The 57671-nt window shown below is 44.5% G+C and carries 43 protein-coding genes (1 of these 43 cut by a window edge); 15 read left to right on the top strand and 28 right to left on the bottom strand.

Annotation, left to right across the window (positions count from 1 at the left end):
* The first annotated feature begins 29 nt into the window (after positions 1-29).
* Positions 30-884 (top strand): MurR/RpiR family transcriptional regulator, encoded by an 855-nt coding sequence (locus AB4323_RS09905; protein ID WP_004734686.1) that lies wholly within the window; start codon positions 30-32, stop codon positions 882-884.
* Between the two features lie 124 nt (positions 885-1008).
* Here AB4323_RS09905 and AB4323_RS09900 read toward each other — a convergent pair whose 3' ends face one another.
* Positions 1009-2301, bottom strand: a complete 1293-nt coding sequence (locus AB4323_RS09900; RefSeq protein ID WP_017060396.1) for an iron-containing alcohol dehydrogenase — start codon at positions 2299-2301, stop codon at positions 1009-1011.
* Positions 2302-2707: 406 nt separating this feature from the next.
* Here AB4323_RS09900 and AB4323_RS09895 point away from each other — a divergent pair, with 406 nt between their 5' ends.
* Together AB4323_RS09895 and AB4323_RS09890 are read left to right on the top strand one after the other, a co-directional pair.
* Entirely contained in the window at positions 2708-2971 is a 264-nt protein-coding gene (locus tag AB4323_RS09895; protein ID WP_009847069.1) for a GrxA family glutaredoxin, read from the top strand.
* Positions 2972-3220: 249 nt separating this feature from the next.
* Entirely contained in the window at positions 3221-4903 is a 1683-nt protein-coding gene (locus tag AB4323_RS09890; protein ID WP_065584163.1) for an aspartate:alanine antiporter, read from the top strand.
* A gap of 306 nt (positions 4904-5209) precedes the next feature.
* On the opposite strand, the gene fabV is transcribed toward AB4323_RS09890, so the two are convergent.
* From fabV to AB4323_RS09875, 3 genes are all read right to left on the bottom strand, one after another.
* Positions 5210-6412: an enoyl-ACP reductase FabV gene (gene fabV, locus AB4323_RS09885; RefSeq protein WP_017065406.1), complete on the bottom strand. Its 1203-nt coding sequence runs from the start codon at positions 6410-6412 to the stop codon at positions 5210-5212.
* 210 nt (positions 6413-6622) lie between these two features.
* The gene (locus AB4323_RS09880) at positions 6623-8905 is read right to left on the bottom strand and encodes an acyl-CoA dehydrogenase (RefSeq protein WP_017071963.1); all 2283 of its coding nucleotides are present in this window, start codon (positions 8903-8905) and stop codon (positions 6623-6625) included.
* 55 nt (positions 8906-8960) lie between these two features.
* Positions 8961-9590, bottom strand: coding sequence for a TetR/AcrR family transcriptional regulator (locus AB4323_RS09875; protein WP_017065403.1), 630 nt, complete (start codon positions 9588-9590; stop codon positions 8961-8963).
* 754 nt (positions 9591-10344) lie between these two features.
* On the opposite strand from AB4323_RS09875, the gene AB4323_RS09870 reads away from it, so the two are divergent.
* Both AB4323_RS09870 and AB4323_RS09865 read left to right on the top strand, forming a co-directional pair.
* Positions 10345-11652 (top strand): TolC family outer membrane protein, encoded by a 1308-nt coding sequence (locus tag AB4323_RS09870; protein WP_065583903.1) that lies wholly within the window; start codon positions 10345-10347, stop codon positions 11650-11652.
* The gene (locus AB4323_RS09865) at positions 11652-12263 is read left to right on the top strand and encodes an OmpA family protein (RefSeq protein ID WP_372152288.1); all 612 of its coding nucleotides are present in this window, start codon (positions 11652-11654) and stop codon (positions 12261-12263) included. Before AB4323_RS09870 ends, AB4323_RS09865 begins: the two co-directional genes overlap by 1 nt.
* A gap of 207 nt (positions 12264-12470) precedes the next feature.
* Here the strand turns inward: AB4323_RS09865 and nhaA are convergent, their stop codons facing one another.
* The 5 genes from nhaA to AB4323_RS09840 form a co-directional block, all read right to left on the bottom strand.
* A complete protein-coding gene (gene nhaA, locus AB4323_RS09860) occupies positions 12471-13637 on the bottom strand; it encodes a Na+/H+ antiporter NhaA (protein WP_010441484.1) in 1167 nt (388 codons plus the stop codon).
* Between the two features lie 274 nt (positions 13638-13911).
* Positions 13912-15060: a lipocalin-like domain-containing protein gene (locus AB4323_RS09855; RefSeq protein WP_017068753.1), complete on the bottom strand. Its 1149-nt coding sequence runs from the start codon at positions 15058-15060 to the stop codon at positions 13912-13914.
* On the bottom strand, positions 15050-17503 hold the full coding sequence (locus AB4323_RS09850; protein WP_102333195.1) for an ABC transporter permease: 2454 nt from the start codon (positions 17501-17503) through the stop codon (positions 15050-15052). Before AB4323_RS09850 ends, AB4323_RS09855 begins: the two co-directional genes overlap by 11 nt.
* Positions 17484-18155 carry an ABC transporter ATP-binding protein gene (locus AB4323_RS09845; RefSeq protein WP_017060385.1) on the bottom strand — a complete coding sequence of 224 codons (672 nt, stop codon included), beginning with the start codon at positions 18153-18155 and terminating at the stop codon, positions 17484-17486. The genes AB4323_RS09850 and AB4323_RS09845 overlap by 20 nt, the downstream gene beginning before the upstream one ends.
* Positions 18156-18277: 122 nt before the next feature.
* Positions 18278-19651, bottom strand: a complete 1374-nt coding sequence (locus AB4323_RS09840) for an MATE family efflux transporter (protein ID WP_372152285.1) — start codon at positions 19649-19651, stop codon at positions 18278-18280.
* Positions 19652-19749: 98 nt separating this feature from the next.
* Here AB4323_RS09840 and AB4323_RS09835 point away from each other — a divergent pair, with 98 nt between their 5' ends.
* Positions 19750-21180: a DUF2867 domain-containing protein gene (locus AB4323_RS09835; protein ID WP_372152282.1), complete on the top strand. Its 1431-nt coding sequence runs from the start codon at positions 19750-19752 to the stop codon at positions 21178-21180.
* Between the two features lie 125 nt (positions 21181-21305).
* On the opposite strand, the gene AB4323_RS09830 is transcribed toward AB4323_RS09835, so the two are convergent.
* From AB4323_RS09830 to rsuA, 3 genes are all read right to left on the bottom strand, one after another.
* Positions 21306-21965, bottom strand: coding sequence for a DUF2913 family protein (locus AB4323_RS09830; protein ID WP_372152279.1), 660 nt, complete (start codon positions 21963-21965; stop codon positions 21306-21308).
* Complete coding sequence (locus AB4323_RS09825; RefSeq protein WP_102333192.1) at positions 21965-23182, bottom strand: Bcr/CflA family multidrug efflux MFS transporter; 1218 nt, start codon at positions 23180-23182, stop codon at positions 21965-21967. Before AB4323_RS09825 ends, AB4323_RS09830 begins: the two co-directional genes overlap by 1 nt.
* Before the next feature lie 200 nt (positions 23183-23382).
* Complete coding sequence (rsuA, locus tag AB4323_RS09820; protein ID WP_372152276.1) at positions 23383-24078, bottom strand: 16S rRNA pseudouridine(516) synthase RsuA; 696 nt, start codon at positions 24076-24078, stop codon at positions 23383-23385.
* Between the two features lie 97 nt (positions 24079-24175).
* Here rsuA and AB4323_RS09815 point away from each other — a divergent pair, with 97 nt between their 5' ends.
* The 4 genes from AB4323_RS09815 to AB4323_RS09800 all read left to right on the top strand — a co-directional run bounded on the left by AB4323_RS09815 (position 24176) and on the right by AB4323_RS09800 (position 28669).
* Positions 24176-25918 (top strand): DEAD/DEAH box helicase, encoded by a 1743-nt coding sequence (locus AB4323_RS09815; protein ID WP_136974836.1) that lies wholly within the window; start codon positions 24176-24178, stop codon positions 25916-25918.
* Between the two features lie 180 nt (positions 25919-26098).
* On the top strand, positions 26099-26497 hold the full coding sequence (locus tag AB4323_RS09810) for a PepSY domain-containing protein (protein WP_017066076.1): 399 nt from the start codon (positions 26099-26101) through the stop codon (positions 26495-26497).
* 61 nt (positions 26498-26558) lie between these two features.
* Entirely contained in the window at positions 26559-27218 is a 660-nt protein-coding gene (locus AB4323_RS09805) for a response regulator transcription factor (protein ID WP_017060377.1), read from the top strand.
* A gap of 104 nt (positions 27219-27322) precedes the next feature.
* On the top strand, positions 27323-28669 hold the full coding sequence (locus AB4323_RS09800; protein ID WP_017060376.1) for an ATP-binding protein: 1347 nt from the start codon (positions 27323-27325) through the stop codon (positions 28667-28669).
* A gap of 77 nt (positions 28670-28746) precedes the next feature.
* Here AB4323_RS09800 and AB4323_RS09795 read toward each other — a convergent pair whose 3' ends face one another.
* Together AB4323_RS09795 and AB4323_RS09790 are read right to left on the bottom strand one after the other, a co-directional pair.
* The gene (locus AB4323_RS09795) at positions 28747-30054 is read right to left on the bottom strand and encodes an LssY C-terminal domain-containing protein (RefSeq protein ID WP_017070602.1); all 1308 of its coding nucleotides are present in this window, start codon (positions 30052-30054) and stop codon (positions 28747-28749) included.
* A 14-nt stretch (positions 30055-30068) separates the two neighbouring features.
* On the bottom strand, positions 30069-30797 hold the full coding sequence (locus tag AB4323_RS09790; protein ID WP_372152273.1) for a glycosyltransferase family 2 protein: 729 nt from the start codon (positions 30795-30797) through the stop codon (positions 30069-30071).
* A gap of 367 nt (positions 30798-31164) precedes the next feature.
* Here AB4323_RS09790 and rplY point away from each other — a divergent pair, with 367 nt between their 5' ends.
* Positions 31165-31443: a 50S ribosomal protein L25 gene (gene rplY / locus AB4323_RS09785; protein ID WP_017060373.1), complete on the top strand. Its 279-nt coding sequence runs from the start codon at positions 31165-31167 to the stop codon at positions 31441-31443.
* A gap of 168 nt (positions 31444-31611) precedes the next feature.
* Here the strand turns inward: rplY and AB4323_RS09780 are convergent, their stop codons facing one another.
* The 8 genes from AB4323_RS09780 to AB4323_RS09745 form a co-directional block, all read right to left on the bottom strand.
* Positions 31612-32004 carry an NUDIX hydrolase gene (locus tag AB4323_RS09780; RefSeq protein WP_372152270.1) on the bottom strand — a complete coding sequence of 131 codons (393 nt, stop codon included), beginning with the start codon at positions 32002-32004 and terminating at the stop codon, positions 31612-31614.
* 61 nt (positions 32005-32065) lie between these two features.
* Positions 32066-32827, bottom strand: coding sequence for a nucleotidyltransferase domain-containing protein (locus AB4323_RS09775; RefSeq protein ID WP_372152267.1), 762 nt, complete (start codon positions 32825-32827; stop codon positions 32066-32068).
* 14 nt (positions 32828-32841) lie between these two features.
* Positions 32842-33378, bottom strand: a complete 537-nt coding sequence (locus tag AB4323_RS09770) for a GNAT family N-acetyltransferase (protein ID WP_372152266.1) — start codon at positions 33376-33378, stop codon at positions 32842-32844.
* Between the two features lie 50 nt (positions 33379-33428).
* Positions 33429-33824, bottom strand: a complete 396-nt coding sequence (locus AB4323_RS09765; protein WP_102320616.1) for a DUF3465 domain-containing protein — start codon at positions 33822-33824, stop codon at positions 33429-33431.
* A 58-nt stretch (positions 33825-33882) separates the two neighbouring features.
* Positions 33883-34134 (bottom strand): TIGR03643 family protein, encoded by a 252-nt coding sequence (locus tag AB4323_RS09760; RefSeq protein ID WP_017091136.1) that lies wholly within the window; start codon positions 34132-34134, stop codon positions 33883-33885.
* A 123-nt stretch (positions 34135-34257) separates the two neighbouring features.
* Positions 34258-34779, bottom strand: coding sequence for a GNAT family N-acetyltransferase (locus AB4323_RS09755; RefSeq protein ID WP_372152263.1), 522 nt, complete (start codon positions 34777-34779; stop codon positions 34258-34260).
* Between the two features lie 146 nt (positions 34780-34925).
* A complete protein-coding gene (locus AB4323_RS09750) occupies positions 34926-35738 on the bottom strand; it encodes a hypothetical protein (RefSeq protein ID WP_017065382.1) in 813 nt (270 codons plus the stop codon).
* A gap of 218 nt (positions 35739-35956) precedes the next feature.
* On the bottom strand, positions 35957-36382 hold the full coding sequence (locus AB4323_RS09745) for a hypothetical protein (protein ID WP_017065381.1): 426 nt from the start codon (positions 36380-36382) through the stop codon (positions 35957-35959).
* Between the two features lie 528 nt (positions 36383-36910).
* Here AB4323_RS09745 and AB4323_RS09740 point away from each other — a divergent pair.
* The gene (locus tag AB4323_RS09740; RefSeq protein ID WP_017065380.1) at positions 36911-37102 is read left to right on the top strand and encodes a hypothetical protein; all 192 of its coding nucleotides are present in this window, start codon (positions 36911-36913) and stop codon (positions 37100-37102) included.
* A gap of 206 nt (positions 37103-37308) precedes the next feature.
* Positions 37309-37728 carry a BLUF domain-containing protein gene (locus AB4323_RS09735; protein WP_229647310.1) on the top strand — a complete coding sequence of 140 codons (420 nt, stop codon included), beginning with the start codon at positions 37309-37311 and terminating at the stop codon, positions 37726-37728.
* 103 nt (positions 37729-37831) lie between these two features.
* Here AB4323_RS09735 and AB4323_RS09730 read toward each other — a convergent pair whose 3' ends face one another.
* The 3 genes from AB4323_RS09730 to AB4323_RS09720 all read right to left on the bottom strand — a co-directional run bounded on the left by AB4323_RS09730 (position 37832) and on the right by AB4323_RS09720 (position 52782).
* Positions 37832-38782, bottom strand: a complete 951-nt coding sequence (locus AB4323_RS09730; protein WP_229647202.1) for an OmpA family protein — start codon at positions 38780-38782, stop codon at positions 37832-37834.
* 62 nt (positions 38783-38844) lie between these two features.
* Entirely contained in the window at positions 38845-42360 is a 3516-nt protein-coding gene (locus AB4323_RS09725) for a hypothetical protein (RefSeq protein ID WP_372152260.1), read from the bottom strand.
* Between the two features lie 27 nt (positions 42361-42387).
* Positions 42388-52782: a hypothetical protein gene (locus AB4323_RS09720; RefSeq protein ID WP_372152341.1), complete on the bottom strand. Its 10395-nt coding sequence runs from the start codon at positions 52780-52782 to the stop codon at positions 42388-42390.
* Between the two features lie 306 nt (positions 52783-53088).
* Between AB4323_RS09720 and AB4323_RS09715 the strand changes: the two genes are divergently transcribed.
* Positions 53089-54948: a helix-turn-helix domain-containing protein gene (locus AB4323_RS09715; RefSeq protein WP_372152257.1), complete on the top strand. Its 1860-nt coding sequence runs from the start codon at positions 53089-53091 to the stop codon at positions 54946-54948.
* A 28-nt stretch (positions 54949-54976) separates the two neighbouring features.
* On the opposite strand, the gene AB4323_RS09710 is transcribed toward AB4323_RS09715, so the two are convergent.
* A complete protein-coding gene (locus AB4323_RS09710) occupies positions 54977-55843 on the bottom strand; it encodes a LysR family transcriptional regulator (protein WP_136979691.1) in 867 nt (288 codons plus the stop codon).
* Between the two features lie 141 nt (positions 55844-55984).
* Here AB4323_RS09710 and AB4323_RS09705 point away from each other — a divergent pair, with 141 nt between their 5' ends.
* Positions 55985-56359, top strand: coding sequence for a nuclear transport factor 2 family protein (locus tag AB4323_RS09705; RefSeq protein ID WP_017060338.1), 375 nt, complete (start codon positions 55985-55987; stop codon positions 56357-56359).
* A gap of 204 nt (positions 56360-56563) precedes the next feature.
* Here the strand turns inward: AB4323_RS09705 and proX are convergent, their stop codons facing one another.
* Together proX and proW are read right to left on the bottom strand one after the other, a co-directional pair.
* The gene (proX, locus tag AB4323_RS09700) at positions 56564-57571 is read right to left on the bottom strand and encodes a glycine betaine/L-proline ABC transporter substrate-binding protein ProX (RefSeq protein ID WP_372056732.1); all 1008 of its coding nucleotides are present in this window, start codon (positions 57569-57571) and stop codon (positions 56564-56566) included.
* Positions 57564-57671, bottom strand: the 3' portion of a protein-coding gene (proW, locus tag AB4323_RS09695) for a glycine betaine/L-proline ABC transporter permease ProW (protein ID WP_372152255.1). It continues 987 nt past the right edge of the window; 108 of the gene's 1095 nt are visible here — the last part of the coding sequence; its start codon lies beyond the right edge, outside the window; the stop codon is at positions 57564-57566. Before proW ends, proX begins: the two co-directional genes overlap by 8 nt.

Below are 57671 nucleotides of genomic sequence, written 5' to 3'. Positions count from 1 at the left end.
AAGTTGTTCTCTATACCCTTGTGAACACTATGAATACATTAGAAAAAATACAAAAAAACCTGGAAAATTTCAGCAAGTCTGAGCGCAAGGTAGCCGAAGTAATTATGGCTTCCCCTCAAACTGCAATTCATTCTAGCATTGCTACCTTAGCTAAAATGGCTGACGTGAGTGAGCCTACAGTTAACCGCTTCTGTCGTCGATTAGACACAAAGGGCTTCCCTGACTTCAAACTTCACCTAGCTCAAAGCTTGGCAAACGGTACACCTTACGTGAACCGTAATGTTGAAGAAGATGATGGTCCAGATGCTTATACGCATAAGATTTTCGAATCAACTATGGCTTGTCTAGACGTTGCTAAAAACAGTCTAGACGCGATGCAAGTAAACCGTGCTGTTGACTTGCTGACTCAAGCAAAACGCATTTCGTTCTTCGGACTGGGTGCCTCTTCTGCTGTCGCCAAAGATGCTCAAAACAAGTTTATTCGTTTTAATATCCCAATCACATGTTTCGAAGACATCGTGATGCAACGAATGAGCTGCATTAACTGCAGTGATAACGACGTTATTGTTCTTATCTCTCATACTGGCCGCACTAAAAGCCAAGTTGAGATTGCAAACTTAGCGCGTGAAAACGGTGCGACAGTTATTGCTATCACAGCAAAAGATTCTCCACTGGATAAAGCGAGCTCGTTGTCTATTTCTCTGGATGTTCCAGAAGACACTGACGTTTACATGCCAATGGCAAGTCGCGTTGTTCAGATGACGGTTATCGATGTGCTAGCGACAGGCTTTACGCTACGTCGTGGTTCTGGTTTCAGAGAGAACCTAAAGCGCGTCAAAGAGTCACTTCGTGATTCACGTTACGAGAAGTACTCTCAGTTCTAATCTGCTTAGTCATGAACTGAAAACAGATGACCAGAGAACAAGTTGAATTAAAAAAACGGAGCCTAGAGCTCCGTTTTTATTTGTCTGTATAAAATGACTTATACAACGAACAAGTTTAAGACCGTTAGATAGTCCAACTATTGCCCTTCTCAACCACGCTGTTTTCGGACGCATAAGAATTGATAATGGTAAAGCTCGACTCGACAGCTGGCTCTTGCCCAATTTGATTCATTGAAGCTCCCTCATGATGCCCTTCTCTACAACTGCACTTCTCGCATACTTGCTTCAAAATATGCACGAGCCTCTCTTGGTTAAGCGGCAAAGGGTTTCCTTTAATCGCCACTGATTTGAGCGCGTCGGCAGACACCTCATCAAACTGGGCTTCACAGACACCAAATTCCAACAAGTTGGGTAACTTAAGCGTATCAAGCACTTCCGATAACCAAGAAATTGCCTCCTCTTCTATTGCTTCTACGTTACCTGTTACTATCTGAGCGATTCGCTGATAACGCGCTAGGATGTCGCTTCTTTGCTGCTCTTTTGCAACGGCTATGTTCTCCAACATCACAAACGGCGCTAAACGCGCGGTAATCACACTATGAGGCGCAGAAATCTTACCTCCTAGTGCGGAGGCTAAACCATGGGCTGCGCCAAGCTTGGCATTAGTTATCGCCATACCACCGAGCATAGAAGCGAAAGCAAGATCAGAACGCGCTTGAGGCTCATCATAAACACACGCTTTAACCACAGAACCACTCAACTTACGCAGCCCTTCTTCACAAATCATATCGGTTAACGGATTCGGTTCACCACACACGTAGGCTTCCATTAGATGAGTAAAGGCATCCATCGCACCTCGCCCAGATAGATATAGATTGGTTCCATGAGTTAGGGTTGGGTCGACAATCGCAACGTCGGCCAGCATGTCTGGGCTTCTCAGGCTGATTTTTACTTGGTCTTGGCCTGATTTCAGCACCGCGTTTTTAGTGACCTCGGCGCCGGTACTCGCTGTGGTTGGAATTGCGATAAACGGAAGTGGTTTGGTTTTAAGAGGAACATTACGCCCGACCACTTCAACATAGTCATATAAATTGCCTTGATTAGGTAAAACCGCAGCCAACGCTTTGCCCATATCGATGGCGCTACCGCCCCCCATGGCGACAACCATATCTGGCTTAAATCGACGAGCAGAAATAGCCGCCTCTTCAACCATTTTGATATTAGGTTCACCGGAAACGGCAATGTGCTGATAACGCATACTCTGCGCATCAAGATAGTCAGTAACAATTGAAGTGCGCTCTAATGTATTGCCTGTAACCAATAGCACGCTGTAGCCATATTGATTAAAGAGAGACAATGAAGCGGAAAGTGCTCCATCACCAAAGATGATCTTTGTAGATGTCATAAATTGAAACATGGTGCCTCCTGCGCCTATGACCGAACAAAACTGCGAACTCTTGGTTATTGGAATTTAGCCTTTATATAGTGCATCAGTATTAAGATGCCTCGTTCTGTATGCGCTTTTTTTGACGAGGTGCAACTTGTCGCATTAAAGATGGATTAATGTTGTATTCTTAGGGGTAATTCACACTCTTAAATTAAGGGTAATCAATCTGAATACCCATCAGAAATCAGCATGGATCCTTTTTGTGACCATTATTTGCTCTGATAGACAAAACCTATTGTATTAAGAGGTAATTCCATCTTTATTTCCCCATGGCATTGAGGCATAGTTGGTTTTATGAAATTTTGAGTGGCATTCACTAAAGAATAGTTAACATAATCGAGTTAACGAGCCTCATCCCGTATTTAGGAGAAATTAAATGTTTGTAGTTATTTTTGGTCGCCCTGCTTGCCCATTCTGTGTTCGTGCAAAAGAGCATGCTGAAACTCTTAAAGCTAAACGCGATGACTTCAACTACCGTTACGTTGACATCCACGCTGAAGGTATCAGCAAAGCTGATCTAGAGAAGACTGTTGGTAAACCTGTCGATACAGTTCCACAAATCTTCATCGACCAAGACCACATCGGCGGCTGCACAGAATTTGAAGCATACGCAAAAGAAAACCTAGGTCTTTTCGACTAAGCTAGGATTTCTCAAACGAGAATCAGGGCTAAAGCCTTAAACAGCTGACCCATTTAGGCGTTAGACTGTACGATTTATAGAAAGCCCGCTCACTGTAGCGGGCTTTTTTATGACCAGTTTTCATACGGAATAAGAATAAGGTCAAAATCAAGTAAATTAACAAAATATTGCTTATAATTTATTTATATTTAGATACAATTCACCTCTCAAACTTACCCTGTGTTCCACGCCAATTATTGAGCGACCACCGTGAATATCGACGTTGTTTTTCTGTTAGAACAAAACCCCATTCTCCTCATCTTTGTTGTTTTATCGATTGGATTAGCCATTGGTAAAATTCGTTTCGGTAGCCTCCAACTTGGTAATTCAATCGGTGTTTTGATTACTTCCCTTATCATGGGACATCTTGGCTTTTCTTTTAACGCAGATGCGCTCACCATTGGTTTCATGCTGTTCATCTACTGTGTTGGCATTGAAGCTGGACCAAACTTCTTCGGTATCTTCTTCAGAGACGGTAAGCACTACCTCATTCTGAGCCTTGTGGTACTTTCTACCGCAATTGCCCTAACCTATTTCAGTAGTCATTACCTTGGCCTAGGCTTTGGTTTATCTGCAGGCATGATGGCAGGTGCCTTAACAGCAACGCCGATATTGGTAGGTGCTCAAGATGCTCTGAATTCTGGGCTTGCAGAATTACCAAGAAACATGGACTTGAGCCTGATTATCGAAAACCTTTCAGTCGGTTACGCGATGGCTTACTTGGTTGGCTTAATCAGTATGATTATGTTTGCTCGCTTGATTCCAAAACTTCAAAAAGTGAACCTACACGACTCGGCAGAGCAAATCGCCCAAGAACGTGGGTTAGGCGCTTCAGGTCAGCGTAAGGTTTACTTGCCCATTATTCGTGCTTATCGAGTGGGACCAGAGCTCATCTCTTGGACTGACGGTAAGAATCTGCGTGAACTGGGCATCTATCGCCAAACAGGCTGTTACATCGAGCGTATTCGACGTAATGGTATTCTTGCTCATCCAGATGGTGATGCAATTCTGCAAGAAGGCGATGAGATCGCATTGGTTGGTTTCCCAGATAGCCACGCTCGTCTAGACCCAAGCTTCCGTAACGGTAAAGAAGTTTTCGACCGTAACCTTCTCGATCTGCGTATCGTGGAAGAAGAGATCGTCGTTAAGAGTGACAGTATCGCAGGTAAGCGCCTATCAGACTTAAACCTGTCTGAATACGGCTGTTTCCTTAGCCGCGTAGTACGTGCTCAGATTGAAATGCCGATGGACTTAAACATCGTGCTTTCTAAAGGTGACGTCCTACAGGTGAGTGGTGAAAAGAGTCGAGTGCACGGCCTAGCTGAGAAAATTGGTTTCATCTCAATCCACAGCCAAATGGCGGATTTGATGGCCTTCTGTAGCTTCTTCATTTTGGGTATTTTGTTTGGTTTAATCACCATGACATTCGGTCAGGTATCGTTTGGGCTAGGTAACGCGGTTGGCCTGCTTCTATCGGGCATCATGCTTGGTTTCCTACGAGCGAACCACCCTACTTTCGGTTATGTGCCTCAAGGTGCTCTGAACATGGTCAAAGACCTCGGTTTGATGTTCTTTATGGTCGGTATCGGCTTGAGCGCCGGTGGTAAGATATTTGAGCACTTAACCCAAGTTGGCCCACAGGTAATAGGTATTGCCCTAGTAGTGAGTGTGCTGCCAGTATTCTTCGCTTACTTGGTTGGCGCTTACGTATTGAAGATGAACCGAGCTTTGTTGTTCGGTGCAATCATTGGCGCGCGAACTTGCGCTCCAGCGATGGACATCGTAAATGACCACGCTCGCTCAACGATTCCGGCTCTGGGTTATGCGGGTACTTATGCGATAGCCAATATATTGATGACCTTAGCAGGTACTTTCATCATCATAATTAGCTAGCATCTGCTGCATTAAAAGCAGCCAAGCTTAGATATTTCGAATGCACTAATTCACTTTGGGTTAGTGCATTTTTTATAACCTGTTTTAAGCGGTTCAAGCCTTCTTCCCCACTCCTGCTCTTAACTCTCTTCATCCCTTATTTCTACTCTTGTCCCCCTTCGAATCGCGGTAGCCGTATCCGCTCTTAAATCTCTTCGCATCCCGCCACTCGAATCCCATATCTGCTCTTAATCTCTTGAACCAAATAGCAGACAAAAAAATAGGCGCTCAATGAGCGCCTATTTCGTTTAGATTCGATAACTTGAATTAGATGTCAGCTACATCAAATTCAACAGCTGGGTTAACGTCAGCTTCGTAATCAACACCTTCAACACCGAAACCAAATAGCTTCAAGAACTCTTCTTTGTACTCTACGTAGTCAGTCAGTTCTTTTAGGTTCTCAGTTGTGATTTGAGGCCATAGGTTACGACAGTGATCTTGAATGTCTTCGCGAAGCTCAAGGTCATCTAGACGTAGACGGTTCACTTCATCCACTTCTGGCGCGCTGCCGTCTTCTTTGTATAGACGTTGGCTGAACATACGGAAGATCTGTTCCATACAACCTTCGTGAATACCTTCTTCACGCATCTTCTTGAACACCATAGCGATGTAAAGAGGCATTACAGGGATTGCAGAACTTGCTTGAGTCACTACAGACTTAAGAACAGCAACGTTTGCAGTACCGCCAGTTTGGCCTAGCTTCTCGTTCAGCGCTGTCGCTGCACGGTCTAGATCCATCTTAGCTTTACCTAGTGCGCCATCCCAGTAGATTGGCCACGTTAGTTCAGTACCGATGTAGCTGTAAGCAACCGTCTTACAACCGTCCGCTAGAACACCAGCTTCAGAAAGAGCATTGATCCAAAGTTCCCAATCTTCACCGCCCATTACAGTAACAGTGTCTTTGATCTCTTCTTCAGTTGCAGGCTCTACGCTTGCTTCGATGATTGTGTCTTTGTTGGTATCAACCGCAGTTGACGTGTACGTTTCGCCGATAGGCTTTAGAGATGAACGAATTACTTCGCCAGTCTCTGGCATTTTACGCACTGGAGACGCCAGTGAGTATACAACCATATCGATTTGGCCTAGATCTTCTTTGATCAGGTCAATTGTTTTCTGTTTCGCCTCGTTAGAGAAAGCATCGCCGTTCAGGCTTTTTGAATATAGGCCTTCTTCTTTAGCAAACTTGTCGAACGCTGCTGAGTTGTAGAAACCAGCTGTGCCAGGCTTTTTCTCAGTACCGGCTTTCTCAAAGAAAACACCGATAGTTGAAGCGCCGCCACCAAATGCAGCCGCAATACGTGAAGACAAGCCGTAGCCACTTGAAGAGCCAACAACTAGTACACGTTTAGGTGCGTTTGCGATTGGGCCTTGAGCTTTTGTGTAAGCAATTTGTTCTTTTACATTAGCTTCACAACCGACTGGATGTGTTGTAGTACAGATGAATCCGCGAATTCGAGGTTTGATGATCATATTCAACTTCCTTAAAAAATCAGGTTAAGGATAAAAGTTTCGTACGCAAATGGCATCTAATTTCTGTAAAAATGTGGCGAAAATGCAAGTGGTTGGAGCACTCAGTGAATATTTGCTGACTAAGTCACCATTTGTTAACGCCTCTATTGCAACTTCTACGACAAAAACAAAAAAAGGCACCTAATAAGGTGCCTTTTGTCATTTCTTTATCTAAGCAACGCTATTTAGCTTAGGTTTTAACTCTTTTCGCGTCAAAGTTTCACTGTAATCATGACTGAAGTGGTCAACTTGAATCGCTGCGTAGCGAAGTTTGTCTGCTGCAATGATTTGGTCAACTTCGTCTTGAGTAAGAACATCTGCCGCAAGTGCTTGAGCAAGTTTATCTTGCAATAGACCTTTACGAGCCACTTTGCCCTCTTTCACTGCTTTGAAGATCTTACGTTCGAGAGGCTTGATGCTGTACATCGCATTGAACGCATTCTCCATTAGGCCAACACTATCCTCTTCTTCTTTGCCTATGTAGCAAAGGTGAGTTAGACGTTCACGGTGTGCACCCGGAGTCATCAAGCTTTCTGCCAGTTGTACCGTTAGATTATCACTTGGTTTTTCAAAGTGGTTACCGACAGGGAAAACTAGACCTTTAAGTACTTTACCTACCATCTTGTTCGGGAAGTTTCTGTACGCTTCTTGTAGCGATTTAGCCGCGTTATGGAAACAGTGTTGAACCGCGTAGTGTACGTAGTCTAGGTCAGCTTGTTGACGACCTTCATCTTCATACTTCTTAAGCGCTGCAGACGCCATGTATAGGTAACTTAGACCATCACCTAGACGTGCAGAGATAAGCTCTTTACGTTTCAGTTCGCCACCTAGTGTAAGCATTGCGAAATCCGCACTCACTGCAAGCGCACGGCTCAAGCGAGTTAAGTCTTGGTAGTAAGGCTTCGTTGGACCGCTCATATCCGCTTTAATGAACTTAGAGCCTGTCAATGCCGCACCGAACGCACCAAACGTGTTCTTAGTTGCGTGAGAGATATGCTTGAACAACAAGTTATCGAAATCCTTCGCACCTTGCTTCTCATCTGGGTTTGCTGCCGCTTCCATTTCGCTTAGCACGTATGGGTGACAACGTGTCGCACCTTGACCGAAGATCATCAGGTTGCGAGTTAAGATGTTCGCACCTTCTACTGTGATAGCAACTGGAATACCTAGGTAAGGCGCAGCTAAGTAGTTCATTGGACCATCTTGAATTGCACGACCAGAGTGGATATCCATTGAATCATTCAGGATAGTACGCGCCATTTCTGTCATGTGATATTTCGCGATAGCCGTAACGATACCCGGCTTCTCTTTCATATCGAGTGAAGTAGTTGTTAGTGTACGAGTCGCTTCTAGTAGATACGTTAAGCCACCAATACGACCTAAACTCTCTGCAACTCCTTCAAACTTACCAATCGACATACCGAACTGCTTACGAACATAAGCGTATGCGCCGGTCGTTTTCGCCGTTAGGTGGCCCATCGCCGTGCCAAGTGCGGGTAATGAGATACCACGACCTGCAGACAGACATTCCACCAGCATACGCCAGCCTTTACCTGCGTAATCGGCACCACCGATTAACCATTCCATAGGAATAAATACATCGTGACCGCGTGTTGGACCATTCATAAACGCAAGACCAAGTGGGTCATGACGCTCACCAATCACAACACCTTCGTGGTCAGCCGGGATTAGCGCACAAGTGATGCCAATGTCTTCTTTGTCACCCAGTAGCTTTTCTGGATCGTGAAGTTTGAAAGCCAGACCAAGTACCGTCGCCACTGGTGCTAGTGTAATGTAGCGTTTGTTCCAGTTAAGCTTGATACCTAGCGTCTCTTTACCTTCGTGCATGCCCATGCACACAGTACCGACATCAGGGATACCACCCGCATCAGAACCCGCTTCTGGGCCTGTTAGTGCGAAACATGGGATATCTGTACCGTCAGCAAGACGAGGTAGCCAGTAGTCTTTTTGGTCTTGAGTGCCGTAGTGAGACAGCAGCTCACCAGGACCAAGAGAGTTTGGAACCATTACTGAAACCGCAGTACTGATACTGCGAGTCGCAATCTTAGTTACGATAGTTGAGTTAGCGTGTGCTGAGAATTCACGACCGCCATACTCTTTCGCAATAATTAGCGAAAAGAAACGCTCTTTGCGTAAGAAGTTCCACACCTCTTCAGGAAGGTCTCGATCTTCTTTTACAATTTGGTGGTCATCAAGCATAGCGAGCAAGGTTTCAAGCTCATTATCCATGAACGATTGCTCTTCTGCTGTCAGCTGAGGTTTTGGGTATTGGTGCAGCTTAGTGAAATCTGGTTTACCAGAAAACAGCTCTCCGTCCCACCACACGCTACCCGCTTCCATCGCTTCTTTCTCGGTGCTAGATAGTGGTGGTAGTACTTTTTTAAAGAGTTTAAAAGCTGGGTCACTTACCCATTTTTGTCTTAGAGAGCTCATAGTTCAGATCCTTTTGTTCACTATATTGGTTGTGAATGTTTCGCTTTTTATTGTTTTATTCTTCTGCTGACATGCCTGCGGCTAAATATGGAATAAGAATATCGACCACTGCCTTAGCATCTATCTTTCTGTCATAGTCATTCTCTGCAATTTCTACCAGAGCCTGACTTGATGCCATGGTGAATACACAAGTCCCTAGGGTGAAGTGTAATCGCCAAAATAACTGTTCTTGAGTGAGGTTCGGATTCGCCTTCATTACAGATGTCGTAAACAAAGAAAGTACTTCGCTGTAGCGAGTAGTAATGAACCAACGCAAGTGTCCTTGCACATCCGTATAGCCTCTGCCGATAAGTAACATGAATCGGCTTGTACCATTTGGCCTAACATCATTAAGTGCTCTTAGTGGCTGTCTCAACGACTCAAACACGTCACTCATAGAATACGTTTCGTTCAAGTTTAAGTTCACTAATGCATCTTGCAGTGCTGGCATAAATGCTTCTAAGTAACGATTGAGTACCGCACGAACCAGAGTCTTCTTATCGCCAAAGTGATAGTTCACTGAAGCTAAGTTGACATTCGCTTTACTCGTAATCGTACGTAAAGAGGTGTCATTAAAACCGTGCTCAGCAAATAAGCCTTCAGCCACATCTAAGATTTTGTCTTTGGTTGTACTTCTTGGTGCCATTTCAATCACTCGTATTAAACAACTGTTTGAAATATACGCTTAGTACATTTATTTAACAAGCAAGCAACATCACATTTTCACAAATTGGTCGTACCAGTTAATAAAACTCAGCACTAAACGATTGAATCGCTGTGTGTTTATAAAAAAAGAAAAAATAATGAATTTTCTTGGAACTGAAATGGAAATGGAGAGTCCTAAATTAGGTAGAAAACAGCGTATTTAGAAGTTTAACAGGCCGTCAAACTTGTTCTTCTCACTGCTTTCTTAATTACTGCATTTTCCTTATTAACTCCTATACTTGTATCCGCCCAAACCACGTTGGTTTGGGCTTTTTTTTGTTTGTTGTTTAGGGTGAAACCTTACTTACCCTTCTTCACAGCTACAACTACAAACTAAACAGCGCGATCGATTCTTTTTATATTGTCATTTTTTACTAAAAATCGAACTACCACGCTTGGCACATTGCTATCACTGAGATACGTATTTCAAACAACCTCCTAACCAACGTTTACCAATCTCTGCCCAAGCCGAATTCTAGCCTTGCATTTATTTTCAACACATCTACTCGAAGCTTGCCACCTGTCACAACTGGTAAATTAATCAATAGCGATAGAGACTTACATTCGAAATAAAGCCAACAAACTTAGCAATTTCTAGCAGATGTCCTAAGCTTCGTTTAATACCCTTCTCAATTAAGTAGTTAAACGCTAGTTGGGAGGAGGCGGGAGCTTTTAAAAGTAGAAGGAGACCTACTTTGAGACTGTTTAAATTACCCATCATCTGTTGCTTAGCTATTGCAACCCCACTCTCTGCTCAGACTTTAGAACAGGCTGTTGCCATTACCTTGGCTACCAATCCTGAGATAAAAAGTATTTTTAATGAGTTTGTGAGTGTACAAAAACGAAACGATGCCGCAGGTGGTGCTTATAGGCCGAGTATCGATCTTGATGCTGGTATTGGCTATGAAGGCATAAACCCTGTGCCAAACAACGGTCCTGATACCGATCTCACACGAAAGGAAGCCACCATATCCCTCACTCAGTTGTTGTGGGATGGTTCGTCGACTCTCAATGATATTGATCGTACTGCCGCAGAAGCAGAATCGGTTCGTTTGCAATTGCTCGCGGATGCCGAAGACAAAGCGCTAGAGGTCACACAGATCTACTTAGACGCAGTCAAAGCAACTGAAGTTTTAGCCCTTTCGGAAAGTAACCTCGCTATCCACAAGAAAATCTATAAAGACATCAAAAAGCGTGCAGTCTCAGGCATAGGCTCAACCGCAGATGTATCTCAGGTAGAAGCAAGGATTGCAAAAGCTCACGGCAACTTATTAGCCGCACAGAACAACCTAATTGATACCCACACCCAATTTAGAAGAATAGTGGGTCAAGAACCGCTTGGCTTAGTCTACCCAAGAGCCGATATTTCTATGATTCCTCTGTCATTATCAGACGCGCTTGTTGATGCTCTGGACCAACACCCAGTCATCAAAGTCGCGACTGCAGATGTCGATTCAGCGCACTTCCAGTACAAACAATCAAAAGGGGTTAACTACCCGACGTTCTCTATCGAGGCATCTCAATCATGGCGCGATGATGCGGGAGGCGATGAAGGTTCGAGCCAAGAGACGTTGGCAATGTTAAGAATGCGATACAACCTCTACAACGGTGGTACCGATAGTGCTAATTCAGAAGCTGCAGCTTACCAACTTAATAAAGCGAAGGATCTAAGAGATCGTGCTTATCGACAAGTGGAAGAAGGCCTTCGCCTATCTTGGAGTGCATTGGATCTGACGTTGCAACAAAAGAACTTCTTGTCTGATCACGTGGATTCGGCGTCAGAAACCGTTATCGCTTATGAGAAACAATATCGAATCGGCAAACGTACACTCCTTGACCTGCTTAACACTGAAAACGAATTGTTTGAAGCCCGTAAAGATTACTTAGATGCGCATTACTCTGAACAGTACGCTAAATACCGTGTAATGAACGCGACAGGCTCTCTATTGAACGCTCTACTGGTCGACATTCCAGACGAGTGGACAACGGCCGTGGAGTATTAATGATGAAAATACCTTACTTATTTCTTTCCGCATTAACGATAACGCTATGTGCATGCTCTAGCCAAAATGAAGAGCCCTATATAGAAACGCCAGAAGCGGAGCAAATTTCAGACCTGCAAGACGATGATAATGATGGGGTGGTCAATGCACGAGATACCTGCCCAAGTACACCTAGAGCGTCATTAGTTGATAATGAAGGTTGTGGCGAGACTATACGCTCAGAAGAAATCAGACAGCTGAACATCCTTTTTGCCAATGACTCTTATGAAGTTAACCCTATCTTCTCAGATCAAATCACTACCATGGCTGAGTTCTTAGAAACCTACCAAAGTGCATCGATAGAAATTCAAGGTTACGCCAGTAAAGTCGGCGCGAGTGAATACAACTTAGAGTTATCAAAGAAGCGCGCTCACCACGTTGAAGATGAATTATTGTCGAATGGTATAGACCCGAGCCGAGTAAGAGTTGTCGGTTACGGTGAAAACCGCTTAGAGAGCGATGGCAACGATGCTACGTCTCATGCACTGAACCGCCGAGTAACAGCCACAGTTGTCGGACTAAGCGAGCAGATCGTCGAGGAGTGGACCATATTCACCACGCTTGAAAAGTAGCGTGACATTGTCACTGTAGATGTAGAGCAAGAGTTCGAACAGCAGCTTAGCGATAAGATCAAGAAAGCCGTGATAGGGTTGCCCATCACGGCTTTTTGTTCTTTGTCGTCACATGAGCCGAGGGATGACTCATTGACTCTTCTTGCTACTCAGAAATTGACTTGTTAATCAGTGAATAGGCTCGCCGTTAAACGAGCCTACCGCTGATTATAGTTTTACTTCTTGTTGCTTTGCTGTTTTCGGTAAAGAAACGCTTAGCAGGAAGTAACCTAGAATTGCAGCTGTTGTAGATCCCATCAGGATGCCTAGTCGAGCTAGTGTGTCAAACTCTACATTCGTTGGGCCAAATGCTAGTGATGAAATAAAGATAGACATTGTAAAACCAATACCACACAGGACAGATACTGCGAAGATGTTCATAAAGTTCACACCTTCAGGGAGCTTAGCAACACCCAATTTCACCGCACCCCAGCTGAATGCAAAGATACCAAGAGGCTTACCAATCAATAGACCCATAGCGATACCAAGCGGTAGCATACCTGTTAGGCTTGAGATTGAGATACCTTCCAATGAAATACCTGCGTTTGCAAAAGCAAAGACTGGCAAGATTGCAAAAGCGACGTATGGGTGCAGAGCATGTTCTAGATGCTTCAGCGGAGAATGTTCACCTTTATTGCCTTTCAGTGGGATAGCAAAACCAATCACTACACCAGCCAGCGTTGCATGAACACCAGACTTCAATACTGCAAACCACAGAATTGCACCAACAATGAGATACACACTCAGCTTAGTTACATGCTTGTTGTTTAGCATGAACAGCACACCAGTTGCGATGAAACCAACCGTTAACGCAAGCGTTGATAGGTCGCCTGAGTAGAACAGTGCAATGATAACAACAACGCCAAGGTCATCGATAATTGCTAAAGCCAATAGGAACACCTTCAAGCTAACCGGTACACGGTTACCAAGAAGCGCCATGATACCTAATGCGAATGCAATATCAGTTGCCGCTGGGATAGCCCAACCTTGAAGCGCTTCTGGGTTACTTGAGTTAAATAGCACGTAAATAAGTGCCGGAGCTAGCATACCGCCAACGGCTGCGATAGCTGGGAAGATTGCTGTCTCTTTAGACTTTAATGCGCCTTCTAAAAGTTCGCGCTTAACTTCTAAGCCGATTAGAAGGAAGAAGACAGCCATTAAGCCATCGTTAATCCAGTGAGACACAGACATACCAAGAACGTAACTATGTAGTACACCTTGGTACATTTCGTTCAGTGGTGAGTTTGCTACAAACATTGCGATCGCCGCAGCGATGACTAGTATGATGCCGCCAGCAGATTCCATTTTAAAGAAGTCACGGATGACGTCGGTCATGATTTCGCCCTTATATTTATTATTTAAATAAACGAATAACAAAGAATAACCACGAGTTTATATCCAAGTTTAATTGATAGATAATCACTTCTTCGGATGTTTAACTTCGGTTTTTCCTACAAATACTAAACAATACGTCGTATATTCCATAATGTTGTTATGCACCATGAATTAAGTATAGATGAGATCATCGAACCTGTATGCACAATTCATTGGGGGACGCTAAAAGGCGCAGGCATAAAAAAGGCTATCAAATTATAGCCTTAGGTGTTTTTTAGTAGCCAGTTAACTGCATAAAGCCTGTCGCTTCATGGCTCCCGCTCGCCTTAATCGGCCCTTCCCAATATGGTATGACAAATGGAAGCCACATATCCCTGCGTATAATACGCGTTGTGAGGTTGATATCATGCTTAGGGACGTTAATGATCCACTGCAAAGGCATCCGTCTTCCATTCATCAACGTTGTATTTTGCAATGGTTGAATGGAAATGTCGGATTCCGTTAATTGGTAAACTTTGCCTGAGCGCGTTGCTAATGTCCCGAATATGTAAGGCAACTGTTGGTTATGACGATAGCGGTTAATGCTCAGCGCTGTGCCGTCATCGAGGTTAAATACAAACCAATCCCAACCTTGTTGGCCCACTCCAAGTAAGCCACTGCCCCACTCTTTATGTACCCACGCAGTTCCTTCCACTTCCTTGGTAACGCCGTCTAGGTTCAACACACCGCTCAACGATAAAAATGGAGCGCTGAAGTTATAAGACGCGACAGGTAATAAGTCGTGCTTTTTCTGATAACCGTTATCGCCGTTGAGCACATAGGGCCCTTTTGCAATGGTGTCGAGTTCTAGTCCAAACGTATCAGTTTGCACTTGAAGGCGTCCTGGGAATGGGGTGTTGCCGAGTGCACGCCAGTTCCAGTTATCAATCCAAAGCCTGAATGGACGATTAGTCATTCCCGCTTGGCCAATGCCGCCACGAGCCATGCGCTGTTCTTTCCATACTTTGGACTTAGAAGAGACCACTACATTTGAGATATAGACTTGAGGGCTTTGCCACCCTGGTGTTTCACGTTCGTCCGTTGCGATACGGAAAAAGCTCCACTGGACCGAATAGTCTTTACCATCATCACCTTTCAAAGACGCAAAGTAATGCCACCACTCGTGCTGAAACTCTGGGTGGAACTTAAAATCTTGTGGTAGCGACACATTGCGGTCTGGCAAAACAGGTTCGAACACATTGAAGTGTTCATTAACCAATATTGAGTTAACTTCATTCACGCCCTTTTCACCAGGATCGATGAAATAGGAGTAATAACCCCAAACACTTAAAAAGATGCCGAAGAAACTGATTAATAGCAGAGAAGACAGGATTCGTTGTCTTAACTTAGTTGAGGTATTCCGTAAAAACATACTAAAGCGCATCCCTCAGTGACTTCATCGGAGTGTTCCGAATCATTCTCATCACTGGTAAAGCACCAGCTAGCATCAATGCTGCCATGGCCCATGCAAATGTCTGCAAATAGTCCCAAGGAATCACTTGTAACTCGAGTGACCACCCAAAAGACTGCTTGATCACGATATCTACAATTAGGCTCGCTAGCGCTAATCCGAGCGGAATCGCAATTAAGGAGGAAATAAGCCCGAACACAAACAGCTGCAAACTACCTGTCAGGATCAGTTCTTTCGCCGAGACACCCAAACAGCGCTGCAAGGAAATATGCCTTTGGCGAGATACTTCACCCGCAACCGTCGCGAAGAAGATACCGAAGACGGCGATAACCAAGGTGATATTGCCTAGTGTATCTGCAATCGCGAACGTTCTATCAAACACCCGCATCGCTTGACTGTGAATATTGTTATTATCGAAAACACGCTCAGAACCAAGCCTGAATACACTTTCTAATCGGTTGCGAAGCCCTAGTGAATTCACATCGTCTTTGAGTATTACGCCAAGGCCGACATTTCCCCGCCCTGCAAACCCATACAGCCAATTTCGATGCGACATCATGACTTGATGGTAAGGGTTACCGTAATCGTAATAGACACCGACAACCTGCCAACCAGAGCCGAGACTGTCATAGAGGTCGATGTAGTCGCCAGGGCGAATCCCCAGCTTGAGAGACATCGATTCACTGATCAACACACCTTTAGAGTGATGTAAGTGATACCAGTAATTCGGAATACCTAATTTGATCGTCAGCGCTTCTAGTTCGCCTTCAGAAGGGCCTGTACTGACCACCTGAATACTACCGACTGGAGACGCAACATCTTTCTCCCAACGCCACCAAACCGAATCCACTTCAGGTTGGTCAGATAACCAATTACTCATACGAGCAGCGGCATTGTTGGTTGGGTAGATATAAAGATCGGCTGCCAAACGCTGTGTTAGCCATTTATCAGTGGTATCTCTAAAGCTACCGACCATGGTTTCTACACCAATATTGGCTGTTAAGGCCAACATAAAGGCCATCGTCGCCACGCCACGGTAACTCATACTGGAGGCTGCATCAGCAAAGAACCAGCGAGCACGAACCCAGCGCAACGAATAAGAGAGGCTGTTAAATAACTTCCACATCAAAAACGGGGTAAATAGCGCCACACTGATCAGCATTAGCGCGATAATCGCAAAACCCGTCTCTTGAGTCTGAGGGGCTTGATACACGGCGACAGCGGCAACCAAGAAGCCACAGCCAATCAATGCTTGCCAAGTAAACTCTGTACCCGCAAAGCGCATCAAAGATAAGCGAGAGGTCAAACGAATCGGTTGTGATCTAAGCAAACGCACCAATGGCCAAGCGCACGCTAAAAACGCACCAAGTAACGCCATCAATAAGCTGTAGCCGCTCCATCGCCAATTCCAGTCGATCGTTAAGCCAACGTTGGCGTCGTATAAGTCGCCTAAGCTTGAAGATACCGCTGGTAACAATTGGTTGGCTAACATGACACCGAATACATTACCGCAGATCCAGCTCAGTACGACCAATATCAACAATTCTAAGCAAAGCGCTTTAGCCAATTGCCAGCCCGATACACCTGTTTGTCTTAAGATTCCGACTAACGGTTGGCGCTGAATAAATGACAACGACATCGCTTGATAGAAAATAAATAAACCAACCACAAACGACAGCATACCCATCGCTTTTAGGTTTAAGTGGAACGCACTGGTCAGCGACTCAAGCTCTGCCTTAGAGCTACGAGAGATCGTCAAACCATTAGGTAACATATTTTTAAGACGTTCAAACTTCTCAGTGGGCATGTCTGAACAAGCAATCACTGAAAGCCCAGCACTGCGTTTAAGCATTCGGAGCAAGGAGATATCCGCAATCAACCTTGTACCATTAATCATATTATTTTGATCAACAACCACAGGACCAAGTTCAGAACCATCCATCAAAGGGATGTAATCACCGTTGTGCCATTCCATGTGTTCAGCAAGATCATCACTGACAAGGATTGGATATGGTGGCTTCATGAGGTTCAAAGCGGTGAGATCTTTTAACGCTATACCAGGTTGTAGCTGAAGCATAGAAACAGGATCTATACCGACAACCATGAAGTTTGCGCCATTTTCATCAGTGATACGATGGTGATCAAGAGGAGAACACTGTTGAAAACCTTCACGGCGAAGTTGGATATAAAAGCCTTGCGGGATTTTATTGGCGTTGTGTTTTGGTCGAATACGGTAAGGAAGAGGATTCGAAAAGAGTTTTTCGCCATGCGCATAGCTTTGCTTGGCGTGTTGGTTGATAGCAGTAACACCAACCAAAAGTGATACGCCGAGGGTTAAACCAAGCCATACCAAAATAATCTGCAGTGGGTAACGTCGATAGTGACCGAGTAGTGCCTTAACTACGGGCCATAACATGCAGTTGCCCTCCTTGCAGACGGATCCTACCATCCATATGCAGAGCTACTTTTTCACTGTGTGTTACCAACAGCAACGTACATTCTAATTGACGAGCCAAAGAGGTCAGCAAACGCATTACCGCTTCTGCATTACGCTCATCTAAACTACCGGTCGGCTCATCGGCCAGCAATATTTTTGGTTCCATATACAGCGCACGCGCAATGGCCGCACGTTGTTGTTGGCCACCAGACGCTTCTTCAGGGTAACGGCCAAGTAAAGGCATAAGATCTAAAGCAGAGAGAATCTGTCTCCAGAGACCTTTGTCTTCAGGTAAGCCTTTTAACTGGCGGCAAAAACGGATGTTATCGGCAATATTTAACGTTGGCAGTAAGTTGAATTGCTGAAAAATATGGCCAATGTTGTTTCTGCGATAAGCGGTGCGGTCACGCTCGGTTGAGTCGTGCATATTGAAGTGAGGAAAAGCGATTTCACCTGAGTCCGCTAGGTCTAAGCCCGCGATAAGATTCAGTAAAGTACTTTTACCTGAACCGCTTTCTCCCATTAATGCCAGCTGGTCACCTTGGTTTAATGTTAATTCAGCACCTTGCAAAACAGGGTGAAACTCCCCCCCGTCGACATAGCCTTTACATAGGTCTGACAGCTTTAACATTAAACAGCTCACATTAGTTAGAATTTGGAAGGAGAATCTACACTAATTCCCTGTTATGAGGAAGTATTTTGAAAGATAGATCACACGCCAACGAGAAAGTCATTAGATTGATGCGCCTCACTTCAACTTCCTATTAAGTTCTTAATCCATTTTCTTGTTTTCATTCGATAGAGCGAACCGCCCCACTTTATGACTTCTTCGGTAAGAAACAGTAAATACACCCATTCAGGCGGGAACTTGAAATAAATAGCAGCGATCGCGGCCAATGGAATGCCAATCACCCACTGAGCGATTAAGTCTTGATAGAGGCAGAACTTAACATCACCACCCGCTCTCAATACACCTACAATCACTGTCATTGGGATAGAACGGATAACAATTCCGACACTTAAAATGAGAATAAACTTCTCTGAGAGCGCTCTGGTTTCTTCAGTCAACGCGCTGAACGCATTAAGTATTGGTACTTGCACAAAATAAAGGAAGACCGCCACAACAATACTGGTCAAGAAACACAAAATGGTTAGGCCGAGAGCTTGATAGTAAACCGCTTCATTATTCTTTGCGCCAAGTTGATTCCCGACCAAAACAGAAGCTGCATTCGACATGCCAATCAATAGACTCAACGAGATAGACTCAACCGGCGTCATTACTGACAGTGCCGCCAAACCTTGTACACCTGATTGCCCCATGATTGCGTGATAAGCAAAAAGACCACCAGCCCAAGCTAAGAAATTAAACGTCGTCGGCAACGATAACTTCAAAAAGCGAATCACTTTTTCAACGGTCGCTGCCGCTTTGATATCACAGAATTTAAAGGCTAATAAATGTTTAGAGAAATAGAGGTAACCAAACAAGGTCGCTACTTCAATAGCCCCACTCATTACCGTCGCAATCGCTGCGCCTTTTATTCCAAGAGCAGGAAAGCCCCAATTACCAAAGATCAGTACCCAGTTTAAGAACACATTAGAAAGGATGCCAATACCACTAAAGAAAGTACTGAGCCCTGGTTTATGCATCGCTCTCAAGCCAACAGCCATACTGCTCACACAGGATACCGCCAACATGCTAAATGAAGTGATAACGATGTATTCCATACCCAAGTTAATGACTTCTTGAGAGTCTGTCGTCACACCCATGATTTGCGCTGGGAAAGAGACAAAGAAAACAATAGTCAGTAAGGCAAACAACGTCGAAACCAACCAGGTCAGAGCGGTACTTTCTCTCACACCTTGTCTGTTACCCGCGCCCCAATATTGAGCAGTAAGAAGAGCACCGCCCGTGGTAACACCCACCAGCATAATGGTCGTCACGAACATCGCTCGGCTCGCCACCCCCACAGCTGCGATGTCTGCTTCGCCAAGTTGGCCCAACATCAATACATCCACCAAGCCTCGGCTTGAAAACATAATGCTCTGCAAGGTGATGGGCAGTGCAATCGCAATAAGCCTGCGAACAAAATCACCTCGTGTGTGATGAATAATTGAAGAGAGCAACATAGAGAGATACCTAAACGGAACGTATTGATGAATAAAGATAAATATCGCGCTATTATATCAATGTTCGGTTTTTAACCACAGATATAAATGGAGTAACAATGAAGAAAGTACTGGTTTTAGGCGCTTCTGGATATGTTGGTTCGCAACTCCTCCCTCTCCTACTTGAGCAAGGCTATCAAGTCACGGCAGCAGCAAGGCATATCGACTATTTAAAGGCACGGACCGAGCCTCACGAAAGCTTATCGCTTGAGTATCTTGATCTGGCCGATCAAGCTGCGACACAAGCCTTAGTCCCCGACTTTGATCTTATCTTCTTTCTCGTCCATGGCATGGCAGAAGGCCACGACTTTATCGATTATGAGCTGAACTTAGCCCGTAACTTTGTTTCTGCTCTTGGGCCAAAGAATCAACACGTCATCTACCTGAGTTCTTTACAGCCTCAGACTGGTGATTCAGAGCACCTTCAAGCGAGAAAGAAAACCGGCGAATTGCTTCGTAAAGGGCCTGTACCCGTTACCGAGCTTCAAGCAGGCGTGATCATCGGCCCAGGATCTGCGGCATTCGAGATCATGCGAGATTTCGTGTACAACTTGCCTATCATGATTGCGCCAAAGTGGGTCGACTCTAAAGCCAACCCGATTGCCTTGCAGAACCTGAACCATTACCTGTTGAAACTTGCACAAGACACGCCTAGCGAAAGCCAAACCTTTGAGGTTGGCGGGCCGGATATTGTCTCTTACCGAAACCAATTTGCTCATATTGCTAAAACCGCCGATCGTCCACTCAAACTATGGGCGACATCGCTACTGACACCAAAGATTGCTTCATATTGGTTAGGTGTGGTGACTTCTGTACCGTCTAACATAGGTAGAGCACTACTTGTAGGCTTAAAGCACGACTTCATCGCCAGTTCGACCATCATTAGAGAAAAGTACCCTCAGAAGCTTATCTCGTTCGAAAATATGGTTGAACAAGCCATTCACGCTGAAGGAAACTTTGTCAAAAGCAATGTATGGGGCTTTGATAAAACCGCATTCAAACGCTGGCAAGCTGGGTATGGCTATTACCCGAAGAAAACAGGCGCAAGTATCACCTCAAGCGCTTCATTGGAATCGCTTTGGCATGTTGCTCAGCAAATCGGAAGCCCGAAGCAAGGTTACTTCTTTGCTAACACTTTATGGCGCACACGCGAATGGTTGGATGTTCTTTTCGGTGGCGGTGTACCGGTTCGACAAATGCCAGAAGGGCCCAACCTAAAAGTCGGTGACAAAATCGATTCATGGAAGGTCATTCGCTGTGAAGAGAATCAGTTTTTATCCCTGCTTTTCGGTATGAAAGGCCCCGGTTTAGGGCGACTCGAGATTACCGTCTCTGACCACGGTGACTCTCGCGAGCTGAACATTTCAGCGTGGTGGCACCCTAAAGGCTTTCTAGGGTTACTGTATTGGTTTGCTATGATGCCAGCCCACCTGTTTATTTTTAAAGGCATGGTGAAGGCAATTGAGAAGCAGGCTAAAGAACAGGATTAAAAGCAGATGCGAGATTCGGGTAACGGGATGCGAAAAGACTTAACAGCAAATTAGCGACACGCGCTATGAGAGACAAAAAAGAGCGGATAATTCCGCTCTTCGTATCTCTCATCTCGAATCCGCTATTAGCCGATAACGTTAATTGGGATCTCAGCCAGTTGGTTGCCTTGGTTAGCAGGGTAAACGATGTATTCACCGTGATACTTCACCGCAGACTTATAGTCCGTTACTTTGTGAAGCATGAAGCCCGCTTCCATCGCCGCTTGGATGAACTCAGCATGGTTGCCACGAACAAACCAGTTCATTGGCTTAACCATCAACTCCCCGTCGAAAGAGTCGTCACACTGTTTACCGCATAAAGCAAAAGAGTGCTCGCCATCGGTGAAGAATTGAATCTTGCCGCCAGTCGTTAGCTCGTCTTCACTCGATACGCTCCAACCCATCTCGTACATTTTGTCCATGAACGCTTCAACATCACTGTCTTTTAGCGTTTTAGGCTCTTCGCCTTCAGGGAAAAAACGTCCGTAAAACGCAGAAATACGTTTAAAGGTAAAAGTTAAATCAGAGTTGTTGCCTTTTGAGCGACCCTGTTTCTGCCAGCGAACTAAGTCAGGCACAATCACGCGATCATAAGCTTGGGATTTAATCGCCTTTGTTACCCAACGAACCAAATAAAGGTTGTTCGCGATAGGTGCGTCAATGGCCTTGCCAGACTTATGTAGAGCATATAGCTCGCCTAGCGCATCATTCACTAACTTCTGAATTTCAATATAGTATTTTGACATTATGCCTTCTTTCCTAATGTCCAATATAGTAATGCTGACATTACTGCACATGCAGCCATTACCATAGCCATAGACCCAGCACTGTCACTTGGCAGCATCGCAACGATAGCCCCAACGACAGAACCAGTACCAAATCTTAATGTTCCCGCAAGCGATGAAGCCGTGCCTGCCATGTTTGGATAACCACTGAGCAATAGACCCATAGAGTTACTGCCGATAGTAGAGATGGTGCCAATAAATAGCATCACAAACGGCACGATTCCCCAAAGCCCGAGATCCAGCGCCCAACCGACAAGTAAACCTACGCCAGCCAGTAATTGGATGACCAACGCTGCCCTCAACATTGTATGAGAACCGACCTTCTTAACGATTCGACCATTGATTGTCGTCATCAGAATCATCGCAACAATGTTCAGACCAAATAGGTAACCAAACAGGTCAGGACGTACGCCATAGACATCAATGTAGACAAAAGAGCCTGCAGTTAAGAATGCAAACATCCCAGAGAACGAGAATGCACCCGAGAAAATCAAGCCCATAGCGGTCGGGTTTTTACATAAACGGGCGTAATTACGAATCGTGGTTTTAAAGCGCAATGGTTGTCGGTTTTCTGCAGGAAGCGTTTCTGGGATCTTCATCGATACCGCCAGAATCACGATCACCGCAAAAATAGCCAGAACCCAGAAAATTGAACGCCAACCGAACCACAACGCTAAGTAACCGCCAATCATCGGAGCAACCAATGGCGCAACTGTCATCACCAAAGTAACGAAAGACATGGTTCTTGCGAAATCTTCACGATCGAACATATCTCTTACCACCGCTTGGATGATAACGGCCGCCGCAGCACCAGCAAAACCTTGAGCGGTACGGATGTAAGTCAGCGCTTCAATGCCATGAGTTGTCGCACTCACCATAGAAGCGATAGCAAACAAGAACACACCAATAAGCAGTACAGGCTTGCGACCATAGCTATCCGCCAACGGGCCATGCAGCAACTGCCCCAGCGCGAAACCTGCGGTATAGGCTGTTAGCGTGATTTGTACCTCACCCGCCGTCACACCAAGATCTTTAGCAATGGTCGGCATCGCTGGCAGATACATATCAATGGCTAGCGGAGTAAGTGCACCAATCGCACCTAGAATCAAAAACAGCACTAAGCCTAATTGAGGTGTTTCTAGTTGGGAGCTTTGGCTCTGTGAGGTCGATGTTTGCATGGTTCTCCGAATGTTCAACTGATAGAGCTAAGGACTAGCGTGAGTACGCGAGTCAAAGATTGGCTGAGACTTTCCTAGTACCAGTCAACATCATCAGCCGACGCTATCCATGGTCGGCTTTACAACGAAAGGGCTATTTCCAGCAAAAGTGGTCTCTTGTTAAGAACAATTTCTTGTTAAGAGCAACTTCTAGCTAAGGACTACTTCCAGATTGAATCGACTTCTTCTTGCGTTAGGTAACGGTATTCACCTAACTCTAAAGATTCGTCCATCTCAATTTCGCCAATACGTTCACGGTGTAGTGCTTCTACCTTGTTACCAAGAGCAGCAAACATACGTTTAACTTGGTGGTATTTGCCTTCGTGAATCGTTAGCAATACTTCACGCTCTGCACGAATTTCTAGGTGTGCAGGAAGTGTTAGGCCATCTTCGCTCTTAAGCTGGATGCCCTCTTTGAATTTTTCAACGTAATCGTCTTCAACAGGTTCAACCAACCAAACACGGTACGTCTTCTCGCACTTGTGCTTTGGCGAAGTGATACGGTGAGACCACTTACCATCGTCGGTAATCAATACAAGACCTGTTGTATCAATATCTAGACGGCCAGCAAAGTGCAGCTTGTCCATTTTGATTTCATCAAGTAATTCAAACGCGATACGATTTGCGCCATCTTCATGCGAACAAACAAAGCCTTCAGGCTTATAAAGCATGATGTAACGTGGGCCGTGAACATTCAGTTCATTGCCTTGCCATTCGACAACGCACTCTTCAGTTACCTTGAGTGAACCGCTTTTTTGAATGACATCATTTACTGTCACTGCCTTGGATTTTAATAAGTGTGTTGCTTCTCTTCGAGTGACGCCTAATGCATCGCACAGAAATTTATCTAAACGCATGAATACCTCAACTAATCTAAGTCGGGTATTATAGTCACCTTTGCTCAATTAGTTGAGCTATTTCACACTATTTGTTTTCCTTCTTACAAGACGCGATATGTATACACTCCGCCCGTACCAAGCTGATTCTGTAAAATCAGTGATTCATTACTTCAGAAAACACCAAACTCCGGCAGTGCTCGTGCTTCCGACAGGTGCAGGAAAAAGCCTTGTGATTGCAGAGTTAGCAAGGCTTGCGAAAGGTCGAGTGTTGGTGCTTGCTCACGTAAAAGAGTTGGTTGAACAGAACCATGAAAAGTATGAAGGTTACGGGCTGAAAGGCTCGATTTTCTCTGCGGGTTTAGGACGCAAAGAGACCGACCAACAAGTCGTGTTTGCTTCGGTGCAATCTGTGGTGCGAAATCTCGATTCATTCTCTAACCAATTTTCGCTGTTGGTTATCGACGAATGCCACCGTGTTCCCGATGAAAAGACCAGTAGTTATCAGAAAGTCATCACTCACTTACGCGAGAATAATTCGGGCATCAAGGTGCTTGGATTAACAGCGACCCCATATCGTCTTGGGATGGGTTGGATTTATCAATACCACACTCGCGGTCAAGTGCGTTCAGATGAGCCACGTTTCTTCCGCGACTGTATCTTTGAGCTGCCGATTCGTTACCTGCTCGATGAAGGTTTCTTAACTCCTGCACGCATGATTGATGCACCCGTGTTGAGCTATGACTTTTCGCAGTTAAAGCCCGCGAGCACTGGTCGCTACAAAGAAGCAGAACTCGACATGGTGATCGAGCAATCGAAACGAGCGACCCCACAGATTGTCGATCAGATTATTCACCTAGCCCAAGATAAACTAGGCATCATGGTATTCGCTGCGACCGTTCGACACGCGCAAGAGATCCTCAGCTTATTGCCAGAAGGTGAAGCTTCAATTGTGATTGGTGATACACCAACTCTCGAACGTGACCAAATTATCAGCGACTTCAAAGAACGTAAAATCAAGTTCTTGGTTAACGTATCGGTATTAACCACAGGTTTTGATGCGCCACACGTCGATTTAATCGCGATTTTGCGCCCGACAGAATCCATCAGTTTGTATCAACAAATCGTTGGCCGTGGCTTACGCCTATCTCCGGGTAAAAAAGAGTGTTTGGTGCTCGACTATGCGGGCAACAGTTACGACCTCTACCAGCCTGAGGTTGGCGACCCTAAACCCGATTCAGACAGTGAAATCATCACCATCCCTTGCCCTGCGTGCGGCTTCAATAATAACTTTTGGGGCAAGCTAGACAGCAATGGCTTCTTGCTTGAGCACTTTGGGCGCAAATGCCAAGGCTACTTTACCGATGAAGACACGGGCGAGCGCGAGCACTGTAATTATCGCTTCCGAGCGAAATATTGCGGTGAATGTGGTGCTGATAATGACATTGCTGCGCGCATTTGTCATGAGTGCGATGCAACCTTAGTCGACCCAGACAAAAAGCTAAAAGAAGCACTGAACCTAAAAGATGCCTTGGTATTTGAATGCTTGGAAATGGACCTCAACGTGCTTAAAGACGAGAAAGGTAAATCACAACTTAAGGTCACCTATCGCGGAGAAAACCAAGCGCAAGTGCATGAGTTTTGGTCATTAACCAGCAAAAAGCAGAAGCAGAACTTCAAAGACCAGTTTGTTCGCCCTCACCTTGCAGACAGACATCGCCCTTTCGAAGAAGCCTCACCGACGAAAGTGGTTGCTCACCAACATAGATTCCGCCCACCTCAATTCGTGATTGCCCGTAAAGTCGGACGCTTTTGGAAAATGAGAGACAAGATATTCGAAGACGAACTACAGCAGCGTTAAGGTTAAGAATAAAAGTAAGTCTTACGTTCTTAACACTCGGCAATTAATCTTATGTATTAAAGCCTGCGCCATTTAAGCGTTAAGTTTTTCGGTATCAAATTCTCATTATTAATCAGGTTCACTTTCTGTTCAGAATTACTTTTTTATACTGAACGCTATCAACCTTCTCTAGGATTCGCTATGTTTAGTAAAGCTATGATTTCTTTGTTTTCTATAAGCTTAGGCTTATTTGTTTCTGCTGGCGCATGGGCTGACTCACATCATAATGGTCATGAATTAGTGCAGGACGTTCATAAAGCAGGAACCAGCATCGAATTTGAAGAAGATCAAGACGAAGTCTATGAAGCCGTACGAGAAGGCTACATTCGCCCTTTCTCAGAAATGTATGCGGCGGTTGAAAACGATCTTCATGGCAGAATCATTAAAGTAGAACTAGAAGAAGATGACGACATTTGGGTGTATGAACTAAAAATCAATTACCAAAACAACATCATCAAAGTCGAATACAACGCTGAGACGTTAGAAATGCTTATGATCAAAGGCCGCAACTTTAAAGACGCAATTAAACACGGCGACTAGTTACGTACGACGAAGAGCTAAGCACGACGAACAGTCATTAGAAGAAATTAGAAGAACAATTATGAAAATTTTAGTCGTTGAAGATGAGCCTCGTTTGGGCCAACAAATTATTGAAACACTTGAGGGGGCCGACTGGGTTCCAGAGCTCTCTCAAGATGGTATCGACGCACTCTACCGTGCAACGTCAGAAGAATGGGACGCGATTGTCCTCGATTTAGGTTTACCTAAGCTTGACGGCCTAACGGTATTAAAAGGCATTCGAGACGAAAACATCAACACGCCAGTGATTATCTTAAGTGCTCGTGACACGCTAACTCAACGTGTTGAGGGCTTGAACGCCGGTGCTGATGACTACCTAACTAAGCCATTTGAGATGGTCGAGCTGATTGCCCGTATCCGAGCTCAACTGCGCCGAGCATCAGGCAGTGCTGCTCCGATACTTCAAATCGGTGATCTAAGCCTAGACACACGCAGTTCTAAAGTGTTGTGGCAAGGTCAAGCAGTTAGCCTCACGGCGCTGGAATATAAAGTTGTCGCGTACTTCATGCATAACCAAAACAAGGTTATCTCGCGCACTGAGTTGGTTGAGCATATCTACAAGCAAGACTTCGACCGAGACTCAAACACGGTTGAAGTGTTCATCGGTCGTATTCGTAAGAAAATCGCACCAAAGATCATCAAAACCGTTCGTGGCCTTGGCTACCAACTGAATGCTGAATAGCTCAGTCGTCAATCACGCCAAGAGCAACCATTAATTAAGTGGACAGCCTGTTCTGATCATCGCAATACGATAAGTTACGATGAGCAAAGGCAGGTTGGAAATGCATGAATCTAAAGAAACGAACACTTAAAAACATCAGTTTAAAAAGCCGCTTGCTCCTTGCTGCGGCTTTTTGGCTAGGTGCGATGATATTAGCGGCTGGTGTCGGGATTCCGAAACTGGTTAACGACTACCTCGTCGATGACATGAAGCAGCAGCTTGGCTTAACCATGGATGAGTTAACCGCCAATATCGAAACCAATGACAGTGGTAACCTGATCATGGCAGAGCGTCTGTCTGATCCTAGGTTCAACCAGCCCTACAGTGGTATTTATTGGCGCGCCGCTACCCAAGAGCAGATCATTCGATCTCGCTCGCTATGGGATAAAGACCTCACCATCAAGCGTTCACCGATTCACACATCAGTCAAAGGGCCAGAGAAAGAAAAGCTGATTTACATCGAGCAAGATATCTACCTGCCTGAACTGAGCGACCCTGTCACGATCACCATTGGTATTGATGAAGATCCATTAGAATCCACACTGACAGAGCTTACTGGTCAAGTCTGGTTGATCCTAATGTTGCTGTTTGTTGGCGTGCTGATGTTGATCGGTATTCAAGTCAGTTGGTCGTTATTACCGCTCAGCAAGATGCAACGCGAACTGGTAATGCTAAGAAACGGCGAGCAACAAGGGTTAAGCGATAACTACCCGAAAGAGGTTTCTCCATTAGTCTCTGACCTCAATGCCCTGCTCTTTCACTATCAAGAGTTATTAGAACGAGCTCGTAACCACGCGGGTAACTTATCTCATGCGTTGAAAACACCGCTTTCAGTTCTAAAAAATGAGATAGAGCGACTTCCAGAGGATGACAAGGCACTGCTGCAACAGCCCATTCATCAGATTCAAAGCCAAATTGATTATCACCTTGGCCGCGCTCGTATGGCAGGTGCAATGAACATTCTTTCGGTGAAGTCTTCACCTTGTGAGCGTGTTGAAGCTATCTCAATGGCGTTTGATAAAGTCTACGCAGCCAACGAAGTCACCATAATTAACGAGCTAGACTCTGAGATTGAAGTGGCGGTAGAAAAAACCGACCTTGATGAAATGGTCGGCAACCTACTCGAGAACAGTTACAAGTGGGCGGGCAGCATTATTCGCGTCCATGCAAATGAACTCGACGATGGCAACATAGAGTTGGTGATTGAAGATGATGGCCAAGGCATTCCTGAAGAGAAGCTTGAGCAAGTGACCAAACGTGGCGTCCGACTTGATGAAACCACACCAGGAACAGGCTTAGGGCTTAATATCGTAAATGAAATGGCACACAGTTACCGAGGCAGCCTAACGCTCAGCAAGAGCTCAATGGGCGGCTTAAAAGCTTCTCTGGTGCTTAAAGTAAGTAAAGGCTGAACAAGCTAAGTAAAAGTTAAACACAATAAGCCCTAACGTAATGCTAGGGCTTAATTCTATCGACCTTATATACAACTCTATATATCGTTCACAGCAACATCCAAAGTTTGTGAATTATCACTAAGGGTCGTTGCTCCAATCGTTAATACCCGGCCATCAGTGTAATAGTCATGATCGTCATTGATCACTTCCACCGTTGCTAATGGGTACTTGTCTAACTCGATGTCTGGTAGTAACGTTCGTATCTGATTAGCAAGCCGATCTCGCTCTTCATCAACATTAGGGTCAATGTTATGAAGCACGGTCACAATGCCTGAGTAAGGCGTGACTTTAAGGCCATCATCATAGCTAATTGCGCCTAACCACTGAGGCTGGTTAGTTTTAATATCAACACCTGCACGCCACCAACGAATATGGCTGCGCTTCATCAGGTTACCCGGCAATTGAAAAGCCATATCTTGCGGCTTGTCTCGCCAATATAAATCAGACACTGGCGGCGTTTTTTCTCTAAGCAATGCGAGATAACCAACCCATTCAATCTCATTTCGAGAGAAGGTTTGATTCTCTATCCAGCCTAATTGCTTCATTAAGTCTCTTGGGGTTGCTCCAACATAAATTACGTTGATCGCTTGCGCCGAGTAGAACGAAGATTTACCGGGGAACGCTTTATAGGTAACCGAGTTCCAGTCGACTTTGTTTATTTGAGCCGTCTCTGGTTGATTCTGAAAGTCATCCGCTTTCCAGAAAAAGTGAGCGTAGTTCGCAAACAATACCCACGCCAACAACAGCGCACTAGACTTAAGTACTAAGCATCGCCACTTCATTCGGTAACCGATAATGGTGAAGACTAATACCGCGAACACACCAACGATCAAGCTATTATGCTCCGAGATAAATATCTTAAGGCTATTAAGCCACGGGAAGTTTTCAACGCCGTGCGCCAGTAACATGCCCCAAGCAATGAACTGCCCTCCACCAAGGGCCAAACCGATAAACGCCAACACACTAAAATTACGCCACGGTACACGATGCGAGCCAGCTATAAATGGCACAACCCAAGCGATAGGCCCTAATAAACGAGCAAAAAGAATGATGTATGTGCCTTTGCGAGCAACCAGATAGCGGCAGCGCGCAATTAATCTTTTGGTTTTAGGGCGAAACTTAATGAGCCTTCGTTGCACCTTAACACCGTATTTATAACCAATGAAATAACTGAGTTGATCACCAAGCAAACCACCTAGCATCACCAAAACCAACGCCATCCATGCACCTGAATACAGTTGAAAGCCCGCTGCGATAAAGAACGGCTCTCCCGGTACAAATAGGTTTGGGCCAATGAGAGCATCACCCAATGCTCCCAGAAACAACCCTAGTCCATCAAACATAACAACCTCAACGCTTACTGTTCTTTGTAGTGACCAAACTTGTAGTTCATCTCGTTATTACGCATTTCGCCTTTAAAGAAGCGTCTTACATTGGCTTTAAGATAAGTAGAGCCTGTCTTAACAACGCCATCTTGATCTAATCGACGTGGGTCAAAGCCAAAGGTCATATTTAGGAATCTAAATCGCCATGTTTTGCTCGCACGTTTTACATAATCACAGTCCTCACAAAGGACAATCTCTTCATCGAAACCACCGATCTCTTCATGTGCTCTTTTGGTTGAGAAAATACACGCGCCAATCGCGGTTGGGAAAAAGAACTGCGTCGCAAATAAGCCCGCATTAAACAGCCCATAACCGAGTTTATGAACCAGTTGCAGCCCTTTTGAACTCATGTATACGCCAGCAACTTCAAGCTTGTTCTCTTCTAATTCATAAAGCGCTTTCGCAAGGAAGTTTCGAGGCAAGCTTACGTCGGCATCCAAGAAAAGGATTCGGTTGTATTGAGCCAAAGCAGCCCCGGAGTTTCGACCAAGGCTAACACCGCGTTCTTGCATATGGTGGACTGTCAGTTTTGGCAATGCACTTTCATAGGCTTGTGCGACTTCTCTGGTGTTATCTTCACTGTTCGAGTCGACAACAATCACTTCAAACTCTTGGTGGGTTTGCGCGCTCAACTCTTCCATTAAGCGGCTAATGCGTTTCTCTTCGTTTAGCGTAATTACGACAATGCTTACCGGTTCCATATTTTCACCTATTCATTCTGCTGTTTAATTAACACTAAGATTAACGAACTAAGCCTTAACCAAGTCTTAGGCAAACATTCATTTTCCGTTCATTAACTTGATGATTTAGCGGTGATATAAATAGATAAGAATGGCGATGTAAAAGAGGTTAAAATGCACTAAACAAGCGTTAGCGAACGTTTTATCTCCAAACGAACCCATTATCTAAGGAAATTCACTTTGAGATGGGCTTCTGACTTGCTCATATTGGAATGTGATGTTAGTATCCGCGCTCGCTTAAGCATGAACTTTTATGTTTAAGCATTACCACACACTCAAGGTCGCATTGAGGTGTGAAGTTAATTTTTACTAATTTGAGAGTAAAACTATGAAATTTGAAGCAGTAGTACGTACTGAACTAGGTAAAGGTGCGAGCCGCCGCCTACGTCACGCTGGTAAATTCCCAGCTGTAATCTACGGTGGCGAAGCTGAAGCTGTAGCTATCGAACTTGTTCACGCTGATGTGATCAACCAAATGGACAAGCCTGAATTCTACGAAGCAATCACTCTACTGATTGACGGCGCAGAAGTTAAGGTTAAGCCACAAGACGTTCAACGTCACGCGTTCAAGCCAAAAGTTGAGCACATGGACTTCATCCGCATCTAATTCCCTACCAAGGAATAAGATTGGATTAATCCAGCCTTCTGCATAGAAAAGATAATCGATCTTACCAGTCGAGAAATCTAGAAATTCGAAACCCCGATGCTACCAACATCGGGGTTTCACCGTTTTTGAGCCCTCAAAAAACGTCCAAAACATCTTATCGAATCCAAACTAAAGATACCTACCCACGCGCTCTACTTCTTTCAAAGCAATACCATCGGCTGCTATACCAACAGGAGCTGAACCTAGTGAATACCACTTAACATCATCAGTCTCTTGAGCGGTGATATCTCCTTTCCAGTCACTCACGATAAAATAATGAATCAACTGAAGTTCCTTCGTAGGATGGTAAAGCGAACACAAGTATTGGTAATCAATCGGAACAACATTAAGCTCTTCATCAAGTTCACGAAACAGCGCCTGAACCTGGTTTTCACCGTGTTCAATATGGCCGCCAGGTATAGTGATTAAACCGGGATCGGTCTCCCTAGACTCACTACGATTTTCTAGTAATACCTGCGATTCCTTCAGCATGATAAAAGAAACACACTCGTGGACATCCATCTAATTTTCCTAAAGCCGTTACAAAGGTAGTTAAGTTTGTTGTTCTAGCTTGTGTTAATGCTTAATTTACAACAAGCTTTTTACTCAGCCTTTCATACAATTCAAAAGCTTCTGTTTTAGATATCAAATTTCCGAGAGCGTATTGATGAGCTAGCTCAATATCGTCGCTTTGATTGGAGTAATAGCGCTTGGCGACTGCAGCGCACTGGCTCAGATTGGTGTACCAACTGCCGTCTTGCTCAGCCACAAAATAATACGCCGCTCGCACTAACTTTTTACCAATTACCTTAACGATATCCGCATCAGTCATTGTTTTGAAACTCGAGGGCATTTGCTCAAGAAAAGTAGACAAGTCACCATTGAGAGCTTGAGCGATTTCAATGCTTGGTTTGTATAGTGGGAACTCATTAGATAAATCATTCCCCCAAACACAACAGCAGCAATGCTTGAGCCAAAACTGCCAATGGAATTCTTCGTTGGGTTGCAGAACATCCCGCAGGAAGCCAGGATCGATATCAAGCTTGGTCACTTGCGGATAGGTTTGGGGTATGGTGTCGGAAAGTAGGTTAAATACTTCCTTTTCTCTCTGACCAACAGGCGTAGCGAGTACGATAGAAACATCCAAATCAGAGCTACCAACAATGGCCGTTCCTCTAGGCACGCTTCCATACAAGTAGATACCATCAACTTGACCTGGAAGCTCTCTTAGCAGCGAATCAACGACTGCTGACACCACGTCTTGAAATTCAGGCGCAATGTTCTTTGGCGAATAAAGATTTTGAATGAACCCTTCTCTATCGAGCCCTCTATCTAGCTTCTGCATACCACTTTCCATCACTAAGCCTTTTTCCAATCAGAACGTAGAACCGCCAACACAACTGTATCCCACCATTGACCTTTGAAGAATCGATGAGCTTTAAAACACGCTTCTTGTTTCATTCCCAGTGACTTACATAATTTAATCGCAGCCAAGTTCTTGCTGATGGTTTCGGCGTAGATACGGTGTATGCCTAACTCTGAGAAACCAAAATCAGCGAGGGCTTCAGATGCTTCTATAGAAAGCCCTTTCCCCTGAGTTTGCCTCGATAAAGCACAGCCCATTGAAGCTTGTTTATCGCGTTCAAGACGTAAACAAACGGTTCCAATAAACTTCCCCGAATCTTTGCTTTCAACCGCTAGCTGATAGGACTGGCGTGGTACTTCCAAAGCCTGTGCAACAAACAACTGGGTTAGCTCTCGATATTTGTTAGGTTCACAATCACTTTCATCATAGAAACGCTGATACTTAGCGTCTTGAGACATCGCAACAAAGGCACACTCGTCTTCGAGACTCATATCTCGAAGAATCAACCTGTCAGTTTCCAGCTTAAACATCAAAATTCCTTTTTATCTTATAGCCTTGAAAAGAAAAGTCTCGGAGGTGTTTACTCGTATACTTTCCCGTTATGCTTCAACCAACCATGAGTGTGATGATTACGAGGGTCTTTGTGCGTCCAGTGCATTACGCCACCTTTCTTGTTCCATTCATATTCACCATAAAATTCAACTCGATCGCCCTTTGCCAGTCCCTGAACACGAGGCGCTAAGTCAATATTATGTGCGACTAACAAGGTTTGTCCGCTATCGAGTCGCAAAATGAATTTCTGATGTCGAGAGCCTTTATTATCATCAGGAAGTACTCGATACACCGTACCCGATCCGCGCACCTGAACGTCGCTTTGGTGATTTTCGTAAGCTTGCTTAAGTCGCGTATCATTCGCTTGAACATGACTGATGCCGAAGCTAAGCAGCACTATAAGTAGAGCGAAAAATTGTTTCATTCCTTTCATTTCCCATATCTGTGTGTTGATTTGGGATACTGGTTGGGCATCCCCTCTTTTAACAATGCTTGTACTGAGTTGGACAATAACCTCTCGAAACGTCCGAACTGCGTAGTTTTACATGCTTGGTCGAGCGCCCAGAAACACGTGAGCGCCACAGCTTAAAACTGCCAAGCTTGAGATGGCTACGCATGAAACGAATCACTTGTGATTCATTTAAACCAAATTGGTGCTCTATTGCCTCAAATGGCGTTCGGTCTTCCCACGCCATTTCGATAATTCTTGATTCATTCTCTTTAGATAGCATCATGCATACTCTTCCTTTATAAACTGGAAGAAATACGCCCGTCTTAGATTTAAAGATCACAAGTGACCACTTTGAACTACACGACTTATAAAGTTCAATAAAACAACAAGCTAACTCAAATTATGGCTATTTGCTTTCCAGCCACTCAGAACGCAATAGACCATACTTAATCGAGTCATAATACTCGCCTTGGTAATAACGCACTTTTCTTAGCCTAGCTTCTTGCTGGAAGCCTAATTTGAGGGCTAGTGACATCATCCGCGGATTACCCGACCAAGTGGTTAAACCGACACGCTCTATCTGCTTGTTTTCGAATAGGTAAGATACCCAAAGAGGAAGAGCTAACGCAGCAATACCCTTCCCCCAATAGTCGGAGTTATAAATGACTACTCCGACTTCAAGCCAACGTGTCTCTTCACACTCCCAATAACAACTGACGGTTCCTACAGGCACATCGTCTACAACCACCAACTGTAAGTCGGATCCATTGAGTAACCGTTGAAACGAACGGCTTTCAAATTCGTCTAATGACGGGTGGGAATATGGGAAATAAGGGCCGTTAAACTTCGTCCACTCATCGTTTGAGATAACCAAAGCATAAATGGTGGCTAATTCGCTAGACATGGCGGGCCTAATACTTACCTGCATTTTCTCTCCTTGGTTTGCTGCTTAGGTTTGGTTCTTGGTCTAATTTCTAGAGGGATTAGTCGCGACCACAGCAGCTAGTAATCTCATAATAACCATTAATACTAAAGTAACTAAATCGGATGACTACCAATCTAGCAGCGAGGCAATCATGGGGTTAAATAAGCTTGTGCGAACTCTCTAAGCACTCTCGCATTATTGTGGTATTTGCTATCCCCGCACTTTGTGCCATCTACTCTGATGTCCGGGCTGGAATATGCAGGTATAACATCTCGCTCATAAGACATCACTGTGCCTCTGTCAGCACAAATTGTACCGAAGGAATATTGAGGAGCTCTTGGATACGTTCCAGAAATGTAACTTTCTATACTATCAAAATCTTTCAATAACGTTTTATAGTCATGATTAGCACCACTTAAATGGCCAATTTCATGCTCCATTAAGTAATCAGGGCAGTTTATCGCTAAAGAAAAAAAGTAGGATACCGAAGAAGACATACCACAATAATCAGACTCAAAGCTAAAATTATAATTAGAAAATACTATCCCAGTAAAAATGGGGACGCCGTCTTCTGTTGTTTCTGGAATCGGTTCTTCCATCGAGAGTTTTAATAACCTCTCTGCTGCGCCCAAATCTTGAAACCAAAGGCTGTCGATTTCAGACGTATAAGTCACCTTAGTGACTTTTCTCGTCATAGGGACGCAGGAGTTTTTTAACACCAGATTCGAATAACTTTCCCATGTCGCTATTTTAGAGGCTATAAATGCTTTGGAATATTCATCTAACACCGATTCATCAACATAAAGGTGGATTTCTGTATTCAAAACCTCGCTCTGTACACAAGTAGGAAACTCGATGCTTTGAGCATTGGAGAGTCGACTATTGCTCAACACTATAATCAAAACACAACCAACTAACTGGATGAGCCTTTTAAAAGAACTCTCACTGACTCGTGTATTCATTTCCACCCTCTCCCTATATTCAAAACCACAAAGAGCATCAAAAACGCCGTGACTTAAGATTCATATCAACCCCCATTACACATATAAGCATTGGCCTCTCAAAGTAACCTGCACTACCTGTGTTTTTCAGAAAATAAAAAGCTCGCCATACAATGACGAGCCTTGTTGATTATGGGAGCTTAACGCTTATAAGACCTTAACCTTAACAGATCTAGCCACTAAGACAGCTGATCGCGTAAAGCCAATTCAACGTTTTTCAATACTTTGAACTCTTCTCGAGTACAACCGCGCGCCACGGAAACCCAATGGTCGCCAGTTTCATCGGCCCCTTTAAACTCTGCACGCAACTCATATCGTCGCCATGTAACAAACGCCAAAATAAAGGTCAGTGCAAGCATTGGTAAACCGAACTGAGGAACAAATGCCCAAGTCGCCGCCGAGAGGACTAAAGCCAACGAAACGATATTGATTGCGTTTTCTTTAAGACCCAATTGACGAATTTCTAACTGTTTGATTTTACGTAAGCTATACACATCTTTTTTAACTCGGAGTTCATCAGAACCCACCAGAAAGTCTGATGCTTTGTATGACCTACGAAGTCGCACTAAATTCGCTAACCTGTTGCGTGTTTGGTTCTTATTCATCGCCTTTCTCCATGTTATTTAAAGGTTAGTAAAAACTAATATAATCATGAAGTTAATGAACGAATGCTTGTTTTATAAATCAAACCAATATTAAAATCAAGCCTATGCAATTAATAACAATTATAACAACACCACTTAGCATATAAAATTCAAATAAAAAGAAGGCTTATTGAGGAGTCTACTCATCGTAAATCGATGTACTTTAGTTAAGTGAGATATAGGCCGATAATATTTCCAATAACCGACCAAACATACCAAACGGCGGGCATAATTCCTCCTGCTTTGTAACCACTTATTTCAACGCGATTTTTGCGACAAACTTCGTGTTCAAGGAATGCTGAACAGTGGTCACATAACGCTCCACTTGTCATAGGTCGCATAACTCCCTTGCCCACTATCCATCCGGCTTTTAAATACCTGAATCACTCAATTGAACATATCAATATAGCTTATCGATTAAGCAATTGATCTCATAATGTAGAGTCTGTACGCTTACACTATGCACACGGTTACCTAATGAAGATCACGATGAACGAACTACTGACATGCGGTATGGAACAGAAACAACGAACAACGGTGACGAGTTTATTCGCAAGAAATGGATTTAAGATCGCAACGACTGACTTTGATGATGTGACTTTCGAACGTGAAAATGTGTTGGTCAACGTTCGATTTGATTCCTCTTCTAACGTTGAATCGATTTCAACTCTAAACAACTAACGAGCTCACAAGCAGGTCGCTAAAATAATTGAATGGCCAACATTCGAGTCATTTTAGCGTATCTTGCAACCTGCCCTTTTCTACTTCATCCCCATCCTCTTCTCTTCCAAAAGCCACCGAGTGACAATTAAATCAATGACTCGCAATTCCATGAACTTGGCTTATATTTATTAATACCCTTTGTACAAAAATTCGAAATGATGCCTGTGTTCCTAACTCGGTTAATTTATGTCAGTACGCTCTGTGAAAGTTGCGATTCTCAGGCTTTGAACGACATTCTTCAGATTTCACACGACCGCAATAAGCAAAGCCATTTAACAGGCCTTCTAAGCCACAATGATAAGTATTTCCTGCAATGTATTGAAGGTTCGAGAACCGCAGTGAACCATACTTACAATCATATCTTGAATGACACGCGACACAAAAACGTCATGATTTTATATTTCAAAGAGATCGATTGTAGGCAGTTTGGTGATTGGTCTATGGGTGATATTCCACAATCTAGCCTAACTGAACTGGTTAATTTACAGTTTTCAACATCTGATCAATTTAACCCGTACGAAATGTCTGGCGAAAGTGCTTACCGAATGCTTTTAGAGTTAAAGAAAAATTTGCCATCTGAATAGATATTCGACCCGACTTAATCCCTAGAGCGAGCAACAAAAAGCCCCAACGTATGGGGCTTTTTGCGTTTTATAGAGGCATCTATTTGTTATTCTTCAGTAATTTCTACTCACTCTCGCTGCTCGACGCCTCTTGTTCACTGCCAGAAAGAGCTTGCTGTTCGGCGGTAATATCAGACTCTTTGAACACAATGAACGCGCGGCGGTTTAATGCATCGGCTTTTTCAGAGCGTTCATTAATCGCAGGCTGCAACTTACCAAATGACTTCACTTCCCAGTTGAACAGCTTAGGGTCAAGTTTGGTTTTGAGGTATTCAACCACTGTTTCTGCGCGGCGCTCTGCCAACTTTTCATTGTAAGAAAGTGAACCCGCTTGGTCGGTGTGCCCTGCCACCATTATGCTACCTTGCAGGCCGCTCAACTTCGTTGTGAAGTCATCTAACTGAGTTAGGTCTTCTTGCTTGAGTACTGACTTATCGAAATCGAAGTGCGGCGTCATTGCCATATAAACTTTACGTTCTGGTTTTGGCGGCTCACAGAAAGGCATCTCTTCGTACTTCTGAGCTTCTTCAAACACGATAAATGCACGGCGGTTCTCCGCTCGGTCTTTATCTGTCTTACCAAACAGAAGAGGTTGAGTCTCACCAAGATGTTTCACTTCCCAGTCATATTGCGTTGGGTCTAGTTGCCCTTTCAAATAATCTGCGACCGATTTAGCACGGCGCTGTGAAAGGCGCTCATTATATTCGAGAGAACCCTTGAAATCAGTATGGCCGACAATCGTGATGCGCCCTTTTAAGCCTCTGATCTCTTTAACAAAGGTATCTAAGTTGATCTTGTCGAGGTCGCGTAATTGATATCTATCAAACGCAAAATGCTCTGCGATGGCGATATGCACCTCACGCTCTGGCGCCAAACACTCGCTGATTAAAAACTTAGACACATCGATACCAGCAAACTTGTCTCGGTTCTCCTGACTCACATAGGTGTCGGTTGCACAGCCGGACAGCAGCAAAGTACTCATCACTGCGCTTATTAGGAAAATAATTGTTTTCATCTTACTCTTAACTGTCACTTCGAATTCTCAACTCTTAACTTTCAACCCACTTTGGGGCAGGCTTAGATCTTACCGACTAAGTTAATGAACACACCGGATGCGTCGTAGTCGTCATCATTGGTTAAGTCACTATCAAACGCAGAGAAGTTATAACCAATCCCCATTTTGAAGTTCTCGCCAATGTGCTTGTTCACCGAAACTAGCGCACCGTGTTCTAGCTCATCGTTGAGTGTGTCTGTTTTCCAGTGGTATTCACCCGTCACATCCCACTCTTTCATCACGCGATAAGAAGCGCTAAGTCCATATAGGTCGATGTCACTTTTAACCATCTCATTCGCACCAGATGCTCGTTCAAAAGCTTGCTGTTTGTCTTTATGGGCGTACTTAGTACCGACGTCCCAATGTTGGTCAATCGAATAGATCGCTTCAACTTCAATGATCTGACTGGTTTCGTCTTGATAATCCACATCGCGATCCAGTTGATCGAAATCTGCAATATAGGTGTAGCGGCTCAGTAAATTGAGTCGATCGTTGTAGATCGGACGATACGCGAGGCCGCCAGTGGCTTCAGTAAATTGCGCCATGGTTTCGCCCGTAGTCTCGCTTTCGGTAATGGAGTAGTTGTACTTGCCGAACAATGTGTACTCTTCCGTTAAGTGATGCGTATAACGGTTGGTCGTCACGATTTGTTGAAGTTCTCGCTGAGCGATGTCAGGGTCGTCTTCACTCTTATCCACTCGGTATTCAAATTTGTGGCTAAGGGTTATGTCATCTAGGTCAATTGAGGCATTGAAACTGATGGATTCACGCTCTGTGGTAATGTTCTGGTCATCTTCAATTTCACCAAGCTGATAACCAATCCCCATCTCGACATCTTCCGTCACATCGTAGCCAAAGCCGTATGAGTCGATACGGCCATGACCATCATTTTCATCAACAAACTGGTTCTCTTGGTAAAAATCGACACTGCTGGTGAGGTCTGCACGCTGACCAACAATCACGTTGTTTTGGCCTTCGTAGTTATCATCTACATAAGTTACGTAGGTTGAGTGGTCATCGGATACATCGTAAGTCACAGTCGCTTCTGCTACTTGGCCTCGGTCGCCATCGGTGTATTCGCCACCAAGAGACAAGTCTTCCAACACTTGGAATTCAGCACCAATCGACGCGCTGTCGTTTTCGTCATAGTCATCCGACTGGTCGACGGTCTTTTGCCCTTTGACGTAAACGCTGTTCTCGCTGTCCCACATGTATTCCAAACGCACACCTGCTAAGGTCGCATCGCTGTGCTCGTCGTTTTGGTTAAGCTCTTCAGTTTGTTGCCCTGCCGCCGAAACTTTGATGTGCTCGGTGATTTTAACTTGAGTCTCGATCTCAATCGTTTCAGTATCTGTTTCTAGATTACCATCGACATCGCGCTCTTCATTGGTCGAGAAGCGAGAGAGAACCGCCAAGCGATCAGTAGCTTGTAAACGAACTTCAGCACCGTATGCCTCTTGCTCTAGATCATCGCTGCTGCTCGCGTAGCTGTATCCCGCGTCTTTGTCTCGGTACCAAAGCTTAAGGTCATTGCCAACGGCACCAAAGATGGTTGGAGCAAGATCGTAAAGGCTAGTCACAGCCGTTATTTGGATACTGTCACCCTCGCGATCTTCTAACGTATCGCCAATGGGCGTAAAGGTTAAACCACCATCGGTAGAGACGAAATTCGACTCGGTTTGCCTGCCTTCACTGTGTGCAAACTCAGCCTTAATGTAGGTACCTTCTGTTGCACGCAACGTTAAGTCCGTACCGTAAGACTCGTAGTCTTGGTTGTCCTTTTCTTGAGTCGCATACGTCACGCCAACACCAACGTAATCGTTGATCCAACCTTTAGCACGACCACCGTAAGACATCGCATCTAATGAATCTGAACCTTGTGGGACGTACTCATAGTCTACAACCAGAAAGTTTTCGTAATCGTCTCCGTTTTCAATCACGCTGCCAAAGCTGTCGGATAGGATGTTGTCGAGTGGCTTGGTCAAAATAATTCGACCTTGGTACGGGTCAAAGTCATAGTCGACGCCCGGCTCAAGTGGGATTTCATTCTGCACTAGGCCAGATTCATCTTTTACTTTGACGTAAACTTTGTCACTTCCCGGTACCGCTTCACCATGACGAAGGAAGTACAGAGAGCCGCCTGTACCCAAGAACTCATCGTGTGCATACAAGGAATCAGCTTCTGCGGTAAAACCGACCATGTTCAGACGATCTTCACCGTATTGTGTAGTATCGCGAGTGCGATAATCAGCTTTGAAACCATAGAGGCTACGGTTGTAATCGTTGTTCTCAGTGCCTGTTAAACCCGTGTTGTAGTTACCCCACAAGTATTGAGACTTATCGTATTCCACATTGAGGTAAACCTTGCCCTTGGTGTTGACCACTTTTTCGATGTTTGAGCTGTCACCATAGTTACCGTAATAAAGCTCATCGTCGTCTTCAAGGATATCGAACACATCCGAATCGTCGGAGGCGAACGGATGTTTGAACATGTCTTTGATTTCACTTTCTCGCGTATCAAAGTGAGTCGTTACACGAAGTTTGTCGCCAAATTTACCCTGACCAAAGTACGCTAAGCGACCTTGGTTGTAGATGTCATCTTGGTACTGGTCATCGACACTTAATGCATCGCTATTACCAGACACATTATTCTTACCAACATAAAGATCAGCCAAGCCAGTTTGTGCGTAGTACGTATCTGGAATACGAACGTACAGCTTGTAACGACGTTCATCACCGTTATCAAACACAACCTTGGTAGGGAAAATGTAGGAGTCTGTTGGTAAGTACTGGTCTGCATATAAGTTGCCATCTTCGACATCAAATTCATCTTCACCGATGATGACTTTATCTACGCCTTTCAAGCCAGTGCCGATGAACTTCGCTAAACCCGCATTGGTCGGGATGTTGTGACGCATCAGCTTTGCCTGTCCGTAACTTTTACCTTTGCTCTCTTCATCGTCGTTATCGTTTCGGTCGATATCGACTTCAGAGTCCGGCTTAACTAAGTCAGTCACACCAACGGTGGTCACATCCATGTTGCCATCTTTGTCCCACGCTTTTAGGCGGAACATCAGCTGCTCACCGACCTCAAACTGATAATCAACATCAGTTTGACCATCCCAATTGATGTCAGAGTCGTTCGCCAGTTTATCGCCTTCAAGCACAGCGATTGGCTCAGACAGACCAAAGTCACCCACTCGGTACACTTCCAACTGGTACTTTTTGATGTAGTAACCGTAGTTGGTGGTAATGGTGAAACCGACGCTGTCACGCAGTGTGCCTTGTTCGACTTCTAATTCATCGCTGACACTGACATCTAATACTGGGTCAAAGCGAGTGATGTCACGGCTTGCCCAAATAGCGCCTTGCTCTAAGTAAATACGCGAGCTGTCTTGGTCTTGGTTCGGCTTGGTGATTTCAATGCCAGTCGTCTCAGAACCGAGTTTTTCAAGCTTACCTGTGTCTTTCGCTACCGCCATCACAGGAATGGCTGTTAACACACACGTCGCTAAACGAGACTTACTAAATACTTTCATACAATTTCCAGTTACGGTTCCAATGGCTTACTTCTGTTCACTTTGTTGGTCTTTGCGATGAACGCTAAAGTTGAACTTGGTGAGCTTGTTCGGGGTAATTCGCAACACTTTTGGGTTTTCGCTCACCACTTCCATGGAGGTGGAGAGCGAATCAGTGTCCAACTTCACGAGGAAGTTCTTACCTTTCTTATTGAGTACCCATTGGTCGGGCACGTGGTAACGACCGTACTGGTCTGTGTAAATAACGATTCCCTCAACCGTCATCAACTTAACGCCCGGAATACCATCTTCGTAAATACCTTTGTTCTCGATAACGATTTCCCACAGGTAATCCTCGCCATCGCGATACAGGTTTCTGGTTACGTTGAGGTTTTCCGCGCTCAGTCCCTTTTTCTTGTCCGATTCATGCTTAAACTGAATCTGACCTTGTGCGTCGAACTCGATACGAGAGCCCGCATCGGTTGTGACGTAGAAATCAAAGCTTTGCTGTGTGCGAGTTTTAAATTGAATCACCACTTTGCTGGTTTCTGGCAGTGTTCGGTTCACTGAATGTCCCCAAAGGTCACCAAGCTCCAAACCTTGTTCAAGTGCAGTGGTTATCGCACCATCTTGAATAGCAACGTCTTGACCATCACGAATGATGTGCGTCGAATCAGCGATGTAGCCTTGTGTTGCTAAGTTCGCAGTTAGCTCAACATCAAACGCGGTTGCATCAGCTTGGAATCCATCTTTGTTATGATCTTCAAAAACTTTACCGATGATCGATGAGGTATCGAACACCTTGTCCGGCTCAATGGTCACTTTGGCGGTGTCTTCATTAGAAACAGCCGAGCCATCAACCTTCGCTACTGCGGTGTTGATGTAATCACCAAAAGTGGCACCTACCGAGACACGCAATAAGTAACGAATACGCAGCTTCTCGCCCGGATCAAAGTTCAACGATGTGAACATTAACTTGCCCGTATCTGATGGATCTTGAGAGATAACCTGATCGTCTTCCGTACCGAACTCACCATCAATGCCGCTTAGCACAACTTCTGATGTATCCACGATGTATTTCAGACCACCTGGGTAACGGTCTTCCACAGTCACGTTCTTAAAGTAAGATTCATTGTTGTTCTCAACGATGATCTCGTACTCAACTGCATCACCCACTTGCGCGGTATCTTGCAGCGCAGACTTGGTTAGCTCCAACTCCCCAGAGTTATCTGGAATCTTCTTGATGTGAGTAGTTACGCTGTCGCTGGTTTCAGTACCGTCAGATTCAGTCGCCGTAAAGGTATTGGTAATGTCGTCATCCAAGCCCTTACCTAGCGTACCCACGACTTCAAACGCGTAAGCATTTCGTTTGTTGGATTTCAGGTTAACGGTAGTGTCTAAGTCTTTATTCGACGGGAAAGAATGACGCTGAATAACCGCGCCCGAGTCGTCGACTTCCACACCTTCAATTGTCCAATCGATAAAGACTTTATTACCTGTGCTGTTTTGTAGTCCACTGATCTCATCGGTTAGACGAACATTAGCCGCGTTACCTTGACCGTTGTTGGTCACGGCTAAGTAATAAGTGACACTGTCGTCATCTTCGGTGTATTCAGGCTTATCAGAACGTTTTTCAACAACCAAATCAGCACCCACTGGCGGCAAATCCAAAGCAGATACTTGATCTGCCAATGCCTGCATCGAGGTTTCAGAGGCCAACATGCCTTTAGAACGAGCGCGCATCGCTGGGCTACCAGTTAAGTCGAGGTAGTATCCAAGCACATCGATATTAGTCAGCATGTCTTCGTTGACCGTCAATGTGAACGTGTAATCAATCTTGCCGCCCGGCGATATGTCGACCAAGGTGAACAGGTCTTTGTCGTCATCAAAGGTGCCAGGTTGAGTTTCAGCCCCTTCTGATGTTGCCGTTAGTGTCCATTCATCAAACGCATTACTAAAATTACCATCAATATGATCACCCATGGATTCAGAGAACTGGGTGTAAAGCGCGACATCTTTGGCTATACCTCGGCCTATGTTTTGCACCACTAAGTGATACTCAACCTGCTCTCCCGGCACGTAATACGGGGCATCGGTAAACAGCTCAGCTTGAACCACAGCCGCAACTGTTTGAACTGGAGGACTGATAACATCGCCGCCATCTACTTGCGCAGTATTAATGATGTGTCCGGTCGCGGTATCGACTACGGTGCCTTTTGAGCGGAACACAACTGTGCCGTGCGGTGCAATATCCACACTGTACTCAATCGGGCTAATTTGCTCCGTCGTCGTTCCTACCGTGGTTGACTCAACAACCAAAGAAGTGGTTCCAGCAACAAAAGCAGGCCCAGTGGTACCATCGTAATAGCCCACCTCTATCGTGCTCATGTCATCGACAACACTTAAATCGCTGATGTAGTTGTTAGAGGTGTTTTCAATGGTAATCAAGAATTCCAGCTCACCACCCGGCTCATACTCGGTTTGTACGTTAGTTTTCGTCGCAACAAACTCAGAGTCTTTCGGTGTCATGACTACCGTTGAGTCTTGTGGTGTTCCGTTATAAGTGATGGTTGCCGTGTTACTGATATCGCCAATCGCCGTCGTACGAATCAACGCCTTAACATGGAATGTCACGGTACTTTGTGGCGCCACATCCATACTCACATCGATATCTTCACTCAAGTCGAACGTCTTGGGAGTGACAACAGAGCGATCATCCGAGGCGTCAAAGCTCACTTCCCATAGTAGGAATGCCGACTCTTGTTTATCCGCGGTCGTGTCGACTTGAATGTCACTGATGATGTCTTGAAGTTGAACACCAGATGCAAACGCATCAGAGCTGTTGGTTACGGTGATGTCGTAGTTAATCAGCTTGGTTACTTCATACGATGGCGTATCAACCGTCTTCTTGACCGAAACCGTCGCCAACACTGGTGTACTGGTAGCACTGTCATCAAATGTTGTGCCGTCAAAGGTCGCTGATGCGATGTTAGTAATATCGCCTGTCGCCAACGGATTAGTCGCAACTTGAATAGTGAAAACAATACTGTCTTGAGGCGCAATATCGAGCGTCTCATGAAGGTCTTCACCACGGGTTGCATCCGGTACTGGGGTTTCACCGGTTGTCGATACCGCCGATATTTGGATTGAAGCAGGGTCAAAAGCTTGTTCAGTCGTACCACCTGCAATCGTGGTTTCAACCGACTTCAGCGCATCTTCAATAGCAACATCTTCAGCCCAACCTAAGCCGTTATTCTTAACAGTCACGGTGTACTGAAGTGTTTCTCCCGGAAGGTACTCTGCTTTATCGACATCTTTAGTGATCTCAACTTGCGCATCTTCTGGAATGTAGGTCGCGTCTGCAGAGTGCTCACCGTCGTCGCTATCAACTTTAACGACGTTAGTGATCTCGCCTTTGGCCTTATCATTAACAGTGTTGGTCACGACAAATGAATAACTGTCACCCGGGTGAATGCTGTAAGTCGCACTATAACCCTGTGCGTTATTAACCACATCTTTGCGAGCGTTCAGGGCTGGATCGCCACTGCCATCAAGCTGTTCGTCGCTAATGATCCAATTACCTGTCAACGCTTGCTCTTGATCTGGGCTGTTAGCCACCTCTGTCATGATGGTATCGATGCGATCCGTCAGGACTTGATCGACAAGGTAACCTTCACCTGTGTTAGCCACGGTGATCTTGTATGAGATAGGTTGACCCGGTTGATACTTAGCATCAGGTTCTGCAATTGGCGTCGTTTCTTTGGTTAGAACCAATTGACCCGACTTCGGAGTGATAAAGCCTTCTCGTAAGCGAGCGATCTTCGAATCGTCCAAACCATGTCGTAGATAAGCCGTATTGGTAAAGCGCCCAATCGCGTCATCTCGTACCTTGCCTTGGACGTGAATACGGACAACTGTGTAATTATCGCCGCCACCCGTACCGGCATCGTCACGCCCAGCCATCTTGATCGATTCAACAGGTAAATCGATGTCTGGACTGTTTTGACCAACTAGCTTATCAAGCTCTGAGAAGTCATTAGCGTTGAGATCTGACGGCGCCGAGTTATAAAGCACATCGTAATCAACCGTCCATTCTGTCAGTGCCGTTTTCATTGAGCCATCGACAGTCTCGACTTCAAAGCCGCTGATGATGTCTCGAATAGAAAACAGGCCAGAATCCACATCGTCATTGGTGATGTCGATGTAGTAATTCACTGTTCCTCCCGGCACGTACTCAGGCGTATCCGTCCATTTATCAATTAGGATATTCGAGCGACCCGGATCAAGTACGATGTCGTTGGTGTTATCACCGTTCACTTGCGCCGTGTTGGTAATAGTGCCTGTCGCTGAAGTCGACACGGTGCCTTTCACATCAAACACAATACGCTCGCCAGGACGAAGATCGACAGTTGCATTCAATGGGACGCTACCGTTGTAGTTACCTCGTACGTCATAAGAACCAACAGGTTCCACAGCAATCGCGGTGGTCCATTCAGAGAACGCATCATCACCATCTTCGGTTTTGATGGTATGAATAGCATCGATAACACTCACGTCATTCGCGATGCTATCACCCGTATTCTCTAGCGTAACTTGATACTCAACATCCCCGCGAGGTGCGTAGGTACAACTACTGCCATCGTTTGAAGGAACAGAACACCCTGCCGATTCACCATCGGTATACACCAAGGTTTTGAAGTAATCGAGCTCGGCATCTTTAGGTGGTATCACTTGCGACGTCGCAGAGCCACTTCCTGCGGTCACTTGGTTCGCATCAATCGTGCCCAAAGCGTCGTCACGAACGACACCGGTTAAGTTAAAGGTCAGCCCTTCTCCCGCGGCAATATCGGTTTCAATGTCAAGGTTGCCACTGGTGTTGTAGCTTGGTACATAAGTATCAATATTGGCATCAATACCATTGCTGACTTCATGGGTCATATCGCCAGAAACAAAAGCGGATTCCGTTTTACCGCCAATCACTTCGACTTGAATGTCTGTGATTGTGTCTTTGACCTGAATATCATTCGCCCAACCGTTTTCAGGGTTTGTGACTACAAATTCATACTCAACTTCGTCACCCGGAAGATAGGTATCACCATCACTGAACGGGTTGCCGTTGATCGACACCACACGTTTTTCAACACTGGTATTATTTTCAAGCGGCATTAAATTCGCTGTTCGAGCACTACCGTCGTACGTCGCTTTATTTTGAATGTCACCCAATGCATCTTCACGAATTTGAGCATGAATAGTGAACGTTAGGCTTTCTTGAGGCGCGATAACAATGTCGTTATCAATATCGATGTTATTGCCCGGTACAAAGTCAATCGCGTCGGTAATAGAGCCTGTCGCAACCGTTTTATCTAGGCTAACTTCCCAGCCAGCCAGGAACGGTTGTCCAACAGGATCACCACCTGTTGTGGTGCTGTCTTCTGCAATACGAGTTTGAATTTCCGAAATCGCATCTTCTAGGCGAGAACCATATTCAATACCATCACCCGCATTCTTAATCTCAACGCGGTAATAAACCTCACTCTCACCAGAAGCTTGAGAATATTCAGTTTTTTGCGAAGAGAAGCCTGCATCATAAAACGCTTTTTTAGAGAACGTGACTTCAGGATCTGCCATCGTTGATGGTGGCGATACCGCGATCAACTCATTGCCATTGTCTTCGTCGATGAAAGCTTTGTTGGTAAAAGAACCAACCGCTTTCGGACTGATCTTGGCTTTTATGACATAGCGGACAAACGCTGACGATGCAGCTCGGCCAAAGTTGTCTGCCGAGATATCGAAGTGAGTATCAATCGGCTTATTGTCTTGGATTGAGTTATCAACATCTGGGTTGGAAATACCTGAGCTATCAGTGAATGTTTCAATCGTCCAGCTATCAAATGCAGGGCCACGCGTTCCATCAAAGTATTGAGTGTTAATTTGGTCGATGTCATCACGCAAGCTCATATCATCAACGTGGGCGCTCGCAATGTTCTCAATTAAAATTTCATATTCAACATAACCACCTGGCATGTAGTTAGTTGCGCCAACCAGTTCGTTTTCATCCGTGTCGTAATACGCCAGAATGTTCTTTTCAAAATCAACTTTACGAGCTTCTTGCTGAATATCATGAGAAATGGTGTCGCCATCAACGGTTAGAACGTTAACAACATCGCCATTGGCTTTGTCATTTATGGTCGCGACAACTTGGTACTCAAGCTTAGCGCCCATCGGAATATCGGCTTCAACATTTAAGTTACTGTTGGTTGATGTGTAAACATTGCCAGCACCTGCGCCCGCATCCACATACTCAGAATCGGTTCCAGTTGCGATCGATGTGATGGTCCAATCTGAATACGCTGGTCCTGTATTACCATCCACTAAGCTGACCGTAATATCTTCGAGGTTATCGACGATTGGAATATCGTGAGCATTACCTTTGCCGTCATTCTCAATCACTAAGTGATAGGTCACGGTTTGAGCGGGCTCGTACACCGCTTCATCAGTCGTTTTATCAAAATCTAAATGGTAGCCATCGGGAATCACGACGGTATCTCGATAATGAATATCACCGACCGCATCCGGTCTTACGGTACCTGTTACTGTGTAAGTCACGTCTTCGCCAGCATCGATATCAATCGAGGTTACGATGTCAGTGTCGTTCGCAACATCACCGTCTTTGGTACCATCTGTTGTACCCGCGTTCGCAGGATCGCTCTTAGCAACCGCCACCGTAAACTTGTTTGAACCTACCGAATCATCGAAAAATGGATTACCTGAATTGCCATCTTGTAGCTCCACTGATATGTCATTAATCAGTTCGTTAACGTCTACGTTGTTTCGATAACCATGTCCATCTTGAGAGTTGTACCTAATGGTATAAGTCAACTCATCTCCCGGAGAGTAGCGGTTAATGTTAGTAGTGCGAACAACGCCGCCGTTATTATGTACCTGATGGTTTTCAGCCACGGCACGTTTGGCATACTCACAATCGTCAGTACAACCGGCATTATCATCATGAATCAGCACGGCTTCGTTGCGGATTATGCCGCCGTCTCTGTCCGCTACACCGTTAGATACCGCATTGTCTTTGACATGCGCCTTAATACGCACCGTGACAAAGTCTTTGGCCGGAATTGAAACTGGGAACTCCACATCTTCAGTCGTTTGAGGGCCGAAACCAGAGCCAGTATCAACAGACCAATAGTCAAACGGGTTTTGATTAAGAACATCTTCTACTTCACCATCTTTATCATTCGCTAGCGTAGTAGTGATCTCACTCAGGCGATCCATGAAGATAAGATCGGTCTCATCAGTGTCGCTGTTATTGCCAATAACGATGGTGTAGGTGAGATCTTCACCCGGCGTGTAGCGGACAACATCGGTCGTTTTGGCTAATGAAACATTGATGTCATAGGTACTGTGTGAGTTATCTATTTGAGCGGAAGAGCTGTGGTCACGGTCTGTAATAGGATCGTAAACATCAACACGGTTCGATACTTGTTCTTCTTCATAGTCAGACTTAACAATGCCGCTCACCTCATAGTGAACCCACCCTCCGGGAGTGATATCAACGTCGGTATCGATGTCAGTGTCGTTAGCAATGTCACCGTAACGAGAACCCGGTTTATCTGTGTTGGTCGAACCTACAATTGTCCAACTATTAAAGAAGTTAAGCGCTGAAATACTATCTTGTACCGTTGCGTCATTTGCATAGCCAACACCGCGGTTATAGATATAAATATCGAACGTAGCGCGCTCACCTACAACAAAGTCGGTATTTTGAGCGGTCTTAGCGACTACAAGATTCGGCTCGCTAGGATAGGTACGTACCGTATCCGATAGATTAGTATCTGGTCCCGTCACTGTTGCGGTATTGGTGAATGCTCCCCAAAGAATCTCACTGTCGACACTGCGATCGAGTGTCCCAACAATGGTATAAGTAATCGTCGCACCTGGCGGGATCTGAGCGGTGGCATCCAGATCATTGTTATCCGAGAACGATCCAGGGTCAGTCACGGCTTTCACCCACGGGGAGTCTGCCTCTCTTTCTGCACTGATCGTCCACGAAGAGAACACGGGCTTGGTTTCACCCGGCTCGTGAAGTAACTCTGCTTCTATGGTACTGATTTCATCTTTAACATTGATGTTAGAGGCGAAACCGTTCCCTGCTGGGTTGGTAATGCTGATCGTATAAGTGACAGTATTGGTGGTGTCGGTATACGCGTTTTGTTCGTTATGGCCATCAACACGCTTATCCAATACTAAGTAGTAATCTCGTGGGTATGAGCCTCTGTCGGAATAAAGCACGCTGTCGACTGTCACTTCATTACGGATTTCATCATCGGCAATGGGGTTTACGATCGCCGCAATGCTATAAACGATCTTATCGTGTGGGGCCAACTTAGCCTTCTCGTCCAAGATAAGTTTATTGCTTTGATTACCTTCAATTTGACCAGTAAAGCCGGGATCACTGTTTGTCGAAATTGAGCCGTCAGAGGCATAGGATTTCGCAGTAATAACCCAGCTCAAATATGCTTTAGTCGGTGTATCGTTAATAGACTGAGTCATGACAGAGACTAAATCATCATAAACCGGTACATCAATCGCGTAGCCGTCACCGTTATTCTCTACCGTGATGTCGTAGTTCAGGGTACCGCCAGCTGAGTAGTAACGAGAATCCACTTCCTTTTGGACTTTTAATTTCGAGTTTGGCATTTGTACACCAGAGCCTGACTCGCCTAAGTTATCCCCTAAGCACAAGCCCGCATCGGTACCATCATCAACAATCTGCCCCACACTGGTGTCTGCCACTTTTGCGGTCAGCTTATAATGAACGAAACCCTCAGGTGCGAGGTCGACTTTCAAATTGATGTCGTTTGTTGTCCAAGTATTGTAATTAAATGAACCATAATTCGATCCTTCACCACTTCTATCAGCGACTTCAAGCTTCCACTCGGAAAATGCTGAAGCATTAGAGCCATCCGCTTGCTCTGTCACGATACAAGCAAATTTATCGACAACTTCGATATCGTTGGCGAAGAACTCTGTGTCCTTGTTAGAAATAACAATGTCATAGACCACTTCGTTATCACCGACTATCCCCGGAACATAAGTCGTATCTGTGGTGTTCTTATTACGTGTAATTTGACTTGATGACGTCGTCAGAACGTCTTTCGAATCGAGAATATTGGCCAAAGCATCGCCAGAATCTGCGTGGCCATCAGCATCAACCACTCGGGCTGCAACTTGGGGAATTTGACCAATAGACACAGGGCTAACGTCCACCACAACGGAATAAACAATCTGCTCACCGGGATAGATAGACACTTTGTCTTCTAGTGACTTGTTGGACTCCTTTCCAGATGCATTGAGTTCAGAAAGGCTATTAGAACCGATCGAGGTCACTTCATTGGTCCAAAAATCGTAAGGGTTACCAACCGTGTCAGTTGCGTTCTTTTCGTTGCTGACATCGTTGCCTAGATCGGTTTCAAGATCCGCAAGAAACTGCTGAACCGAATAATGGTACGCGATACCAGTGTTTGCTTGGTTAGCAACCGTGACCGTATAGGAAAACTCATCGTCGACTAGGTAGTTATCCGATTGGTTCAAGGTATGTGTCAGGGTGATACTAGGCTCAGTGGGTGGAGTGATAACCTCATCAACTGTGACCAAGTCATCGCGTGTTTCAGCGGTTATACCGTCATTAACAATGTCGCCGACTAAATTGTCGGCAACGGTCGCTTGAATTTCGTAAGTCACAGAACCGCCTATATCAATCGACGCAGCACTTACTGATAAGTCCCCTGATTCGGCGAAGGTGCCTGGATCGCTTTTGCTGCCTTCAACCTTGCTTACTGAGTTAACGTTGTCAGTAAAGGCTTGTTGCAAAGCCCCTTCAATATTGAGTGCCTTTATGTCTGAAATGACATCTTGAACGTCGATCGTCTGAATAAACGTATCGCCAGTGTTCGAAACCTTAATCTTGTAGGTGAGTTTGTTATTGAGTTGATAGTTCGTCTTATCGACTGAAACAACAACATCATGTTGGTACACACCACGCTGAATGGATTCTGTATTTGATTCAACAGCATCCAATAGTCCAGTGCTCGCACTTGCGACGTTATCAATCGTACCGGCTGCGTCAGCAGAAACGGTGGCGACCATGGTGTAGGTCACCGACCCACCAGCCGCAATACGCACACCTGATGCATCTAAGTTTCCGAAGCGACTGTAATCACCTGGAGATGACAGGAAGGAGGATTGCGCTTGAGTCGAGACTTGCGAGAACGCGCTGACATTATTCCCTTGGTCATCTGTCGTTAAGATATTTAACAGCTCATCCTTAACGTCCAACTCAGCAATAGCTTTATCCGACTCATTCGTTAAAACAAGCGTATAAGCCACCTCTTGGTCGTTGTCATAAGACGCACTGTCAACAGACAGATCCATAACAAGACCCGTTGTGTCCGCATAGGAGGCCAATGGAAACAGCAGAATGGATAAGAAAAAGGCAAGATTGTATCTGAACATTAACGCGCACTTCACAGTAGATTGACAAGTGTCTAGGCAAAAAGCCATAGATTTGACGTCACTAATTTGGCACTTAGCCTATTAGGGACATGCGCAACATACAGTTCAAATAATCCGAACAATTAACATCTGTAAAAAACAAATTACTGAAGATGTTAAATAGAGAATCTGATGTCTAAATTAGAATCAAGACATTGAGTTAATTATCAGAAGGTTAATGTTTTAATGAGTGAGTTTTCACAGTTGTTACGTAACTTCAGAAAGGAACTTCAATTTACACAAACAGAGTTTGCAACCTACTTAAATCAGCTGGACGACGAGTTTAATGCGGTTGACGTCGTAACGATAAATCGTTGGGAAAACAGTAAGGTAAAGCCTAGTACATACAAAGCACTCAAGATCTTACAGTACCTTGGCGGAGATTTATTTGAGACAATAAAGAGCTTTAAATCCGAACAAAAAGACACACTAATCGAACTGTTTTTAAACGAATCCTATGGCTCATTTCAAAGTAGAATTTCAGCTCTATCAGGCCTGAATCAACAACAAGGCAAACGCAACTTTAAGTCACGGCCTTTAATGTCAGAGCCGTGTGACACTGGCGTTATCGACAGAATCAAACTACTTTCTAAATTCACAAAAGTCGATATTTCGCCACTGGACCAAATTGATTTATATCTCTACTACTGTGAGAAAAAAGCACATGGTCACAAGCTGATCAATGTTGATGGCGACATTGTGAGTCACAACGTAGGCTTTTTCTTTGAAGACCATCAATTTGAAACATTAAAAACTCAAGAGCTAGATCTAAGAATGGCCTGCTCTTTAAATTCAAGCAAAAGCATAAATTATTTTAATATAAGCTCACACTCAGAGACAAAAGATCATGTTATTGAGCATATAGTTTCAGACATACAGTTACTTTCTCAGAACAAAAACATTAAAAAATATTCTGTTTTAGTAAAAGACCCCAATATGATGAGACTCTTGAAGAGTGTGGGGTTTGAAGTATTTAAATTTTCAGAACCTTCTGCTAAAAAATGTAATATTACATTCAAAAATAAATATTATAGCTACTGTATATTAACGATTGATAAAATAGACTATCTGACTAATCGGAACGTAATGTCACTAATCAAAGATGAATATTCTACCATGATGAAATTTCCGCAATTACTGCGCGAAGCGCGCAAGAAATTGAAGTTAACGCAAAAGGATTTTGCGGCATACATTAATCACTTAGATGATGAATTCAGCTCTGTAGATGTCGTAACGATAAATCGATGGGAAAATAGCAAAGTAAAACCAAGTAATTACAAAGCCCTAAAGTTATTGGACTGCCTTGGTCTGGACTTGTATACAACGTTGAAATCCTTTGATTCAGAAGATAACGAAGACAGTGCATTACTTGAAGACTTCCTTCGTGAGAGGTTCTTTTCGTTTCAAAGCCGAATATCGTCTATCACTAAAGGGGAAATAGAAGAAGGCTGCGACTGTCAGATCATGCCACTAATGACAGATCAGAATGACAAATCAGTAATAGATAGAATAAAGCTGATTTCACAATATACAAAGGTGGATCCTTCAGCTCTTGATACTATCGACCTGTTTCTCTATTGCAGTGAAAAAAAGGCGCATGGCAGAAAAATGGTCGATGTTAATGGCGATATTGTTAGTCATAGCCTAGGTTTTTTCTTCAACGAAGAGGTATTCGAGCAATACCAAAATAAACATCTACATATTAAGCAAGCCTGCTCTTTAGATTCTAATCATAACTTAAATTACATTGTGGTTAGCGGTCACTCTGAGAAGCGTGAACAATCTATTGCGAACCTGATTTCCGATATGAAGCTTCTTGCAAGAAATACTAAGATTAAAAAGTATTCCATGATCATAAAGAACCCAAGTGCATTGGAACTTATGAAGAACATCGGATTTGAAATATGGAAGTTTTCAGAACCAACAGAACAAAAGTCGAACATCACCTTCAAAAACAAAAACTACCGCTATTGCGTAATGACTATCGACAAGATCGAATTACTGAGTAATAAACATGTTATTTCTTTTATTAGTAAATATGGTTAAGCACCGGATTTTACCAACGATAGAAAGCTTATACTAAATTCTGCTTAAGCTTTTCTTCCAACGCTTGGATACACAGCTTGATGGCGATAGGCGTATTTGAAGCAAATGGGTTTAGCGCATAAACCGTGTTGGTGGGTAATTCAAAGCTTGGCAGCACGTCGACAACATCACCAAATAACTGAGGAATGCAGAAATCTGGAATCACACCGATACCAACACCTGATTTAATCAGTGCAAGGCAACTGTGGAACGAATTGGTGACGCAACTAGCTTGCTGTTGGTAGACAAAGTCCTGCTCAGTTTGAGAACTAAAATGATGAGTCACCTGCTTTCCCTGCCAAGAGTTTGCAATGTAAGGAATCGATTCAAGCTCACGTTTACGCATGCTTTCAACGCCACATAACACATCTTTAAACTCACCTAAACGCTTTTGCTTTAAGTTACTGTCACGAGAACTGCCCACTCGTACCGCGAGATCAATATCGTGCTCCATGAAGTCTAAATGCTGATCGTCGCTTATCAGTTCTGGCTTTAACTTCGGATATTGTTTCATCAGATCGGCAATAACAGGCGCTACCAATAAATCCATCAAGGCATTCGGAGCTGTGATACGAATCCGGCCTTGTGGCTCTTCTAGCTCGGCTTTTGCCATATCCCAAGCCGATTCAGCGATCACATTGATGTCTTTGCAACTCAAATAAAAGCGCTCACCCATGCTTGTCAAAGTTTGTCTTCGTGTTGTGCGTTTAAGGAGAGAGGCGCCTAACTCTTGTTCTAGAATTTTGAGATGTTGACTGACGACAGATTTAGACAACTCTAACTTTTCAGCCGCAGCCGAGACTGAACCCTGATCTACGATATGAGCGAAAATCGACATCTGCTTTAGCTTACTCATCTTATTGTTCTCTTTTTACAAACAGTATTTTCTATTATCTCTGTTTTTCAAATCAATTTCCAAGACTAAACTCAATTCAACTTATCGAAATACCAAATAAAAAAGACAGTGCTCGAAACAAGACTGTTATGGAGAAAGACAATGTTAGACAACCAAATTTTAGAAGCATGTAAGCAAGGCATTAACGCGTGGCAAAAGGCTTTCAACAACCAAGATGCGAAAGGTTGTGCCGATCAATATACTAAAAGCTGTGTAATGGAAGCGCGTCCATTTGGTACTTTTGAAGGTCATGAAGCGATTCAAGCATTTTGGCAAAACATCATCGACCAAGGTTTCAAAGACGTTGATTACACCGATGTAAAATGGGAAGAGCACCCAGACGGCGGTTACATTCTTACCGCGAGTTGGACAATGAACAAAGCGTTTGGCGTTGTACATCATGAACACTGGGCACTTGAAGCCGATGGCTGCGCTCGCTTAGTCAGCGACAACTTCGAAGTTCAAGGCGAACGCTAGAGCTGTAATTAACAGCTAGAAGCTCAAAAATAGAAACAGAAAACAAAAAGCCAGCAATCCAAATGGACTGCTGGCTTTATAATGTTCACTCTTGTCGCCCTTTCACTTGGTTTGAAGGTGATTGAGTGACTCTACACAATCACTCAACACGCTCATCATTTCAAATCAAAGTGTCTGGTAAGACAGAACAAATACAAGTCAAAGTTACAGTGCTGCTTTCTTCGCTTCTGTAATCCAACCATCGAACGTGCTTTGGTTCGCTTTGATCCAACCGTTTACGTGCGCTTCGATATCAGCAGAGCTGTTCTTACCTTTACTCATCATCATGTTCTGAGCGCTTACATCATTGATGTTAAGTTTGATGATTTCAAAAAGCTTCGCTGCTGATGGGTTGTTCTTAGCAAACTCTTTATTCGCAATAATGCGCATTGAGTTCATTTCGAAGCCGTAGTTTTTGCCGTTAGATAGCGTCGTATCCACGTTCGAACGCTCGCCAGGAAGTGCTGAGAAAGGAACTTCTAACCAAACTACATCTTCGTTAGGCACCAATACGCCACTTACCCAGTAAGGTGTCCACGTGTAGTAAAGGATTGATTCACCCTTTTGGTAACGAGAAATTGTATCTGCAATGATTGCAGCGTAGTTACCTTGGTTGTGAGTTACCGTATCGTCCAGTTTGAACGCTGAAAGTTGGTGTTCAATCACCATCTCACAACCCCAACCTGGGTTACAGCCTGTTAGGTCTGCTTTGCCATCACCGTCCGCATCAAACAGCTTCGCGATTTTTGGATCAGTTAATTGACCAATGTTGGTGATGTTGTACTTTTCAGCCGTTTTCTTATCAATTAGGTAACCTTGAGCAGCGCCGCTTACATATTGGCCTTCACGGTAGAATTTCTCATCACCACCTGCCATTGTGTATTTATCAGCATGAAGCGGGAACCAACCTACCGTTAGGAACGTTGCGTCACCCTTTGCAATCGAGGTGTAGCCTACGTTGTAGTCCACTTCTTGAATTGATTTCACGTCATAACCCAGTTCTTCTAGAGCACGGTTAACGATCAATGTTTGGAATGTCTCTTCCGCTACAGACGATTGAACAGGCTGAACTGATACGCCATCACCCGGTAGGCTTGCTGCCCACACGTTAGTCGATACCGCTAATGTAGAAACGATGCTTACTGCGAGTTTACTCTTCCATGAATTATTCATCGGTGTTTTTCCTTAATTGAAGTTCTGATTTGTTACCGCGATTAAGTACATTCAGTACAAGGGAAACAGGTCCCATGCGATACCAGCGTAATTTTGTATT

Origin of the sequence: Vibrio sp. 10N.261.52.C11 (assembly GCF_041471405.1) — a bacterium.
In the GTDB taxonomy this organism is placed as follows: Bacteria; Pseudomonadota; Gammaproteobacteria; order Enterobacterales; family Vibrionaceae; genus Vibrio; species Vibrio crassostreae_C.
This window is presented reverse-complemented; position numbering and strand designations above follow the sequence as displayed.

Bases quoted from the DNA above. Each gene is read 5' to 3' on its own strand.
- AB4323_RS09905 (WP_004734686.1), top strand. From the start codon at position 30: ATGAATACATTAGAAAAAATACAAAAAAACCTGGAAAATTTCAGCAAG.
- AB4323_RS09900 (WP_017060396.1), bottom strand. From the start codon at position 2,301: ATGTTTCAATTTATGACATCTACAAAGATCATCTTTGGTGATGGAGCA.
- AB4323_RS09895 (WP_009847069.1), top strand. From the start codon at position 2,708: ATGTTTGTAGTTATTTTTGGTCGCCCTGCTTGCCCATTCTGTGTTCGT.
- fabV (WP_017065406.1), bottom strand. From the start codon at position 6,412: ATGATCATCAAACCTCGAATTCGCGGATTCATCTGTACTACAACACAT.
- AB4323_RS09880 (WP_017071963.1), bottom strand. From the start codon at position 8,905: ATGAGCTCTCTAAGACAAAAATGGGTAAGTGACCCAGCTTTTAAACTC.
- AB4323_RS09875 (WP_017065403.1), bottom strand. From the start codon at position 9,590: ATGGCACCAAGAAGTACAACCAAAGACAAAATCTTAGATGTGGCTGAA.
- AB4323_RS09865 (WP_372152288.1), top strand. From the start codon at position 11,652: ATGATGAAAATACCTTACTTATTTCTTTCCGCATTAACGATAACGCTA.
- nhaA (WP_010441484.1), bottom strand. From the start codon at position 13,637: ATGACCGACGTCATCCGTGACTTCTTTAAAATGGAATCTGCTGGCGGC.
- AB4323_RS09855 (WP_017068753.1), bottom strand. From the start codon at position 15,060: ATGCGCTTTAGTATGTTTTTACGGAATACCTCAACTAAGTTAAGACAA.
- AB4323_RS09850 (WP_102333195.1), bottom strand. From the start codon at position 17,503: ATGTTATGGCCCGTAGTTAAGGCACTACTCGGTCACTATCGACGTTAC.
- AB4323_RS09845 (WP_017060385.1), bottom strand. From the start codon at position 18,155: ATGTTAAAGCTGTCAGACCTATGTAAAGGCTATGTCGACGGGGGGGAG.
- AB4323_RS09840 (WP_372152285.1), bottom strand. From the start codon at position 19,651: ATGTTGCTCTCTTCAATTATTCATCACACACGAGGTGATTTTGTTCGC.
- AB4323_RS09835 (WP_372152282.1), top strand. From the start codon at position 19,750: ATGAAGAAAGTACTGGTTTTAGGCGCTTCTGGATATGTTGGTTCGCAA.
- AB4323_RS09830 (WP_372152279.1), bottom strand. From the start codon at position 21,965: ATGTCAAAATACTATATTGAAATTCAGAAGTTAGTGAATGATGCGCTA.
- AB4323_RS09825 (WP_102333192.1), bottom strand. From the start codon at position 23,182: ATGCAAACATCGACCTCACAGAGCCAAAGCTCCCAACTAGAAACACCT.
- rsuA (WP_372152276.1), bottom strand. From the start codon at position 24,078: ATGCGTTTAGATAAATTTCTGTGCGATGCATTAGGCGTCACTCGAAGA.
- AB4323_RS09815 (WP_136974836.1), top strand. From the start codon at position 24,176: ATGTATACACTCCGCCCGTACCAAGCTGATTCTGTAAAATCAGTGATT.
- AB4323_RS09810 (WP_017066076.1), top strand. From the start codon at position 26,099: ATGTTTAGTAAAGCTATGATTTCTTTGTTTTCTATAAGCTTAGGCTTA.
- AB4323_RS09805 (WP_017060377.1), top strand. From the start codon at position 26,559: ATGAAAATTTTAGTCGTTGAAGATGAGCCTCGTTTGGGCCAACAAATT.
- AB4323_RS09800 (WP_017060376.1), top strand. From the start codon at position 27,323: ATGAATCTAAAGAAACGAACACTTAAAAACATCAGTTTAAAAAGCCGC.
- AB4323_RS09795 (WP_017070602.1), bottom strand. From the start codon at position 30,054: ATGTTTGATGGACTAGGGTTGTTTCTGGGAGCATTGGGTGATGCTCTC.
- AB4323_RS09790 (WP_372152273.1), bottom strand. From the start codon at position 30,797: ATGGAACCGGTAAGCATTGTCGTAATTACGCTAAACGAAGAGAAACGC.
- rplY (WP_017060373.1), top strand. From the start codon at position 31,165: ATGAAATTTGAAGCAGTAGTACGTACTGAACTAGGTAAAGGTGCGAGC.
- AB4323_RS09780 (WP_372152270.1), bottom strand. From the start codon at position 32,004: ATGGATGTCCACGAGTGTGTTTCTTTTATCATGCTGAAGGAATCGCAG.
- AB4323_RS09775 (WP_372152267.1), bottom strand. From the start codon at position 32,827: ATGCAGAAGCTAGATAGAGGGCTCGATAGAGAAGGGTTCATTCAAAAT.
- AB4323_RS09770 (WP_372152266.1), bottom strand. From the start codon at position 33,378: ATGTTTAAGCTGGAAACTGACAGGTTGATTCTTCGAGATATGAGTCTC.
- AB4323_RS09765 (WP_102320616.1), bottom strand. From the start codon at position 33,824: ATGAAACAATTTTTCGCTCTACTTATAGTGCTGCTTAGCTTCGGCATC.
- AB4323_RS09760 (WP_017091136.1), bottom strand. From the start codon at position 34,134: ATGATGCTATCTAAAGAGAATGAATCAAGAATTATCGAAATGGCGTGG.
- AB4323_RS09755 (WP_372152263.1), bottom strand. From the start codon at position 34,779: ATGCAGGTAAGTATTAGGCCCGCCATGTCTAGCGAATTAGCCACCATT.
- AB4323_RS09750 (WP_017065382.1), bottom strand. From the start codon at position 35,738: ATGAATACACGAGTCAGTGAGAGTTCTTTTAAAAGGCTCATCCAGTTA.
- AB4323_RS09745 (WP_017065381.1), bottom strand. From the start codon at position 36,382: ATGAATAAGAACCAAACACGCAACAGGTTAGCGAATTTAGTGCGACTT.
- AB4323_RS09740 (WP_017065380.1), top strand. From the start codon at position 36,911: ATGAACGAACTACTGACATGCGGTATGGAACAGAAACAACGAACAACG.
- AB4323_RS09730 (WP_229647202.1), bottom strand. From the start codon at position 38,782: ATGAAAACAATTATTTTCCTAATAAGCGCAGTGATGAGTACTTTGCTG.
- AB4323_RS09725 (WP_372152260.1), bottom strand. From the start codon at position 42,360: ATGAAAGTATTTAGTAAGTCTCGTTTAGCGACGTGTGTGTTAACAGCC.
- AB4323_RS09720 (WP_372152341.1), bottom strand. From the start codon at position 52,782: ATGGATCTGTCTGTTGACAGTGCGTCTTATGACAACGACCAAGAGGTG.
- AB4323_RS09715 (WP_372152257.1), top strand. From the start codon at position 53,089: ATGAGTGAGTTTTCACAGTTGTTACGTAACTTCAGAAAGGAACTTCAA.
- AB4323_RS09710 (WP_136979691.1), bottom strand. From the start codon at position 55,843: ATGAGTAAGCTAAAGCAGATGTCGATTTTCGCTCATATCGTAGATCAG.
- AB4323_RS09705 (WP_017060338.1), top strand. From the start codon at position 55,985: ATGTTAGACAACCAAATTTTAGAAGCATGTAAGCAAGGCATTAACGCG.
- proX (WP_372056732.1), bottom strand. From the start codon at position 57,571: ATGAATAATTCATGGAAGAGTAAACTCGCAGTAAGCATCGTTTCTACA.